This is a genomic window from Sulfitobacter sp. CB2047 (assembly GCF_000735125.2).
GTDB classification, from domain to species: Bacteria; Pseudomonadota; Alphaproteobacteria; order Rhodobacterales; family Rhodobacteraceae; genus Sulfitobacter; species Sulfitobacter pontiacus.
The window spans coordinates 2,555,709-2,613,379 of record NZ_CP072613.1 but is presented as its reverse complement, the minus strand read 5'-3'; the positions used below and the strand labels follow the sequence as shown (position 1 = coordinate 2,613,379).

45 protein-coding genes and 1 tRNA gene (2 of these 46 cut by a window edge) are annotated in these 57,671 nt (G+C 60.0%); 18 read left to right on the top strand and 28 right to left on the bottom strand.

The features are described from left to right. The 3 genes from IV89_RS12870 to IV89_RS12860 all read right to left on the bottom strand — a co-directional run. Positions 1 to 70 (bottom strand) — tRNA-Gln (locus IV89_RS12870) (it extends 5 nt beyond the left edge of the window). Positions 71 to 356: 286 nt separating this feature from the next. Then, positions 357 to 1,346, bottom strand: a complete 990-nt coding sequence (locus IV89_RS12865) for an NADPH:quinone reductase (protein WP_037943630.1) — start codon at positions 1,344 to 1,346, stop codon at positions 357 to 359. A gap of 69 nt (positions 1,347 to 1,415) precedes the next feature. Continuing rightward, positions 1,416 to 1,922 (bottom strand): SH3 domain-containing protein, encoded by a 507-nt coding sequence (locus tag IV89_RS12860; RefSeq protein ID WP_005852039.1) that lies wholly within the window; start codon positions 1,920 to 1,922, stop codon positions 1,416 to 1,418. A 126-nt stretch (positions 1,923 to 2,048) separates the two neighbouring features. On the opposite strand from IV89_RS12860, the gene IV89_RS12855 reads away from it, so the two are divergent. From IV89_RS12855 to IV89_RS12840, 4 genes are all read left to right on the top strand, one after another. Beyond that, entirely contained in the window at positions 2,049 to 3,035 is a 987-nt protein-coding gene (locus tag IV89_RS12855) for a D-glycerate dehydrogenase (RefSeq protein WP_037943631.1), read from the top strand. Between the two features lie 81 nt (positions 3,036 to 3,116). Then, positions 3,117 to 4,925 carry a gamma-glutamyltransferase gene (ggt, locus tag IV89_RS12850; RefSeq protein WP_051843930.1) on the top strand — a complete coding sequence of 603 codons (1,809 nt, stop codon included), beginning with the start codon at positions 3,117 to 3,119 and terminating at the stop codon, positions 4,923 to 4,925. Positions 4,926 to 4,955: 30 nt separating this feature from the next. After that, on the top strand, positions 4,956 to 6,368 hold the full coding sequence (locus tag IV89_RS12845) for an FAD-linked oxidase C-terminal domain-containing protein (RefSeq protein WP_037943632.1): 1,413 nt from the start codon (positions 4,956 to 4,958) through the stop codon (positions 6,366 to 6,368). A 205-nt stretch (positions 6,369 to 6,573) separates the two neighbouring features. Next, complete coding sequence (locus IV89_RS12840) at positions 6,574 to 9,066, top strand: FAD-dependent oxidoreductase (RefSeq protein ID WP_037943633.1); 2,493 nt, start codon at positions 6,574 to 6,576, stop codon at positions 9,064 to 9,066. Between the two features lie 9 nt (positions 9,067 to 9,075). Here the strand turns inward: IV89_RS12840 and IV89_RS12835 are convergent, their stop codons facing one another. The 14 genes from IV89_RS12835 to xdhA form a co-directional block, all read right to left on the bottom strand. Continuing rightward, positions 9,076 to 9,843 carry an HNH endonuclease gene (locus IV89_RS12835; protein ID WP_037943634.1) on the bottom strand — a complete coding sequence of 256 codons (768 nt, stop codon included), beginning with the start codon at positions 9,841 to 9,843 and terminating at the stop codon, positions 9,076 to 9,078. A 90-nt stretch (positions 9,844 to 9,933) separates the two neighbouring features. Further along, positions 9,934 to 10,716: a GH25 family lysozyme gene (locus tag IV89_RS12830; protein ID WP_037943635.1), complete on the bottom strand. Its 783-nt coding sequence runs from the start codon at positions 10,714 to 10,716 to the stop codon at positions 9,934 to 9,936. Between the two features lie 4 nt (positions 10,717 to 10,720). After that, on the bottom strand, positions 10,721 to 11,371 hold the full coding sequence (locus IV89_RS12825; RefSeq protein WP_037943636.1) for a DUF938 domain-containing protein: 651 nt from the start codon (positions 11,369 to 11,371) through the stop codon (positions 10,721 to 10,723). Beyond that, on the bottom strand, positions 11,368 to 12,453 hold the full coding sequence (locus tag IV89_RS12820) for an FAD-dependent oxidoreductase (protein WP_037943637.1): 1,086 nt from the start codon (positions 12,451 to 12,453) through the stop codon (positions 11,368 to 11,370). Before IV89_RS12820 ends, IV89_RS12825 begins: the two co-directional genes overlap by 4 nt. Positions 12,454 to 12,557: 104 nt before the next feature. Continuing rightward, positions 12,558 to 13,172 (bottom strand): glutathione S-transferase, encoded by a 615-nt coding sequence (locus IV89_RS12815; RefSeq protein WP_005852056.1) that lies wholly within the window; start codon positions 13,170 to 13,172, stop codon positions 12,558 to 12,560. Positions 13,173 to 13,261: 89 nt separating this feature from the next. Beyond that, complete coding sequence (locus IV89_RS12810; protein ID WP_037943638.1) at positions 13,262 to 14,647, bottom strand: PepSY domain-containing protein; 1,386 nt, start codon at positions 14,645 to 14,647, stop codon at positions 13,262 to 13,264. A 68-nt stretch (positions 14,648 to 14,715) separates the two neighbouring features. Further along, the gene (locus IV89_RS12805) at positions 14,716 to 15,081 is read right to left on the bottom strand and encodes a hypothetical protein (RefSeq protein WP_037943639.1); all 366 of its coding nucleotides are present in this window, start codon (positions 15,079 to 15,081) and stop codon (positions 14,716 to 14,718) included. A 132-nt stretch (positions 15,082 to 15,213) separates the two neighbouring features. Then, positions 15,214 to 16,287 carry a BMP family ABC transporter substrate-binding protein gene (locus IV89_RS12800; protein ID WP_005852062.1) on the bottom strand — a complete coding sequence of 358 codons (1,074 nt, stop codon included), beginning with the start codon at positions 16,285 to 16,287 and terminating at the stop codon, positions 15,214 to 15,216. A gap of 52 nt (positions 16,288 to 16,339) precedes the next feature. Then, positions 16,340 to 17,260 carry an ABC transporter permease gene (locus IV89_RS12795; protein ID WP_037943640.1) on the bottom strand — a complete coding sequence of 307 codons (921 nt, stop codon included), beginning with the start codon at positions 17,258 to 17,260 and terminating at the stop codon, positions 16,340 to 16,342. Continuing rightward, on the bottom strand, positions 17,260 to 18,342 hold the full coding sequence (locus tag IV89_RS12790) for an ABC transporter permease (RefSeq protein WP_009826323.1): 1,083 nt from the start codon (positions 18,340 to 18,342) through the stop codon (positions 17,260 to 17,262). The genes IV89_RS12795 and IV89_RS12790 overlap by 1 nt, the downstream gene beginning before the upstream one ends. Before the next feature lie 87 nt (positions 18,343 to 18,429). Further along, positions 18,430 to 19,950, bottom strand: coding sequence for an ABC transporter ATP-binding protein (locus IV89_RS12785; protein ID WP_037943641.1), 1,521 nt, complete (start codon positions 19,948 to 19,950; stop codon positions 18,430 to 18,432). Next, positions 19,947 to 20,918, bottom strand: a complete 972-nt coding sequence (gene xdhC, locus IV89_RS12780; RefSeq protein WP_037943642.1) for a xanthine dehydrogenase accessory protein XdhC — start codon at positions 20,916 to 20,918, stop codon at positions 19,947 to 19,949. Before xdhC ends, IV89_RS12785 begins: the two co-directional genes overlap by 4 nt. Further along, a complete protein-coding gene (gene xdhB / locus IV89_RS12775) occupies positions 20,908 to 23,313 on the bottom strand; it encodes a xanthine dehydrogenase molybdopterin binding subunit (protein WP_037943643.1) in 2,406 nt (801 codons plus the stop codon). Before xdhB ends, xdhC begins: the two co-directional genes overlap by 11 nt. Continuing rightward, a complete protein-coding gene (xdhA, locus tag IV89_RS12770) occupies positions 23,310 to 24,728 on the bottom strand; it encodes a xanthine dehydrogenase small subunit (RefSeq protein WP_037943644.1) in 1,419 nt (472 codons plus the stop codon). The genes xdhB and xdhA overlap by 4 nt, the downstream gene beginning before the upstream one ends. 224 nt (positions 24,729 to 24,952) lie before the next feature. On the opposite strand from xdhA, the gene dnaE reads away from it, so the two are divergent. Next, positions 24,953 to 28,486 carry a DNA polymerase III subunit alpha gene (dnaE, locus tag IV89_RS12765; protein WP_037943645.1) on the top strand — a complete coding sequence of 1,178 codons (3,534 nt, stop codon included), beginning with the start codon at positions 24,953 to 24,955 and terminating at the stop codon, positions 28,484 to 28,486. A gap of 45 nt (positions 28,487 to 28,531) precedes the next feature. Here dnaE and IV89_RS12760 read toward each other — a convergent pair whose 3' ends face one another. Continuing rightward, positions 28,532 to 28,726: a SlyX family protein gene (locus IV89_RS12760; protein WP_037943646.1), complete on the bottom strand. Its 195-nt coding sequence runs from the start codon at positions 28,724 to 28,726 to the stop codon at positions 28,532 to 28,534. Positions 28,727 to 28,884: 158 nt separating this feature from the next. On the opposite strand from IV89_RS12760, the gene hisS reads away from it, so the two are divergent. Genes hisS through hisG form a run of 3 tightly spaced genes read left to right on the top strand, consistent with a single transcriptional unit; the run spans position 28,885 to position 32,158 of the window. Next, positions 28,885 to 30,393, top strand: a complete 1,509-nt coding sequence (gene hisS / locus IV89_RS12755; RefSeq protein WP_037943647.1) for a histidine--tRNA ligase — start codon at positions 28,885 to 28,887, stop codon at positions 30,391 to 30,393. Next, entirely contained in the window at positions 30,393 to 31,472 is a 1,080-nt protein-coding gene (locus IV89_RS12750; protein ID WP_037943648.1) for an ATP phosphoribosyltransferase regulatory subunit, read from the top strand. Before hisS ends, IV89_RS12750 begins: the two co-directional genes overlap by 1 nt. Continuing rightward, positions 31,469 to 32,158: an ATP phosphoribosyltransferase gene (gene hisG, locus IV89_RS12745; protein WP_037943649.1), complete on the top strand. Its 690-nt coding sequence runs from the start codon at positions 31,469 to 31,471 to the stop codon at positions 32,156 to 32,158. Before IV89_RS12750 ends, hisG begins: the two co-directional genes overlap by 4 nt. A 135-nt stretch (positions 32,159 to 32,293) precedes the next feature. Here hisG and IV89_RS12740 read toward each other — a convergent pair whose 3' ends face one another. Beyond that, complete coding sequence (locus tag IV89_RS12740; RefSeq protein WP_005852088.1) at positions 32,294 to 32,725, bottom strand: DUF1489 domain-containing protein; 432 nt, start codon at positions 32,723 to 32,725, stop codon at positions 32,294 to 32,296. 134 nt (positions 32,726 to 32,859) lie between these two features. Between IV89_RS12740 and IV89_RS12735 the strand changes: the two genes are divergently transcribed. After that, positions 32,860 to 35,142: an adenosylcobalamin-dependent ribonucleoside-diphosphate reductase gene (locus tag IV89_RS12735; RefSeq protein ID WP_005852090.1), complete on the top strand. Its 2,283-nt coding sequence runs from the start codon at positions 32,860 to 32,862 to the stop codon at positions 35,140 to 35,142. A gap of 410 nt (positions 35,143 to 35,552) precedes the next feature. Here IV89_RS12735 and IV89_RS12730 read toward each other — a convergent pair whose 3' ends face one another. The 3 genes from IV89_RS12730 to IV89_RS12720 all read right to left on the bottom strand — a co-directional run bounded on the left by IV89_RS12730 (position 35,553) and on the right by IV89_RS12720 (position 36,995). Continuing rightward, complete coding sequence (locus IV89_RS12730; RefSeq protein WP_146152945.1) at positions 35,553 to 35,945, bottom strand: hypothetical protein; 393 nt, start codon at positions 35,943 to 35,945, stop codon at positions 35,553 to 35,555. Next, complete coding sequence (locus tag IV89_RS12725) at positions 35,935 to 36,285, bottom strand: hypothetical protein (RefSeq protein ID WP_107277674.1); 351 nt, start codon at positions 36,283 to 36,285, stop codon at positions 35,935 to 35,937. Before IV89_RS12725 ends, IV89_RS12730 begins: the two co-directional genes overlap by 11 nt. Before the next feature lie 296 nt (positions 36,286 to 36,581). Next, the gene (locus tag IV89_RS12720; protein ID WP_037943652.1) at positions 36,582 to 36,995 is read right to left on the bottom strand and encodes a hypothetical protein; all 414 of its coding nucleotides are present in this window, start codon (positions 36,993 to 36,995) and stop codon (positions 36,582 to 36,584) included. Between the two features lie 1,253 nt (positions 36,996 to 38,248). On the opposite strand from IV89_RS12720, the gene IV89_RS12715 reads away from it, so the two are divergent. The 3 genes from IV89_RS12715 (at position 38,249) to IV89_RS12705 (ending at position 40,555) form a co-directional block, all read left to right on the top strand. Continuing rightward, a complete protein-coding gene (locus tag IV89_RS12715; protein ID WP_037943653.1) occupies positions 38,249 to 38,842 on the top strand; it encodes a hypothetical protein in 594 nt (197 codons plus the stop codon). A 118-nt stretch (positions 38,843 to 38,960) separates the two neighbouring features. Continuing rightward, complete coding sequence (locus tag IV89_RS12710; RefSeq protein WP_051843932.1) at positions 38,961 to 39,395, top strand: ImmA/IrrE family metallo-endopeptidase; 435 nt, start codon at positions 38,961 to 38,963, stop codon at positions 39,393 to 39,395. Then, on the top strand, positions 39,392 to 40,555 hold the full coding sequence (locus IV89_RS12705; RefSeq protein ID WP_081858776.1) for a hypothetical protein: 1,164 nt from the start codon (positions 39,392 to 39,394) through the stop codon (positions 40,553 to 40,555). Before IV89_RS12710 ends, IV89_RS12705 begins: the two co-directional genes overlap by 4 nt. A gap of 223 nt (positions 40,556 to 40,778) precedes the next feature. Here IV89_RS12705 and IV89_RS12700 read toward each other — a convergent pair whose 3' ends face one another. The 5 genes from IV89_RS12700 to IV89_RS12680 all read right to left on the bottom strand — a co-directional run bounded on the left by IV89_RS12700 (position 40,779) and on the right by IV89_RS12680 (position 48,546). Next, positions 40,779 to 42,248, bottom strand: coding sequence for a hypothetical protein (locus IV89_RS12700; RefSeq protein WP_200875466.1), 1,470 nt, complete (start codon positions 42,246 to 42,248; stop codon positions 40,779 to 40,781). After that, positions 42,245 to 43,975: a restriction endonuclease subunit S gene (locus IV89_RS12695; protein ID WP_051843935.1), complete on the bottom strand. Its 1,731-nt coding sequence runs from the start codon at positions 43,973 to 43,975 to the stop codon at positions 42,245 to 42,247. Before IV89_RS12695 ends, IV89_RS12700 begins: the two co-directional genes overlap by 4 nt. Next, positions 43,972 to 45,420: a class I SAM-dependent DNA methyltransferase gene (locus IV89_RS12690; protein WP_037943655.1), complete on the bottom strand. Its 1,449-nt coding sequence runs from the start codon at positions 45,418 to 45,420 to the stop codon at positions 43,972 to 43,974. Before IV89_RS12690 ends, IV89_RS12695 begins: the two co-directional genes overlap by 4 nt. A 3-nt stretch (positions 45,421 to 45,423) precedes the next feature. Further along, the gene (locus tag IV89_RS12685) at positions 45,424 to 47,886 is read right to left on the bottom strand and encodes a DEAD/DEAH box helicase family protein (protein ID WP_037943656.1); all 2,463 of its coding nucleotides are present in this window, start codon (positions 47,884 to 47,886) and stop codon (positions 45,424 to 45,426) included. A gap of 453 nt (positions 47,887 to 48,339) precedes the next feature. After that, positions 48,340 to 48,546 carry a ParD-like family protein gene (locus IV89_RS12680; protein WP_037943657.1) on the bottom strand — a complete coding sequence of 69 codons (207 nt, stop codon included), beginning with the start codon at positions 48,544 to 48,546 and terminating at the stop codon, positions 48,340 to 48,342. Between the two features lie 117 nt (positions 48,547 to 48,663). On the opposite strand from IV89_RS12680, the gene map reads away from it, so the two are divergent. The 6 genes from map (at position 48,664) to IV89_RS12650 (ending at position 56,169) form a co-directional block, all read left to right on the top strand. Then, a complete protein-coding gene (map, locus tag IV89_RS12675; RefSeq protein WP_037944960.1) occupies positions 48,664 to 49,518 on the top strand; it encodes a type I methionyl aminopeptidase in 855 nt (284 codons plus the stop codon). Positions 49,519 to 50,484: 966 nt separating this feature from the next. Next, positions 50,485 to 51,159, top strand: a complete 675-nt coding sequence (locus IV89_RS12670; protein ID WP_037943658.1) for a hypothetical protein — start codon at positions 50,485 to 50,487, stop codon at positions 51,157 to 51,159. Continuing rightward, on the top strand, positions 51,156 to 51,587 hold the full coding sequence (locus tag IV89_RS12665) for a hypothetical protein (protein WP_037943659.1): 432 nt from the start codon (positions 51,156 to 51,158) through the stop codon (positions 51,585 to 51,587). Before IV89_RS12670 ends, IV89_RS12665 begins: the two co-directional genes overlap by 4 nt. A gap of 36 nt (positions 51,588 to 51,623) precedes the next feature. Continuing rightward, entirely contained in the window at positions 51,624 to 53,375 is a 1,752-nt protein-coding gene (locus IV89_RS12660) for a Mu transposase C-terminal domain-containing protein (protein ID WP_107277676.1), read from the top strand. Then, complete coding sequence (locus IV89_RS12655) at positions 53,372 to 54,343, top strand: TniB family NTP-binding protein (RefSeq protein WP_081858777.1); 972 nt, start codon at positions 53,372 to 53,374, stop codon at positions 54,341 to 54,343. Before IV89_RS12660 ends, IV89_RS12655 begins: the two co-directional genes overlap by 4 nt. Then, a complete protein-coding gene (locus tag IV89_RS12650) occupies positions 54,343 to 56,169 on the top strand; it encodes a TniQ family protein (protein ID WP_107277678.1) in 1,827 nt (608 codons plus the stop codon). The genes IV89_RS12655 and IV89_RS12650 overlap by 1 nt, the downstream gene beginning before the upstream one ends. Positions 56,170 to 56,949: 780 nt before the next feature. On the opposite strand, the gene IV89_RS12645 is transcribed toward IV89_RS12650, so the two are convergent. Beyond that, positions 56,950 to 57,671, bottom strand: the 3' portion of a protein-coding gene (locus tag IV89_RS12645; RefSeq protein ID WP_037943663.1) for a 3-keto-5-aminohexanoate cleavage protein. The gene runs 58 nt beyond the window's last position; the window shows 722 of its 780 coding nt (coding positions 59-780); the start codon falls outside the window, past its right edge — the gene reads right to left on this strand; its stop codon occupies positions 56,950 to 56,952.

Sequence of the window (57,671 nt, the reverse complement as noted above, 5' to 3'; positions counted from 1 at the left end):
GGGATGGTAGGATTCGAACCTACGGTACACTGTACCAAAAACAGTTGCCTTACCACTTGGCTACATCCCAACGTGTGGGCGTAATTAGTCCGGAGTGCGGGGGGGTGCAATACCTTTCTGGAGAAAAAGTGAGGAGAATCTCGGAATTTATTCTTGAGCCGTGTTCGGGGCAGAGCAGGCTGTGTTCTATTGGGGAGGATCAGCGGGGTCGCTCGGCCGCAGGGGGCCTATTGCCGCTGTAGGTCTTGCTGCTGATATCCTGTGTCCGAGCGAACACGTGATCGTGCGAACGGGGCGACGCACCGCCGCCGTCCCCCTCGCTTCAAGGGTGCAGTATATGTCGCGTGCGAGGGCTGTCAGCCTTCGCAGTTGATCAAGATCGCACCGGCGCGGGCACCGGCTTCGACGGCTTCATGGGCTTTGACCGTGTCTGAGAGCGCGAATGTCTGCTCGACCGGGCAGTGCAGCGCCCCTTCGGCCAAGGCTTGGTGGGTTTTCTTGATCGCGAGGGTACGTTCGGCCTCGGTCAGCAGGTAGACGAGGATGATGTCGATGGTCACCGCCTTAAAGAGCAGGGGCAGGAAGGGGAGCGTCGGCTCCATCACCTTGGCAGAGCCATAGGCCGCGATGCGCCCGTTGGGTTTGATCACTTCGGCATCCAGCGCGATATTGGCCCCGAATTCGACCTCAATGATCTGGTCGACGGGGGCACCACCGTTGGCATCAAGCACCTGTTGCGCCAGATCGGGGGCGCTATAGTCCAGCACGACCTGTGCGCCTGCGGATTTTGCGCGCTCGGCCCCACTGGCTCCGGTAGTGGCGATAACGCGCGCCCCTGCCCAGGCGGCGAATTGCACAGCGAGATAGCCGACGGTGCCCGCGCCCCCCTGGATCAGCAGCGTTTGCCCCGCGACATCACCGCCGTTGAACACGGCGTGGGCCGCGGTCAGCCCGGGGATGCCAAGGCTGGCGGCAGTGTCAAAGCTCACGTCATCGGGCAGCGGGACAGCTTGGGCTTGCGGCAGGGCGATATGGGTCGCGGCAGTGCCGAAGGGGCGCTGCCATTGCCCGTTCCAGATCCAGACGCGCTGGCCCACGCGGGCGTGGTCCACACCGTCGCCCACGGCCTCGATCACGCCGGCACCATCGCTATGCGGGATCACTGTCTCGAAGGGCGGATGGGTCATGCCGGGGCGCCCGCGTCGGGATTTCACATCGGACGGGTTGACGCCCGACACGGCCAGCCGCACCAGCACCTCGCCCGCAGCGGGGGCAGGGGTTGGCATCTCGGTCAGGGTCAGCGCGTCGCGTGCTTCGCCAAGGGTGGAATAGGTGACTGCGCGCATGAGAGCTCCTGATCATGGGGACGGTTTTTGTCACCTAAGCCCAAGACCGCGGCATGTGCAATTGCGCGGTCAGTCGCGTAGCTCTTTCGGACCCACGCCCCAAAGCCGTGCTTTGGGGGCCCAGCCTTTATAGCCGCCGACCCGCAGGAAACACCATTCAAGGTCGCAGGCTCCGAGCCGCGCGATCACGCCCAGTTCAAGCTCTGCCTCGACGGGGGCCTTGGGGTCGGGGCGGACAAGCAGCTGCAAACGGTCCTGTTCGACCAGAACGGTGCGCGTGCCCGACAACAGCGAATAATGCACCCAGCCGCCCATACCGTCGCGGTCTTCGACGCGGCGCCAATGGCCATGCTCTGCCGTGATGCGCAGGGGCAGGTCGCGATGTTTGAACACCCAATCGATCCGGTGCGTCAGCGATGGCCCGCGCCGCACGTTCCCCTCGCTCGCTTTCATGGACACGAAACGGGGCACCGGCAGGTTGGTCACCTGGCCGACCTCTTGCGCGAAAACCGGGGTGGTGCACAGGTGAACGGCTGCAAGGGCGCCCAAAAGGACGGAACGTAACATCGGTTTCATGACTGCCTGTCTGGTCTGTTGCCGTTGATTTAATGCAGTTTTGCCCTGCGAGGTTCTTGTGCCTCGTCTCTGCTTGGGACACCATGCCACCAAGCACAGTGCAAAGCCATATTTGGGAGGCCCACAATGTCAAAGCAACCGCTAAGTGTTGTAGTCACGCGACGGTTGCCGGAAGTCGTCGAAAAGCGATTGACGGAACTGTTTCATGTGACGTTGCGCGCGGATGACACGCCGATGACCCGCTCTGAACTGGGCGAGGCGATGAAAACTGCGGATATCCTGGTGCCCACCGTGACCGATGAAATCGACGCGGCGCTGATCGGGCAGGCGGGGGACCGGCTGAAACTGATCGCGAACTACGGGGCGGGGGTCGATCATATTGACGTGATGACAGCGCGGCAACGCGGGATTCTGGTCTCCAATACCCCCGGCGTGCTGACTGAAGACACCGCCGATATGACCATGGCGCTGATTCTCGCGGTCACACGGCGCATGTCCGAAGGCATGGCGCAGATGCAAAAAGGTGATTGGCAGGGCTGGGCCCCGACCGCGCTGCTTGGCGGGCGCGTCAGCGGCCGCCGTTTGGGTATTCTGGGGATGGGCCGCATTGGTCAGGCCGTCGCACGGCGCGCGGCTGCCTTTGGCATGCAGGTCCACTACCACAACCGCCGCCGTCTGCGCCCCGAGATCGAAGAGAGCCTTGGCGCGACCTATTGGGAAAGCCTTGACCAGATGGTGGCCCGCATGGACGTGATGAGCATCAACTGCCCGCACACCCCCAGCACCTTCCATCTGATGAACGCCCGCCGCCTGAAGCTGATGAAGCCCGACGCGGTGATCGTAAACACGTCCCGGGGGGAGGTGATCGACGAAAACGCCCTGACGCGGATGCTGCGCGCGGGCGAGCTGCAAGGCGCAGGGCTGGACGTGTATGAACACGGCACCGACATCAACCCGCGCCTGCGCGAGCTGAGCAATGTCGTGCTCTTGCCGCATATGGGGTCTGCGACGCTCGAAGGGCGGGTAGAAATGGGCGAGAAGGTCATCATCAACATCAAGACCTTCGAAGACGGGCACCGTCCGCCGGATCAGGTCGTACCCTCGATGCTTTAGGCGCAGCGCCGGTGCGGTTCAATTTGCGCTGGCGCTAAAAACAAGTAGGTTGACCCCGAGCACCGGAACGGGGAGGGGACCATGCTTGCACATCACATCGTAAAGTACATCGGGCGGACCTGCACAGCCATCGCCATAGGTGGTTTTGTAAGCGGGGCCGCTTTCGCGCAACAGGCCGCCGATAGTGTCGCGCCCGAAGGTGCCAGCCAAGGCAGCTTTACCGGCATGTCGCCGCGGATCACCGCCGCCTTCGAGGCTAAGGATGCGGGCAAACCCGTCATCGCCCGGAACTGGATGGTCGCCGCCGCCAACCCTCATGCGGTTCAGGCGGGGGCGGATGTGCTGGCACGGGGCGGCACCGCAGCCGATGCGCTGGTCGCCGTCCAAGCGATGCTGGGGCTGGTGGAGCCGCAAAGCTCTGGCCTGGGCGGCGGGGCGTTTCTGGTCTGGTATGACGCCGCATCGGGCAGGCTGACCACGCTGGACGGGCGCGAAACCGCGCCGCTGGCGGTCACGCCGCAACTCTTTCAGGACGATCAAGGTGTGCCGCTGGGGTTCTTTGACGCCGTCGTTGGCGGGCGGTCGGTCGGTACGCCGGGCACCCCTGCGTTGATGGCCGCAGCGCATGAGAAATGGGGCAACCAGCCGTGGGCCGATTTGCTGGCCCCCTCTGTCGCATTGGCCGAGAAAGGCTTTGCCGTATCCCCACGTCTTGCGGGGCTGGTGGCTGATGACGCCGAACGGCTGGCAACGTCGGAAACGACAGCATCCTATTTCATGCCGAACGGCACGCCGGTTCAGGCAGGCGATACGCTCAAGAATCCCGATTATGCCCGCACGGTCGCGGCGATGGCTGAACGCGGGGTGGAGTCTTTCTATACCGGCGACATTGCGCGCGACATCGTGGGGGCTGTCCAAGGGGCCACCAACCCCGGTGTGCTGTCAGAGGTCGATCTTTCGATCTATCGGGTCAAGGAACGCGACGCCCTTTGCGCGCCCTATCACGGGCATGAGGTCTGCGGCATGGGGCCGCCGTCCTCTGGTGCGCTGGCCGTAGGGCAAATACTGGGGCTGCTGGAAAATGCGGACCTGAGCGCCGGACCGGCGGACGCGGATGTGCTGCGGCTGATCGGCGATGCCTCGCGGCTCGCGTTTGCGGATCGGGGGCGCTATGTGGCCGATACCGATTATGTGCCGGTGCCGGTGACCGGTATGCTCGACCCATCCTATCTGGCGGATCGCGCCAAGCTGTTGCAGGGCGACGATGCGCTGCCCGAAGTCACCGCAGGCGCGCCCGCTTTCGACCATGCCCTAAACTTTGCCGATGATATCTCTATCGAGCTGCCGTCGACATCGCATGTGTCGATCGTGGACAGCATGGGCAATGTCGCGAGCATGACCACCACCATCGAAAACGGCTTTGGGAGCCGCCTGATGGTGCGCGGGTTTTTGTTGAACAATGAGCTGACGGATTTCTCTTTCCGGTCGCATACCGATGGCGTGCCGATCGCCAATCGGGTCGAGCCGGGAAAACGCCCGCGCTCGTCGATGGCACCGACGATTGTGATGAAGGATGGCGCGCCGGTTCTGGCCGTGGGCAGCCCCGGTGGCAGCCGCATCATTGGCTATGTCGCGGGCGCGATCATCGCGCATCTGGATTGGGGGATGGATGTGCAACAGGCCGCAGCACTGCCCCATGCGATCAACCGGTTCGGCCCCTACGACCTTGAGGAAGGCACCGACGCCGCCGCGATGGCCGATGCGCTGTCCGGCCTTGGCTATGAGGTGAACACCCGCGCGCTGACCTCGGGGTTGCATATGATTTCGATTGGCGATGACCTGCGCGGCGGGGCTGACCCGCGCCGCGAAGGCATCGCCCTTGGCGAGTGATCGCCCATTCTGAACCAAAGGAAAGACCACATGGCACAGGCCACCGACATGCCCCGCAACGAGACCGGGATCGACACCGCTTTGGGTATCCTCAAGCAGCAATTCGGCGAACGCTTCCAGACGGGGGGCGCGATCCGCGAACAGCACGGGCATACGACGACCTGGATCAGAAATCAGGCTCCTGATGCTGTGGTTTTTGCCCGCTCGACCGATGATGTCGCGGCTGTGGTCAAGGTCTGCGCCGCGCATAAGGTGCCGGTCATCGCCTTCGGCACCGGCACCTCGCTTGAAGGGCATGTGAATGCGCCCGCGGGGGGCGTGTCGATCGACGTCACGCAGATGGACGCGGTGGTCGAGGTCAACGCCGGCGATCTGGATTGCCGCGTGCAACCCGGCGTCACCCGCGAGGCACTGAACACCCTTTTGCGGGATCAGGGCCTGTTCTTTCCCATTGATCCCGGGGCCAATGCCTCGCTTGGCGGGATGACGGCGACGCGGGCCTCGGGCACCAACGCGGTGCGCTATGGCACGATGAAGGACAACGTGCTGGCGGTCGAGGCGGTGATGGCCGATGGCACGGTGATCCGCACCGGGGCACGGGCGCGCAAATCATCCGCCGGATACGATCTGACGCGTCTGATGGTGGGCTCTGAAGGGACATTGGGCGTGATCACCGAGATCACGTTGAAGCTACAAGGCATCCCCGAGGCGATCAGCTCTGCCCGCTGTTCCTTCCCCTCGGTCGAGGCGGCCTGTGAAACCGTGCAAAGCGTGATCCAATACGGGCTGCCCGTCGCACGGATAGAGCTGCTGGACGCGATGGTCGTGCGCGCGGTGAATGGCTATGCCAAACTGTCGCTGCCCGAAACGCCGATGTTGCTGCTGGAGTTTCATGGCTCTGACGCCGGTGTGGTCGAACAGACCGAGACATTCGCAGCGCTTGCCGATGAAAACGGTGGCACCGACTATCAGGCGACCACCACGATGGAGGAACGCAACAAGCTGTGGCAAGCGCGCCATGATGCCTATTGGGCGATGCTGGCCCTGCGCCCCGGCTGCAAGGCTGTGGCAACCGATGTTTGTGTGCCGATCTCAAGGCTGGCCGAAGCGGTCGGGCGCGCGAACGCCAAAGCGGCGGAGCTGGGTCTGATCGCGCCCATCGTCGGCCACGCAGGCGATGGCAATTTCCACGCCTCGCTGCTTCTGGATATGGACGACGCGGATGAAGTCGCCGGCGCCGAAGACTTCATCAGCTGGCTCAACGAGCTCGCGATCTCGATGGAGGGGACATGCACCGGAGAGCATGGCATCGGACAGGGCAAACGCCCCTATCTGGTCAAGGAACTGGGAGCGGCAGTGGGCGTCATGGGCGCGATCAAACAGGCGCTCGACCCCGATAACATTATGAACCCGGGCAAGATTCTTCCCGAATCCCTGGCGTAGTCGGGACGGCGCGCGCGGTATATCGATCCCTGCCACCGGCAGGGATGCGATGCCTCCGGCGGGGATTTTAACCATTTGGAAGCGGCCTGCGCGCGAGTTTTTCGACGTTGGTCGCATTTGTGCTGTCTTTGGTCGGCTGGGTTCTGCGTTTTGCGCGGGGGCTGCTAAATGTCGCTAAGACCTATTCTGGCGGAGCATTGGATTCATGAAAACTCAAGTCAAAGCACTGGTTGTGGGCGGCGGTGCCGTTGGCACGTCGATTGCCTATCATCTGGCCCGCGCCGGATGGGACGATGTGATGTTGCTTGAGCGGGACGAGCTGACCTCGGGGTCTACATGGCACGCGGCAGGGTTGCTGCCCTATTTCAACATGTCCTATGCGACGACCCACATCCACGACTATTCGATCAAGTTCTACAAGACGCTTGAGGAAGAGACCGGCCTGAACGCGGGCTTTGCCGTGGTGGGCAACCTGCGCATGGCGCAGACGGACGAACGCATGGATGAATACATGCTCTATGCCTCGACCGCCGAGACCTGCGGCGTGCCCTATACCTTCATGACGCCGGACGAGATCAAGGCAAAATGGCCGCTGATCAAGACCGACGATCTGAAAGGCGCGCTGTACCACCAGACGGACGGCTACATTAACCCCGCCGATGTCACCATGGCGATGGCCAAGGGCGCGCGGCAGCGGGGCGTGGCGATTGAGCGCAAGTGGCAGGCGGATGCCTTTCACTGGAATGGCGTGGCATGGGAGGTTACCATCACCAAGATGGTCGAGAAGGGCGGGAACCTAGTACCCTCGGACGAGCAGGTCGTGATCACTGCCGAACATGTTGTTACCGCCAGCGGCAACCACGCGCAGCGCACCGCCAAGATGCTGGGCATCAAGATGCCTGCCATTCCGGTCGAACATACGTTTATCGTGATGGATCAGGACCCCGAGCTGGTCAAATGGCGCGCCGATGGCAATCCGGAGCATCCGGTCGTGCGCGACGCCGACAATGAATCCTACGCCCGCGAAGAGCGGGGCGGCTGGATTTTGGGCATTTACGAGCGCGGCGCGCCTGCGCGGTTCGAATATGGGGTGCCGGACAGCTTCCGGGCCGATCTTTTCCCGCTGGATCTGGACCGGATCGCGGATCAGTATATGGCCATGGCCGACCGCGTCCCGTCTTGTGCGGACTCCGGCCTCAAGGACGATTTCAACGGGCCGATCTGCTATACGCCCGACGGCAACCCGCTGGTTGGTCCGGCACCCGGGTTGCGCAATATGTGGCTGGCCGAAGGGTTTTCTTTCGGGATCACGGCTGCGGGGGGGACGGGGTACTACCTTGCGCAGATGATGGTCGAGGGCGAGGCCGAGATCGACATGGCGTCGCTGGACCCCAAACGCTATGGCGACTGGATGACCACCGAATATGCCGCGCGCAAGAACGAAGAGGCCTATGAGCACGTCTATATCCTGCACCACCCGGATGAGGAGCGCCCCGCGTGTCGGCCCTTGCGTACCTCGCCTGCCTATGACCGTCAGGCCGCCCGTGGCGCACAGTTCGGCCATGTGAACGGGTGGGAACGCCCGAACTACTTTGCGCCGCTGGGGTTCAATGACCACGACAGCCGGTCCTTCCGGCGCGGCGGCTGGTGGCAGCATGCGGTCGATGAGGCCAAGGCGATCCGCGAGGGCGTGGGCCTGATCGATGCGACCGCCTTTACCAAACACCTGGTTAAGGGGCCGGGGGCCACTGCCTTTCTGGATTGGTTCACCTGCAACAAGCTGCCCTCGGTCGGACGCATCAACCTGACCTATGCGCTGACGATCAACGGCACCACGCGCACCGAATATACCATCGTGCGGCTCGCTCAGGATGAATACTACCTTGTGTCCGCCGGGGCCTGGACGGCCTATGATAGTGATTTCCTGCGCAAGGCCATCGCCGATAAAGCGCCAGAATTCGGGTATATCGAATGTCATGACGTGACCACGCAATGGGGTGTCTTTGCCATCGCGGGCCCCAAATCGCGCGATGTCCTGAAAGAGGTCATCAAGGATGCGGACCCCGAGACGGTCCTGAGCAACAAGCGGTTCCCTTGGCTGACCATGCGCAATATCGAGCTGGGGATGGTCCCCGTCCGCGCCATCCGCGTCGCCTATACCGGAGAGCTCGGCTGGGAGCTGCACCACCCGATCGAGATGCAGAACCACCTGTTCGATCTGCTGGAGAAGGCGGGCGAGAAACACGGGATGAAACTGGTCGGCGCGCGGGCACAGAACTGGCTGCGGCAAGAGAAATCCTACCGCGCTTTCGGCAATGAACTGGGCCGCGATGCCACCCCGCTAGAGGCCGACCTGCCGCGCTTTGTCGACCTGTCCAAGGACTTCCACGGCAAGGACGCAATGCAGGCCCATGGTATCCGCAGCAAATGTGTGACCTTGCTGATCGACGGGCCCGACGACGCAGACCCTTGGGGCCGCGAAGTGCTGTACCACGGCGACACCCGCGTTGGCCGCCTGACCTCGGGCGGGTATTCGGTGGCCTTCGGGAAATCCATCGGCATGGGCTACGTCAAACCCGACATCGCGGTGGTTGGCACAAAGCTGAAGGTCAAGATGTTCGACCAGCTATGGGATGCCGAAGTTGTGGAGGACAGCCCCTACGACCCGAAAAACGCAACGATCCGTGTGGATGGGTGAGGCTTGAACCTAGTCGAGCGGCGGCATGCTCTGCCGCTCGGCCATGCGCTGCCGGTGATGCTCCAGATACGCAGGGTCGGGCAGGAACCGTTCTGGTAATTGCAACCTTCCGGAGGCCCCGACAGCTAGTTTGCGTTTAGATTCGGCGGGCAAATCGTCGGCCATGATCATGCGGTAATCATCGTCAAAACTGATCAGATGTCGGTCAAAGGCGCGATCATGAAGGGCGTTCAGGCAAATGCCATTTTCGGGGTAGAACCGTTGAGCATCGTCCTCTTGCCACCCGACGATATGGCTTGCGGTCAGCAGGCGCGTATCGTCGATACCCGTTAGTGCACAGCGAGAGCGATAGTTGTTCAGGATCATCTCGCGGAAGAAGCTTTGTCCGCGCCGCTGCACAACAGTACGTTCAGTGACTTCGCATTGCTTTGCGATCCAGTTTGCCTGCCGCTGCTCGGAAAAACCGGGTGTCTGCTGGGGTGACGGCAAGATCTGCGCTTCATAGGCATTAAATACGATAGAGGGGTCTTGCCGGAACCGCGCCCAGACTTGCCGGTCCATCGCAGAAAGGTTGCCAAGCCCCCTTTGCGGCATCGTGTCATCCAGCGCGGCAAGATTGGACAGTTTCATTGCCACGGCCGATGGCGTGCGTCCGATCCGTTCTGCCATGCGGATGATCTGCGGTGTGCCGGAATGGAACTTGCCAAAAGGAAGCCGCAGATACAGTGACAAAGCCTCAGTGACCTCGTCTTCGGTCCAATTTCGACGTGTCGTCATATACCTGCCGTTTTCGCTCGGAAAATCCTGCCAGGTTCAATTTATAATTGCAATGTCAAAGGTCTTGCTCTGGTAGATTGTGGCGGCGATCTACCGCACCTGACGCCGCGAAAGCCAGTTGTCCCAACTGCTGGGGCTACCGGCATAGACGTTGATGTCGATGTCGCCGGCGGCTCCGGGGACGCGGCCGGTGCTGGTGTATTGCCAGAAGGTCCAGCGCTCGTCGGGGTATTTTTCGGACGGGTGGGCGGCGGTGGAGCGGAGCCAGAATTCAACACCGCGCAGACGCCCCATGTCATTCTGGGCATAGAACTCCGGCGTGGTGTAGACGACGGGCTGCTGCCCGTAATGCGCGCGCAGGATGCTTAGAAAGGTCTGGGCGTTGCGGCGGACGGTATCGGCGGGCGGGCGCAGGGTGCAGGTGGGGGAAAAGGGGTTCCACTCCAGATCCAGCACGGGGGGCAGCATGCCCGGCGCTTTGGGCACGTTTTCGATGAACCAGCGGGCCTGTTTCTCGGGCGTCGTGCAGAAATAATAGAAGTGATAGGCCCCGCGGGCGACACCGGCGCGGCCGGCACCCTCCCAGTGGTTCTGGAACATCGGGTCCAGCAGATCGCCGCCTTCGGTGGCTTTGATGAAGGCGAAGTTCACGCCGGAGACGCGGGCCTCGCCCCAGTTCAGCGGTTGCTGGAAGCGCGCCACATCGATGCCGTGCACCGCATAGCGGTCGGGGCTTTGGCCGGGCCAGTCGAACGGCTTGCGGTCGCCGAAATTGGCTGCCGTCACGTCCCCCACAGGGACAGAGAGTTGCGGCGCACCACAGGCCGAAAGGACAAGGGCAGAGAGGAGGGCAAGAACGCGAAGTCGGGGCATAGGGTCACGGCTTTCGTGCGATAAAGGCCAGATTATTGGCGGGCATGTCGATCCTGTCGATCGGGCTTAGTGCAGCATCGCTGAGCCAACGCGTGATGTCGACCGTATCCTTGTACCCGATCGCAGGATCGGCGGTGCGCAGCTCGGCATCGAATTTCGCATCTCCGTCGGAGGTGAGCACACCCTCGCGGCGGAACGGACCATAGAGGATCAACGTGCCACCGGGGGCGAGCGCAAGCGCGGCTTCGGCGATGACCTGCTGCGCGGCCTCTGTCGGGATCAGATGCAGCAGGTTGGCGAGGAAGATCAGGTCTTGCGGTGGCAGTGGCTTGTGCCAACCCGCCGCTGTTGCATCCAGCGGGGCGGCGGGGGCGACGTTGGTCAGCCCGGCCTCGGCAATATAGGCGTCGATGCTGTCGCGGCGGTCGGGGGCAGGCTCGGTCGGCTGCCAGTACAGATCGGGTAGGGCGCGGGCGAAGGCGGCGATATGCTGCCCCGTCCCGCTGGCAATCTCGAGCGCGCGACCTGTCTGAGGTGCGTGGTCACGCAGCAGGTCACACAGGGCGTCTTTGTTCCGGTCGGCGGCGGGGGCGTGCAGCATGGCACCGCGGGTGGGCAGAGCGACGCTGGCGCTTGGGGGAAGCTTGGCTGTCATGCGCGCAGCCTATCGGGGCGCAGTGCCTCGACCACCGGATCGGGCAGCGAGGGGGCGTTGCCAAGGGTCAGATCTGCCACCAGTTGCGAGGCGGCGGCGCTGGTCTGGAAGCCGTAGCCGCCTTGTCCTGCGCTCCAGATAAAGTCGGGCTGGGCGGGATCGGGGCCCAGCACCAACGTGCGATCCACGGCAAAGCTGCGCAGCCCCGCCCATGTCGCGATGGGTTTCGTCAGCGGCACGGCGACCATGTTCTGGTATCGCTCTAATCCCTCGGCCAGCACCATGTCGTCGGCCCATGCGTCCTGCGGTTCGGTCGCGTCCTCATCAGCGGGCGAGATCAGCAGCGCACCCGCGTCGGGCTTGGCGTACCATGTTTCGCCCACGCCAAAGAACATCGGCCAGCGCGACAGGTCATGCCCGCCCGGTGCCGCGATGCGGGCCATGGACCGGCGGTAGGGGGTGATGCCGATGGGGGGCACTCCGGCCAGAATGGCGATCTGGTCGGCCCAGGCTCCGGCGGCGTTAACCAGTTTTGCGGCGTGATGGATGTGCGGGCCTGCGGTGACCTTCCACGTATTGCCCGTGCGGGTGATGGATGTGACGGGATGCCCGGTTTCAATCCGTCCGCCATTGCCGCGCAGTTCCTTGGCGAAATCCTGCAGCAGACGGTCGGTATCAATATCATGGGCGTCAGCGTGGTAGCCGGCAAAGGCGATGCGCTCGGCGGCCAGGATCGGCACAAGGCGCAGCGCATCATCGGGGGAGATCTGTTCGACCCCCATATGGGCGAGATCGCTGTGAAACGCCTCTTCCTCGTGGCGGTCGGCGATGATCATCAGGCCGCGCGGGGACAGGTAGCCGCCGTCGCGCAGATAGCCGACGGTGGCCTTGTTCAGCGCCTGCACGGAGGGGGCACCGTAATTCTCTTCGATCAGCGCGGCCGACCGGCCAGAGGCGTGATAGCCAAGCGCTTTTTCCCCTTCGATCACCGTGACTTTTGCATCACCAGACAGGCGCGCCGCGGCCGAGATGCCCGCGATGCCGCCGCCGATGACAAGGATATCGGATGTGTTTTCTGTCATAGCTGCCCCCTGTCCCTTGCACTGGTTTCACGCAGGCCTGTCCCGCCGGCCCCAAGCTCTTTGCTTATGGGTGACATGGGCCGGTGGGACGTGCAACCGCGCGGTTAGGCATCGGTCTTGCCGCGCGCGGTGGCACGACCATAGGCGGGGCGCGCGTGGATCATCTCGACAAAGCCAGCGAGTGCGGGATAATCCTTGGCGCGGCCCTGCTGCATCGCGATCTCTGCCGGAAAGCTGAGCATGATATCCGCCGCCGACAGCGTATCCTGCACAAAATGCCCCGAGGCGCGCACGCGGCTGTTCATGTAGCTATAGTGGTTGTCCAGTTCAGACGCGATGCGCGGATGCAGCGGCGCACCGGCGTCGCCCAAACGGCTGACATAGAGGTTCAGCAGGATCGGCGTCATCGCGGACCCTTCGGCGAAATGCATCAGTTCAAGGTGCTGCAAATAGGCGGCGCTGTCACGATCGGGGATCATCTGCGGCGCGAAACGGGTGCAAAGCACTTCGGTGATGGCCGCGCTCTCGGCGATCAGCGTGCCGTCGATCTCGACCATGGGGGATTTGCCCAAGGGGTGCACGAGCTTTAGTTCGGGCGGGGCGAGGTTGGTCTTGGCATCGCGGGTATAGGGAATGACATCATAAGGCGCGCCGATTTCTTCGAGCAGCCACAAAATGCGATGAGAGCGGGACCGGTTCAGGTGGTGGATTTTGATCATGACGCTGATGATAGCGTGTTGCAGCCGGATGGGTAGTGGGCATGCATCCCCCGCGCCGTATTTGACAAGCGGCGCGGGGGGGCTTCAGGTCAGGTCAGACGGTGGCGCAGCGCGGGCAGGCGCGACAGGATCAACACATCGACCGCCAGCACGCTCAGCAGCACGGCCCCGGCCATGGGGAAGGCCATCGACACGAACAGCCCGACCAGCACGGCACCCTGCCACAACGGCAGCTCTGACGGCATGGGCGGGGCGGAGAGGCGGCCAGCGGCGGTAGGGCGACGCTTCCACCAAAGCACCAGCGCACTGACGCAGAGGAACAGCACCGACAGGCAGACCAGCGTATTGGCCAGCACGCTCAGCAGCCCCAAGGTGCCCATGTGCAGCGCAATCCCCACCGCCATGGCTTTGCCCGCAAGCGAATAATCGGCATAGCGCACATCGGCGAGGATATTGCCGCTGTGCTGGTCGATATGCACGGTGCGGTCCGACATCGGGTCGGTGCTGTCGGTGTTCATAGAATCGCGGCTCAGCGTCCAGACGCCGGTATCGTCCTGCGGCAGGTTCATCTGATAGCGCGCGTCAAAGCCGATCTCGCGCGCCAATGCATCGATGCTGTCAATGGTGACGGCCCCTGCAATGCCCGCCTCCCCAGCCGCGCTGCCAGAGGCAGGCATCGGCGTCTGTTCCAGCGCCCAAGGCACCTCGCGGCGGTGGTGGTTCATGCTGGCGTGGATGTCGTCCGAGAGGGGCACGGCATCCCATTTCTCGGCAGGGAACTGGCTCCAGGCTTGCACCATCTTGCCGCCCCAGATGCCCGCCCAGGACAGGCCCGAGATCAGGAACAGCACCAGAAAGGCCGATACCCAGATGCCCACTACACCATGCAGCGATTTCCACATCGCACGGCCCTTGGTGAAACGTGGCACCAGCGTTCCGCGCCAGCCTGCACCACGCGGCCACCACATATAAAGCCCCGTGGCAATCAGCACCAAGGCGATCGAGGCCGCGGCTTCTATTATGCGATCACCGGTCACCCCCAGCATCAGATCACTGTGGATGCCATCCGCGAAATCGTACCAGCCGGACCGACGCGGAAAGCTCTCGATCACCTTGGCCGTATAGGGATCAACCGCAACCATCACCGCATCCCCATCGTGGTCCACGCGGAACAGGGCCGCCAGATCAGGCGCGCGGGGGGCCACATATTGCACCAGCGTGCCGCCGGGCACGGCCTCGACCGCGGCTTGCGACTGTGCCGAGACCGACAGAACGGTTTCCTGCACGGTCACCGGGGTATATTCACCGTCGCGCCCGTCAATCCAGGCGATCCACAGCATCGCCATGCCGGTTATGGCGAGAACCGACAGAAAGGGCAGCACGAACAGCCCGGCATAGAAATGCCAGCGCCATGCAGCAAAGTAGAGTTTGTTCACGCCGCCGTCGGGTTGCGTGGTTTGGGTAGGGGTCGTCATATGAGGGCTCCAAGCCTAAGGGCCTGCATCATCGGCAGGCGGAAAGAATGAAAAGATGGGATAGATGTTCAGACTTGGGGCGGGGCGCGGGTCAGCCGGCTGGGGTCAGGCTTGCGCGTGTGCAGCAGCCGTTTCGCGACAAAGCGCAGGGTTTGCGTTTTCTCAAGCACGGGAACCGGCAGGCCGGTGACCGCTTCGGGCAGCGCCATGGCACCGATCAGACGGCAGGTCTTGCAATCTGCCATAGTGCCTGAGTGCGGGCTATCACCAGTGCCGCAGAGGTCCGCCAGCGCGCCGCCATTGGCAACATAGGCTTGCAGCTCGGGCGACAGGTCTACGGGCGCGAAACGATGCGCAAACCCCGATGTCGCAAGCGACAGCAGCACCAGAACGGTGGCAAGCAGCTGGCAGGGGAAGGCGGGCAGAAAGCGCATGTACCTTCTGTAGGCAGCTTGAATGCCCCGCACCAGATGCGTTTTGTCGCAAGGCGGGGCACCGCGCTGATTTCGCAACAAAAAAGGCCCCGCGGATGCGAGGCCTTTGATCGTGTCAGGTCAGTTTCCGGTTTAGTTCGGAATGTCGCCCTTGATGCCTTCGACATAGAAGTTCATGCCCGCCAGCGTGCCGTCATCGGCTGTTTCGCCTTCCGCCAGGAAATCGGAACCGTCCTGCTTTTTCAGCGGGCCGGTGAACGGGTGGTAGGACCCATCCGCGATCGATGCTTTCAGCGCCAGCGCTTCTTCTTTCACGTCAGCAGGCACGGCGTCCGTAATCTCTCCGATACCAACCATGCCGGCACCGATGCCGTCCCATGTGTCTTTGCTTTCCCAGGTGCCATCCATGACCGCTTTGGTGCGGGCGATGTAATAGGGGGCCCAATCGTCAATGATCGACGAGACGCGCGGCTTGGGCGCGTATTGCGCCATGTCGGACGCCTGACCAAAGGTGATCACGTCGCCCGCTTCTTGCGCCGCCGCCTGCGGTGCTGTGGAATCGGTGTGCTGCAGGACAACATCCGCACCCTGTTCAATCAGAACCTTGGCCGCATCTGCTTCTTTGGCGGGATCAAACCATGTGTAGGCCCAGACGATCTTGAACTCGACATCGGGGTTCACCTTCTTGGCGTGGATATAGGCCGAGTTGATGCCCCGGATCACTTCGGGGATCGGGAAGGACCCGATATAGCCGATGATGTTCGATTTGGTCATCTTGCCGGCGATGTGACCCTGAATGGCGCGACCTTCGTAGAAACGCGCGGAATAGGTCGACACGTTGTCGGCGCGCTTGTAGCCGGTGGCGTGTTCGAATTTCACATCCGGGAATTTGCCCGCGACGTTGATGGTCGGGTCCATATAGCCAAAAGACGTGGTAAAGATCAGGTCCGCGCCGTCCAACGCCATCTGCGTCATCACACGCTCGGAATCGGGGCCCTCGGCCACGTTCTCAACAAAGACGGTTTCGACAGCGTCGCCGAATTCTTTCTCGACTGCGAGACGGCCCTGGTTGTGTTCATAGGTCCAGCCGCCATCGCCGACGGGGCCAACAAAGACAAAACCGACTTTGGTCTTGTCTTGGGCATATGCGCCGCCCGCCAGCCCAAGCGCCAGTGCCGCGCTGGCCATAAGTGTGGTGAATTTCATAACGTAGTCCCCTGAGTAACGCGCCTTTTATCCGGCGCTTGAAGATAGGCCCCTAGTGAGAGGCGTGGAAAGTGCGGCCCAGCGATGCCGGCGCAGCGCTTTTATCCGCGGAAAGGATCACCAGCACAAGGATGGTGATGATGTAGGGCGACATTGCCAGATACTCGACCGGAATGGCAACGCCCGCGCCTTGCAGATTCAGCTGAAGCTGCGTGATACCGCCAAAAAGATAGGCACCCAGTAACAGCCGCCAGGGCTTCCAGCTGGCAAAAACCACCAGCGCAAGGGCGATCCAGCCCACACCGGCGGTCATGCCTTCTGTCCATTGGGGCACACGGATCAGGCTGATGTAGGCCCCGCCCAGACCGGCACAGGCCCCGCCGAACATGATCGCCAGCGTGCGGATGCGCACCACCTTGTAGCCAAGGGCGTGGGCCGCCTCGTGGCTTTCGCCGACAGCGCGCAGGATCAGCCCCATGCGGGTGAATTTCAGCACTGCCCAAACGACGACGACCAGCGCAAAGCCCAAGTACAGAATAATGTCATGGGAAAAGAAGATCGGCCCGATGACGGGGATGTCATGCAGCGGGCCAAAGTTCACATCCGGCAGGCGCGGTGGTTTGATCCCGACATAGCTTTGCCCCAGTAATGCCGAAAACCCCAGCCCGAACAACGTCAGCGCCAAGCCCGATGCGACCTGATTGGCCAATGTGATCTGGGTCAGGAAGGCGAACAGCAGGCTCAGCAACGCGCCCCCTAGGGCCGCGGCGGCAAAGCCCAACAGGGGCGATCCGGTTTCAACGGCGGTCGCAAAGCCGCAGATCGCGCCGATGATCATCATCCCTTCGACCCCAAGGTTCAGCACGCCGGATTTCTCGACCACCAACTCGCCCAAAGCGGCAAAGATCAGTGGCGTCGCCGCCACCAGAAAGCCCGCGACGAAGAGCACCGGATTGATTGCAGACAGATCCATTACGCGACCTCCGTCCGGCCAAGGCGCAGCCGGTAATGGGTGAAAAGATCAAAGGCGAGCAGGAAGAACAGCAACATCCCCTGAAACACCTGAATGGCGGCGGCAGGCAATCCCAACTGGCTTTGCGCGATGTCACCCCCGATATAGGTCAGCGCCATCAGCCCACCGGCCAGCAGGATACCCACCGGATGCAACCGCCCCAGAAAGGCGACGATGATTGCGGTGAACCCGTAGCCCACGTTAAAATCGATGGTGATCTGCCCCGCGGGGCCCGCGACCTCGAACATCCCTGCCAGACCGGCCAGCAAACCCGACATGCCCATGCAGAACAAAACCAGTCGCGTCGGGTTCACGCCGGAAAACCGCGCCGCCCGCGGTGCCTCGCCGGTCACGCGGATGGCAAAGCCCAACCGGTGCCGCGCCAATAAGACATAGGCAAAGATCACCGCGATCAGGGCGGCAACCACCCCCCAGTGCATTCCCGATCCCGCGATCAACTCGCCATTATGGGCCGAGGCATATTGCTGCAGGTTGCGGCTGCCCGGAAAGCCGAAGCCTTCAGGGTTTTTCAGCAACCCAAGGCTGACAGAGGCGAGGAATTGTTCCGCCACATAGACCAACATCAATGACACGAGAATCTCGTTCGTCCCGAATTTGACCTTGAGCACGGCAGGGATCATGGCCCAGACCCAACCGCCAAGCGCGCCTGCAAGCACCATCACCGGAAAGATAAAAACACTTTCTGCGGGGTAGAAGGCCAGACCTGCACCGGCACCGCAAATGGCCCCCATGATGTACTGGCCCTCGGCTCCGATGTTCCAGATCCCCGCCTTGAACCCCAGCGACAGGCCAATGGCGATCAAGACCAGGGGTGCTCCTTTCACCAGCAGTTGCGGGCGATAGTAAAAGGCGAAATCGCCGAACAGCGGCTCCCAGAAAATCGTCATGATCGACGCCACAGGGTCTTTGCCAAGCACCGCGAACAGCGCGCCGCCAAAAACCATCGTGGCAATCACCGCCAGAACCGGCGTTGCATAGGAAAACGCCCGACTGGCCTGCGGCCGTTTCTCAAGCCGCATCATGCCGCGCCCCAGTTCTTGTCATCTGCTTCATTTTGCGAGGAAAACTCCACGGGGGTGTGGGGGTGTGAAACCCCCGCAAGCGACGCGTCAAACATGCGCCACCTCCATCCCGTGGGCCCCGCCCATCATCAATCCGATCTCGTCCACCGTCAGCCCTGCCGCGGCACGCGGCTCCGACAGGCGGCCTTCGTTCAGCGCGGCGAAGCGGTCCGAGATTTCCATCAGCTCGTCCAGATCCTGACTGATCACGATCACCGCTGTGCCATTTTCGGCCAGATCCAGCAGCGCCTGCCGGATCGCCGCCGCGGCAGAGGCATCGACCCCCCATGTGGGCTGATTGACCACCAGCACCTGCGGATTTTGCAACACCTCGCGGCCGATGACGAATTTTTGCAGGTTCCCGCCCGACAGCGACCGCGCGGCATTGCCGGGGCCGGGGGTGCGCACGTCGAAATCCGCGATGATACGTTCGGCAAACCGTTTGGCGGCGGGCCAGTTCAACATGCCACGCCGCTCCAGCTTTTCGCGCACGGCACCGGTCAGCATCGCGTTCTCGGTCAGGGACATATCAGGGGCGGCGGCATGGCCAAGCCGTTCCTCTGGCGCGGTCAGGATACCCAGACGGCGGCGCGCGGTGGGACCAAGCTGGCCCACGTCCTGACCCTCGAACCCGATCATGCCAGCGGCGGTCGGCAGCTCACCCGACAGGGCCGACAGCAATTCATCCTGCCCGTTGCCCGCCACGCCACCGATGCCCAGAATTTCGCCCGCGCGGACTTGCACGGTGATGTCACGCAGCGGCATGCCAAAGGAACTGGGCGAGGGCGCGGACAGCGCACTCAGGTCCAGCTTGACCGCGCCGGGGGTCTTGCCTGCGCGGGTCGGCGTCTTGAGCGTGCTGCCCACCATCATTTCTGCCATATCCCGTGCCGTCGTCTCTGACGGGGTGCAATGGCCTACCACTTTACCCAAACGCAGGATCGTGGCGCTGTCACACAGGCTGCGGATCTCTTCGAGCTTGTGCGAGATATAGAGGATCGCGGTGCCCTCGGCGCTGAGCTTGCGCAGGGTTTTGAACAGAATTTCAACCTCTTGCGGGGTCAGAACGCTGGTGGGCTCATCCATGATCAACAGTTTGGGGTCTTGCAGCAGGCAGCGGATGATCTCGACCCGCTGGCGTTCACCGGCAGAAAGGTCGCCGACGATGCGGTCGGGGGCCAGCGGCAGGCCGTAGGCCTCGGACACGTCGCGGATCTGCTTGCTGAGGGTGCGCAGCTTGGGCGCGTTCTCCATCCCGAGGGCGATGTTTTCGGCCACGCTGAGCGCGTCGAACAGCGAGAAATGCTGGAACACCATGCCCACACCGGCGGCGCGTGCGGCGCGGGGCTCGTGCGGGGCGAAACTGGCTCCGTGCATCTGCATCGTGCCGCTGTCGGGTTTGACCAGCCCATAGATCATCTTGACCAGCGTCGACTTGCCCGCGCCGTTTTCCCCCAGCAGCGCGTGGACCTCGCCCGGCGCGATCCGCAGTGACACGTCATCATTGGCGACAACACCGGGGTAGGCTTTGGTCAGCCCGGAAAGCGCCAGAAGGGGCGTGTCGGTCATGCGCAGCGTTCCTTTTGTGTCAAACGAACCTGTTTATTCGTGCGGGCGGGTTCAAATTGCAAGAGTTGCGTGGCCACCCCAAGCGCAATCGCTTGAGGATGCTTGCCAAATTGCCGCGCGCCGATGGGGCAGGTGATGCGGGCGATCTGTTCGGGGGCATGGCCAAGGGCCGCCAGACGGCTGCGAAACCGCGCCCATTTCGTGTCTGATCCGATCAACCCGCCAAAGGCGAAATCGCGTTGCAGCAAGCGGTGGCACAGGTCCAGATCGTCGTCATGGGCCGGTGTCATGATGAAATGCGCAGCGTCATCTTCGGCGCTGTCCAGCGCGGCACCCCAAGGGCCGTCGACGCCGCTGACGCCCTCTGGCAGATCGTCCAGATACCCGGGGCGCGGGTCGGCGAGTATGACGCGAAACTGCGGCAGCGGGGCCAGAATACGCGCCAGTGCGCTGCCGACATGGCCCGCGCCGTGAATGACCACTTGCCGCGAGGGCTGCCACAGCGGCTCTGCCAACCAGCCGCCGTGCAGGGTAATGGCGAGCGGTGTCGCGCCGCCACTGGCACGGTCGATCTTGGCGCGAAAACTGTCGGCAAGGGGCGGGGCCGCCGGATCAACAGCGCGCAGGTAGATGTCGGGGTAGGTGTCGGGCAGGGCTTCGACTGTGGCGGCGTCGAAACGCTCTGTCACCACCGTCACCGCCCCGCCGCAGCATTGGTTCATCGCGGGGCCAAGGGCGGCGCGGGTCAGCTTGCTGCGCGGGCCACCTGCGAGCATGGCCGCGGCATCGCGCATCGATTGCAGCTCAAGCTGGCCGCCGCCGATGGTGCCGGATGCACCGCCCGCCCAGACCAGCATCGACGTTCCCGCCGGACGCGGGGCAGAGCCTTTGACCTGCACCAGAACGATGCGCGCCACCGTGCCATGCGCGGCAACGGCCTGCGCCAGGGCTGCGCGGTCAAAGGGCATTGCGGGCCTTCCCGATGGCGGTCAGCACTGCTTCGGCCGTGGCGGGTGTTTGCAGGTCACCAAACCCGTCCCCACAGGCGCTTACCGCATCCGACAACGCCATGAAGGCCGAGATGCCCAGCATCAGCGGCGGCTCCCCCACCGCTTTTGACCGGTAGATCGTCTGCGCGGGGTTGGGTTCGTCCCAAAGCGCCACGTTGAACACATCGGGCCGGTCCGAGATGGCGGGGATCTTGTAGGTCGACGGCGCATGGGTTTTCAGCGTGCCCTTGGCATCCCAGACGAGTTCCTCGGTCGTGAGCCAGCCCGCGCCCTGCACATAGCCGCCTTCGATCTGGCCAATGTCCAGCGCGGGGTTCAGCGATGCGCCCGCATCGTGCAAGATGTCCGCGCGCAAAATGCGGTTTTCGCCCGTTAGCGTGTCGATCACCACTTCGGTGACGGCTGCGCCATAGGCAAAGTAGAAGAACGGGCGGCCCTTGCCCTTGATGCGGTCCCATTCGATTTCGGGCGTCTTGTAGTAGCCGGTGGACGACAGCGACACGCGGTTTTCATAGGCGGAGGCGGCGGCTTGGGCAAAGCTGATCTCCTCCTCCCCGATATGAACCTGGCCTTGGGCAAAGCGTATCTGGTCTGCGGTAGTCTGATAACGCTCGGCCAGATGGTCGGCGATGCGGTCGCGGATCGTGTCGCAGGCCGCTTGGACCGCCATGCCGTTCAGGTCCGTCCCCGAAGACGCCGCCGTAGCCGAGGTATTGGGCACCTTGCCCGTATCCGTCGCGGTGATCTTGACGACCGAGAGGTCGACGCCAAAGCGACTCGCGGCGACTTGCGCGACTTTCTGGAACAGGCCCTGACCCATTTCCGTGCCGCCGTGGTTCAGGTGGATCGACCCGTCCTGATAGACATGTACCAACGCCCCCGCCTGATTAAGGTGGGTGAGGGTGAAAGAGATGCCGAACTTGACCGGCGTCAGCGCGATGCCGCGTTTCAGAACCGGCTGCGTCGCGTTCCAGTCGGCAATGGCGGCGCGGCGGGCGGCGTAGTCTGATGTCTGGGCCAGCCGGTCGGTCAGCGCGTTGATGATACAGTCCTGCACCGGTTGGTGGTAGGGGGTGGTTTGCAGACCCGTGGGCTGGGGTGGCGTGCTTTCCTGTGGTGCGGGCGGTGCCCCGCGAGAGGCAAGATCAGCCTCGGTATCATGGGGCAGGGCGCGGTGGTCATGGGCCTGTCCGGTTGCGTCAGGCTGCATCACATCGGCGTAGAAATTGGCGCGCCGCACCGCCAGCGGATCAAACCCGAGTGACTGCGCGATATGGTCCATGACCCGTTCGATGCCCACGATCCCCTGTGGCCCGCCAAACCCGCGAAACGCGGTGGCGCTTTGCGTGTTGGTGCGCAAGCGGTGCGAGGTGATGCGGATGTTATCAAGGTGATAGGCATTATCCGCATGCAGCATCGCGCGGTCGGCCACGGGCAGGGACAGGTCCATCGCCCAGCCACAGCGGGTGTAATGGGTGAAATCCAGCGCCGAGATGCGGCCAGTGGCGTCAAAGCCGACGGTATAGTCGATGCGGAAATCATGGCGTTTGCCGGTCACGATCATATCGTCATCGCGGTCATATCGCATTTTGCAGGGGCGTCCCGTGCGGGCGGCGGCGACGGCACAGGCCACGGCGAGCGCATTGCCCTGACTTTCCTTGCCACCAAAACCACCGCCCATGCGCCGCGTCTCTACCCGCACGGCGTGCATCGGCGTGCCAAGCGCCTCTGCCACCTTATGCTGGATCTCGGTCGGGTGCTGGGTGGAGGAATGGACGACCATGTCGCCATTATCTTGCGGCAGGGCGAGGGCGGCCTGACCTTCGAGGTAGAAATGCTCTTGCCCGCCGATATTGATCGTCCCGCTCAGAGTTTGGGGGGCGGTGGTCAGCGCGGCTGCGGCGTCGCCCTTCTGGTAGATGCGGGGGCCATCCTCGAACCGAGCATCGGCGGCAAGCGCTTCTTCTATGGTCAGGATCGGGGTGGTCGGGGTGATGTCCACCGCCCCAAGCCGCGCGGCGTGGCGGGCGGCAAGGTGGGTCGTCGCTATGACCATGAACACGGGCTGGCCCGCATAATGTACCGCGTCGGTGGCCAGCAGGGGTTCGTCATGGTTGGAGGGCGATACGTCATTGTCAAACGGCAGATCTGCCGCCGTCAGCACCGCCACCACACCGGGGGCAGCAGCGACATCGCGCAGGTCCATGCTGTTGAGCGTGCCCGCGGCCACCGTGCTCAGTCCAAAGGCGATGTGCAGCGTTGTGGCCGGTGTCGGGATGTCGTCCACGTAACGCGCAGCCCCCGTGACATGGAGCTTGGCTGCGTCGTGGGGGAGGGATTTAGCAACGCTCATGCTGTCACCTCGTGCAGGTTCGTGGGCAGGCCGTTCACGTCATGCAGATAGCGCAGCAGCAGATTCTGGGCGGTCAGCAGGCGATACTGCGCCGAGGCGCGCATGTCGGTCATTGGCTGATAATCCAGCGCCAAGGCATCCATCGCGCGGCGGATCGTCGCCTCGTCAAAAGGTTGGTTGATCAACAGGGCTTCGGTCTGGCTTGCCCGTTTCGGTGTGCCTGCCATGCCGCCAAAGGCGATGCGTGCCTCTGTGATCACATCGCCGGCGCGGGTGATGTTGATACAGCCGCACAGCGCCGAGATGTCCTGATCGAAACGTTTGCTGATCTTGTAGCAGCGCAGGCTATCATCCTTGCCGGTGGGGAGCTTCGGGACGGTGATCGCCTCGACAAATTCTCCGGGGGCGCGGTCCTGTTTGCCGTAGTCGATAAAGAAGTCTTCAAGCGGCAGGCTCCGGCGGGTGTCGCCGTGACGCAGGTGCAATGTTGCCCCCATCGCGATCAGCGCCGGAGGGCCGTCCCCGATGGGCGAGCCATTGGCGATGTTGCCCCCGATGGTGGCCGCATTGCGCACCTGCGCCGAGCCATACCGCCGTAGCATCGCGCCCAAGCTGGGATAGAGCGGGGCAAAATGCGCGGTGAGCGTGGCAAGAGTGGTGGCTGCGCCGATGCGCCAGTGATCCCCGCCATCGGTGATGCCGCGCAGGTCGGGGATCTGGTTGAGAAACACGACCGGCCCCAGATCGCGGAATTGTTTGGTGACCCAGAGGCCGACATCCGTTGCCCCCGCAATCAGGGTCGCATCGGGGTGATCGGCGTACCAGTGGGCCAGTTCATCCGTGGTCGTGGGGCGCGAGGTCGCAGGGGGCTGTCCGCCCCCGTCCGGCTGCGCCGGCCCCCCCGAGGATTTAGGGCCATCTGGAAGTTTGAGGTTGCGCAGGTGGGCGGGCACGGGGGCGGCCTCGGCGGCTTTGGCGGCGCGGATGATTGGGGCGTAACCGGTGCAGCGGCACAGGTTGCCGGCGAGCTGCGTGTCGTGATCCGTGGCCCCGTTCAGATGGTCTGTGGCCATGGTGACAACGAAGCCCGGCGTGCAAAAGCCGCATTGGCTGCCGTGATAGTCGACCATGCTTTGCTGCACGGGATGCAGGCTGCCATCAGGCGCGGCAAGCCCTTCGACGGTGGTGACGGATTTGCCGTTGATCTGGGGCAGGAACAGGATGCAGCCGTTCAGGGCGCGGTGGCCCTGATCGTCGCTGATCATGACGGAACAGGCGCCGCAATCGCCTTCGTTGCAGCCTTCCTTGGTGCCGGTCAGATGTCGGGTTTCGCGTAGCCAATCCAGCAGCGTCATGGTGGGGGAGACGCCGGTCAGTGACACGACTTCCCCGTTGAGGAGAAAAGTGATGTCCATAGGGTTCGTTCCGCCGCGGTACCTCAGCCCGTGATCTGCGCGGCGTTCGATGCGACGTAGAACGCGGCGCGGGCAAATGTTGAACGAGGCTAGGCGGGGGCAAGGGGGCTTGGCAAGAGATTTCGTGGCGTCCTGCGCTCAAGGGCCTGCCGTGTTGCTGGAAAAACGGGCGCGGGGTGCCGGTGGGACTGGTGACTGCGGGTGGGCTTGGGTAAGTTGGCCTCATGGCACAAGCACCCCGATTCATTCACCTGCGCACGCACTCCGAATATTCGTTGTTGGAAGGGGCGTTGCGGCTGAAAAAGCTGCCTGATCTGTGCAAGGGGGCCGATATGCCGGCGCTGGCCCTGACGGATACCAACAACATGTTCGCCGCGTTGGAATTCTCGGTCGCCATGGCGGGGGCCGGTGTGCAGCCGATCATCGGCTGTCAGGTGGATCTGGCCTATGTGAAGGTGCAACCGGGGGAAAAGCCGCGCGATCCGGCCCCTGTGGTTTTGCTGGCCCAATCCGAGGCCGGGTATGAAAACCTGATGAAGCTGAACTCCTGCCTTTATATCGACAAGGGCGGGGCGCTACCGCAGGTCACCTTGGAGGAGCTGGAGGCGCTGAACGGCGGGTTGATCTGTCTGACAGGCGGGGCGGGCGGCCCCGTGGGGCAGCTATTGCAGGGCGGTCAACGCCCCGCGGCAGAGGCATTGATGGCACGGCTGCACGGGGCTTTTGCCGACCGGCTTTACGTCGAGTTGCAGCGCCACCCCGGCGAGGATGGCCAGCCCGTAGCCGAACAGCTGACCGAGCGGGGCTTTGTCGAGATGGCCTATGACATGAGCATCCCCCTGGTCGCGACGAATGACGTCTATTTTCCCAAGGCCGATATGTACGAGGCCCATGACGCGCTGATCTGTATCGCGGACGGGGCCTATGTCGATCAGCAGCAGGACCGTCGCCGATTGACTGCGCAGCACTATTTCAAGTCGCAGGCCGAGATGGTGACGCTGTTTGCGGATTTGCCGGAGGCAATCGAGAATACCGTCGAGATTGCCAAGCGGTGCGCGTTTATGGCGTATCGGCGCGATCCGATCCTGCCGAAATTTGCGGATGACGAGATCGAAGAGCTCAAGCGGCAGGCGCATGAGGGGCTCAAAAACCGGCTCAAGGTGATCCCCCATGCCACCACCGTCGAAGAATATGAAAAGCGGCTGGATTTCGAGCTGGGCATCATCGAGGGCATGGGGTTCCCCGGCTATTTTCTGATCGTTGCCGATTTTATCAAATGGGCGAAAGACAATAATATTCCCGTCGGGCCGGGGCGGGGCTCGGGAGCGGGTAGTCTGGTGGCCTATGCGCTGACGATTACCGATCTGGACCCGCTGCGCTATCAACTGCTGTTTGAACGGTTCCTGAACCCCGAACGGGTATCGATGCCCGACTTTGACATCGACTTTTGTATGGATCGCCGGGAAGAGGTGATCCAGTATGTGCAGCGCAAATACGGGCGCGACAAGGTGGGGCAGATCATCACCTTCGGGGCGCTTTTGTCCAAGGCGGCGGTGCGTGACATCGGACGGGTGTTGCAGATGCCTTACGGGCAGGTGGATCGCCTGTCCAAGATGATCCCCGTCGAGGGCGTGAAACCTGTCAGCATCGAAAAGGCACTGGCGGATGAACCACGCCTGCGCGAGGAGGCCAAGAACGAGGAAGTCGTCGCGCGGCTGTTGAACTATGGCCAGCAGATCGAGGGGCTGTTGCGCAACGCATCGACCCACGCGGCGGGGGTTGTGATCGGGGACCGGCCGCTGGACGCGCTGGTGCCGCTTTATCAAGACCCGCGGTCCGATATGCCCGCGACGCAGTTCAACATGAAATGGGTCGAACAGGCCGGTCTGGTCAAGTTCGACTTTCTGGGCCTCAAGACCCTGACCGTCATCCAGAACGCGGTCGACCAGATCAAATCTTCGGGCCGTCACCTGCATGTGGCCGCCGACGGGACAGAGCTGTTCGAGCCGCCCGAGGGGCTGATCGACGATATCGCCACCATCCCGCTGGACGACGAGGCCTCTTACAAGCTTTATGCCAGCGCCAAGACGGTGGCGGTGTTCCAGGTGGAATCCAGCGGCATGATGGATGCCCTCAAGCGGATGAAGCCGACCTGTATCGAAGACATCGTCGCCTTGGTCGCGCTGTACCGGCCCGGCCCGATGGAGAATATTCCGGTCTATTGCGAGGTCAAGAACGGCCAGCGCGAGCGGGAATCCGTGCATCCGTCGATTGACCATATCCTCGAGGAAACGCAGGGCATCATCGTCTACCAGGAACAGGTTATGCAGATCGCGCAGGTCATGGCGGGCTACAGCCTTGGTGGCGCTGACCTGCTGCGCCGTGCGATGGGTAAAAAGATCGCCGAGGAAATGGCCAAGGAACGCCCCAAGTTCGAAAAGGGCGCGATGGCCAACGGGGTCGACAAGAAAAAGGCGTCTGAGGTTTTCGACCTTCTGGAAAAATTCGCCAACTACGGTTTCAACAAATCCCACGCCGCCGCCTATGCGGTGGTCAGCTATCAGACCGCATGGCTCAAGGCGAACCATCCGGTCGAATTCATGGCCGGCGTGATGAACTGTGATATCCATCTGACCGATAAGCTGGCGGTCTATTTCGAAGAGGTCCGCAAACGGCTGGAACTGCCCTGGGTGCCGCCTTGTGTGAACCGCAGTGATGCGACGTTCAAGGTGGTCGAGGGCGCGTTGGTCTATGCTTTGGGCGCGCTGAAAAACGTCGGGGTGGAAGCGATGAAGCTGATCACCGAAGGCCGCAAGGTTGACGGTGTGGACAAGCCCTTTGCCACGCTCTTTGATCTGGCGCGGCGGGTTGATCTGAAACGGGTGGGGAAACGTCCGCTTGAGATGCTGGCCCGCTCCGGTGCGTTCGACCAGCTGGACAACAACCGCCGACGCGTCTGGCAGTCGCTGGACGGGTTGGTCAGCTATTCCGCCGCGATCCACGAGCAGAAAGCCTCTAATCAGGTGTCGCTGTTTGGCGAGGCGGGGGATGACTTGCCAGAGCCGCGCATCGTGCCTTGCGACGATTGGGAGGCCGCCGAGCGCCTGACCGAAGAGTTCAAGGCCGTGGGCTTCTATCTGTCGGGCCACCCGCTGGACGATTACATGGGGCCGATGAAACGCAAATCCGCTACGGGCGGTGTGCCGTTCCTGACGCTGGACGAGCTGACCGAGAAAGTCTCGGTCAAAGGGGCGATGAACGCCCGTCTGGCAGGGATCGTCGCCGGACGGCAGGAACGTAAATCAGCGCGCGGCAACCGCTTTGCCTTCGCGCAACTGTCGGACCCCACGGGCGCTTACGAGGTGACGCTGTTCTCGGACACGCTGGAACTGGCGCGCGACCATCTTGAAACAGGGTCGAAGGTCGTGGTCATGGTCGAGGCGACGATGGAAAGCGACCAGTTGAAACTGCTGGGCCGGTCGGTGGTGCCGATCGACACGGTGGTCGAGGATGCGGGCAATATGGGGCTGCGGATCTTTGTGGATGATGCGGGGGCTATTCAGGCGGTCGCCGATGTGCTGGCCGGTGCCCGATCCGCGGCGCGCAGCGCGGGTAAGGGGCCGGTACAACTGTGCCTGATGGACCCGACCCTGCCCGGCGAGGTGGAGGTTGACCTCTGCGCCGAATACCCTGTCACCCCCAAGATCAAGGGTGCCATCCGGTCCCTGACCGGCGTGATGGAGGTAGAGGAAATCTGACGCGGCCCATCGGGGCGGCGGCAGCTTCCTGGATGGGGTTTCCGATCAATAGTGCGGCGGGCGTTCGTTGCCGATAACAACCCCGTCGGAGCCCGCTGCCTCGCGTTCGCCCTCGCGCTGCATCAGCATATGAACCCGCCGTGTCAGGGTCGCGATCTCTGTCTCCTGACGGGCGACGACATCGGACAGGTCATCCACCGTACGGATCAGATGGGCCATTTGTTCTTCGAGCTTATCCATGAGGGCACCTTGCAGCTTGCGCGTTTGCCGTCCTCCTAACAGGTTGTCGCGCGTTCGATAAGGGGGGATGCGTGCCGCGGCGGGGCCGCGTCGCTTGCCCTTGGCGGGGGGTTGGGCTAGACGCGAAGCGCGATATTCAGCCCACAGGATGTGATCCAATGGCCAAGCCAAAAAAGACCCCCCGCCCCAAGGCCGAAACGCCAAAGGGGTTTCGTGACTATTTCGGTGCAGAAGTAACACAGCGTGCCGAGATGCTGCATAAGATTGCGCAGGTCTATCATCGCTATGGCTTTGACGCGCTGGAAAGCTCCGGGGTCGAGACAGTGCAGGCTTTGGGCAAGTTCCTTCCCGATGTGGACCGCCCCAATGAGGGCGTCTTCGCGTGGCAAGAGGATGCAGAGGCGGACAAGCCCGGCGACTGGCTGGCCCTGCGCTATGACCTGACCGCACCGCTGGCACGCGTCTATGCACAACACCGCAACGATCTGCCCACGCCCTATCGGCGCTATGCGATGGGGCCGGTCTGGCGCAACGAAAAGCCGGGGCCAGGGCGTTTCCGCCAGTTCTATCAATGCGATGCCGATACGGTCGGCGCACCGTCGGTCGCGGCGGATGCAGAAATCTGCGCGATGCTGGCCGATTGTCTGGAAGAAGTCGGGATCGACCGCGGGGACTACATCGTGCGGGTGAACAACCGCAAGGTGCTTAACGGTGTGATGGAGGTCGCAGGCGTGCTCGATCCTGCCAACCCCGACAATTTCGCCCACGAGCGCGGCATCGTGCTGCGTGCGATTGACAAGCTCGACCGGCTGGGTCTGGACGGGGTGCGCGCATTGCTGGGCGCGGGCCGCAAGGATGACAGCGGCGACTTTACCGATGGCGCAGGGCTCAGCGATGAACAGGCCGATGTGGTCATGGGCTTTATGCAAGCCAAACGCGACAGCGGTGCGGAAACCGTCGCGCGGTTGCGTGAACTGGTCGCGGGTTCTGAGACAGGCGCGCAGGGCGTGGACGAGCTGGAAACCATCGCCGATCTGATGGCGGCCGGCGGCTACGGCGCTGACCGCGTAGAGATCGACCCCTCGGTCGTGCGCGGCCTTGGCTATTACACCGGTCCGGTGTTCGAGGCGGAACTGACCTTCGAGATCCAGGACGAAAAAGGCCGGCCCCGCAACTTTGGCTCTGTCGCAGGGGGCGGGCGCTACGACGATCTGGTCAAGCGCTTCACCGGTCAGGAAGTCCCTGCAACGGGTGTTTCTATCGGCGTCGACCGGCTGCTTGCCGCACTGCAGGCCAAGGGCCGGATGTCGGCGCAGGCCGAAGGGCCCGTAGTGGTGACCGTGATGGATAAGGCGCGCATGTCCGACTATCAGGCGATGGTCGCTGAACTGCGTCAGGCAGGCATCCGGGCCGAGGTTTATCTCGGCAACCCCAAGAACTTTGGCAACCAGCTGAAATATGCAGACCGCCGCGCCAGCCCGGTGGCGGTGATCGCGGGCGGGGATGAATTCGACAAGGGTATGATCCAGATCAAGGACCTGATCTTGGGCGCGAAAATCGCTGAAAGCGCCACGCTGGAGGAATGGAAAGACCGCCCCAGCCAATACGAAGTGGCGCGTGGGGATCTTGTCTTTAAAGTGCGCGAGATACTGGAGCTGAACCGCTGATGGCTACACGATCCGACATCCTCGCCAAGGCCGCAAGCCTGCGCGCCTTGTTCGAGGCGCAGGGCGCCGCAGTGGTGGAACCCCCGATCCTGCAACCCGCCGAGACCCTGCTGGACCTTTATGGCGAAGACATCCGCGCGCGCGCCTATGTCACCTCGGATGCGATGCGGGGCGAACAGATGCTGCGCCCCGATTATACCTTGCCCGTGGTGCAGATGCATATGGCCCATGGGGCGGACCCGGCACGCTACACCTACGCGGGCGAAGTGTTCCGCCGTCAGGAACGTGACCCCAACCGCGCCAATGAATATATTCAGGCGGGCTACGAAGTCTTTGACCGTGGCGATCCCGCGGCAGCCGATGCCGAAGTCTTTGCCCTGATCCAGGGCGCGTTGGAGGGGCTTCCGGTCACTGCTGTGACGGGGGATATCGGTATCTTGATGGCTGCGGTTGCGGGGCTGGATACATCGGCGTCGCGCAAGGCGGCACTGATGCGGCACATCTGGCGGCCTCGCCGGTTCCGTGCGTTGCTCGACCGCTATGCTGGCAAAACGCCGATGCCCGCGACGCGCGCGGCGCTCTTGGCCAGTGACGGTGTTATCACCGCACCACTGATCGGCCTGCGCAGTCTGGACGAGATTGAAACACGCATCGCCGCCCTTCGCGCCGACGCCACCGAGCCGGCCCTGTCGCGCACGCAGGTGTCCTTGCTGCTGGCGCTGCTGGATGTGCGTGAAACCATGCCCAATGCGATCAGCCAGTTGCATGACCTTGCCGTCGATATGCCCGCGATCTCTGATGCGGTGGACCGTGTCGCGGCGCGGGAAAAGGCGCTTGCCGCCCGCGGTGTCGACACCGGTAACCTGATGTTCGAAGCCAGCTTTGGCCGCGTGTCGATGGAATATTATGACGGGTTCGTCTTCGGCTTCCGCGCGGCGACACGGCCCGACCTGCCCACTATCGCCACAGGCGGACGCTATGACGCGCTGACACGGCGGCTGGGGCAGGGCGGTGAAATCCCCGCGGTGGGGGGCGTCATGCGCCCCGGGCTGATGCTGGAACTGGAGGCAGGCCAATGACGATCAAACTCGGTGTGCCCTCCAAAGGGCGTCTGATGGAGAAAACCTTTGAATGGTTTGCCGCGCGAGGGATCACCTTGCAGCGCACGGGCTCCGAACGTGAATACGCGGGGGCCGTCGAAGGCATTGAGGGCGTGTCGTTGATCTTGCTCTCTGCGGGCGAAATCCCCCGCGAACTCGCCGCTGGCCGTATCCATCTGGGCGTCACCGGCACCGATCTGGTGCAAGAGAAACTGGCGCTGTGGGATCAGCTTGTCGCCCCGGTAGAAGAGCTCGCCTTCGGGCATGCCGATCTGATCATCGCGGTGCCTCAGGCCTGGATCGATGTGGATACGCTCGATGATCTGGATGCCGCCGCCTCGGCCTTCCGCGACAAGCACGGGTTCCGCCTGCGCATCGCGACGAAATACCACCGGCTGGTGCGGGAATTCCTGCGCAGCACCGGTGTCGCGGATTATGCGCTGGTCGACAGCCAGGGGGCGACCGAAGGCACGATCAAGAATGAAACCGCAGAGGCTATCGCCGACATCACCTCGAGCGGGGAGACATTGCGCGCCAACCACCTCAAGATCCTGTCCGACGGGCTGATCCTGCGGTCACAGGCGACGCTGTGGCGCAGCCGGATGGCAGAGATGGATGATGTGGACCGCGCGACAATGACGGCCCTGCTGGCGCAGCTGTCCTGACGCGCATGCGCGCGGCATCCTGCGGATGCGCCTCCGGCGGGAGTTTAAGGGCAAAATGAAGAGGCACGCGCGGCCCTGCTTCATTTTGCCAAATAAACTCAAATCCCGCGGGGGATGCGCGCGCAGGGGCTGCTGCTAGAGCACGCCGATCTCGGCCAGCGCGCGGTTCAACTCGATGGGCAGAGGCTCTTCGTGGTCGCGGCCTTCGGGCAGATCGGCAGGTGCATCCTGCGGCGCAAGGTAGCGCCACCCCTGAAACGGGCGTTTGAGGCTGCCTTGCACCCGGATGATCTTGGGGTCCAGCACGATCGCGCAGCGGCGCACGCCGTCCGCGCCCGACGTCTCGTCCAGACGCAGGATTTTCTGACGACACTGGATCACACCTTTGATAACCCAGAAGATCGACCCGCCGTTCAGAATCTCGGGTTCGCGTTTGGGCCACATGCGGGTCACGTGGCGGGGAAAACCGTCCTCGGTTTGCACGCGTTTTTTTTCCTGCCATGCGGCCAGGTCATCGACGGTTTCCGTGCCGACGGACAACTTGATGAGATGTATATGATTTTTCACAGAATCCTCCTGCGTCCGCCTGCGTCGGACACGACATAATGTAGACGTAAGTCCCGCAGCTTCAACCTGTTGTGCTTGCGCTTTGATTTGGGGTATGGTGAACACCTTCCCAAACAGCCCTCAAGGAATCGAATATGTCACGATTTGCCGCCCCCATTGCCGAACAGATTTGGGACATGAAATACCGTTTTAAAGATGCCGACGGCACGCCGCGCGATGTGACGGTAGAAGACAGCTGGCGGCGAATCGCCCGTGATCTGGCACAGGTCGAAAAAGCACCGGAAAAATGGGAAGAGGCATTTTACGAAGCGCTGGAGGATTTCAAATTCCTCCCCGCGGGCCGCATCACTGCCGGGGCAGGTACTGCGCGCCGTGTGACATTGTTCAACTGTTTCGTCATGGGCACCGTGCCTGACAGCATGGCCGGCATCTTCGACATGCTCAAAGAAGCCGCTGTGACCATGCAGCAGGGGGGCGGGATCGGCTATGACTTTTCCACCATCCGGCCCCGTGGCGCGGATGTGCTGGGGGTCTCTGCTGACGCCTCCGGCCCGTTGAGCTTTATGGATGTCTGGGATGCGATGTGTCGGACGATCATGTCCGCCGGGTCGCGCCGTGGCGCGATGATGGCCACAATGCGCTGTGACCACCCTGATGTCGAAGACTTCATCGCCGCGAAATCCGACCCCGCGCGGCTGCGGATGTTCAACATGTCCGTGTTGATCACAGACCCTTTCATGGATGCGGTCAAGGCCGATGCCAGCTGGGATCTACAGTTCAACGGCAAGGTCTACCGCACCGTTCAGGCCCGTGATCTGTGGAACCGGATCATGAAAGCCACGTATGAGTTCGCCGAGCCCGGTGTGATCTTTATCGATCGCATCAACGAGGCCAACAACCTGAGCTATTGCGAAACCATCGCCGCCACAAACCCCTGTGGGGAACAGCCGCTGCCGCCCTATGGTGCCTGTTTGCTGGGGTCGATCAATATGGCGCGGATGGTATCCGACCCGTTTGGCGACAACCCTCAGCTGGATGTCGAGGCGCTGAACAAGCTGGTCGCGACCGCTGTGCGCATGATGGACAACGTCGTTGACGTGTCGAAATTCCCGCTTGACGAACAGCAGGCAGAGGCGAAAGCCAAGCGCCGCATCGGTCTGGGTGTCACCGGTCTGGCGGATGCCTTGTTGATGGTCGGGCTGCGCTATGGCTCGGACGCGGCGGCAGAGCAGACCGAGGCATGGCTCAAGGCGATTGCGCGGGCGGCTTATCTGGCCTCCGTCGATCTGGCGAAGGAGAAGGGGGCCTTCCCGCTGTTCGAGGCGGACGCCTATCTGGCTTCCGGCACCATGCAGCAGATGGATGAGGATGTGCGCGACGCCATTGCCGAAAACGGCATCCGCAACGCGCTTTTGACCTCGATTGCGCCCACAGGCACCATCAGCCTTTATGCAGGCAACGTCAGCTCGGGGATCGAGCCGGTCTTTGCCTATGCCTACACCCGCAAGGTTCTGCAAAAGGATGGCAGCCGGACGGAGGAAGAAGTCGTCGATTACGCCGTACAGATGTGGCGCGATCTGAAGGGCGACGCGCCCTTGCCGGACTATTTCGTTAATGCACAGACGCTGGCCCCTCTGGATCACGTCAAGATGCAGGCCGCGGCACAGAAATGGGTCGACAGCAGCATCTCGAAAACCATCAACTGTCCCGAAGACATCAGCTTTGACGCGTTCAAGGATGTTTATATGGCCGCTTGGGATCAAGGCTGCAAAGGCTGCACGACCTATCGTCCCAATGACGTGACCGGATCGGTTCTGTCGGTATCGGAAAGCGCCGATACAGCCCCGGGCGAGGTTGCGGCCCAAGCCACCGCAGAGGAAGGCGGCGAGGTCGTTTATATGTCCGATCCGCTGGACCGTCCGGAAGAGCTTGAGGGCTCCACCTACAAGATCAAATGGCCCGACAGCGAGCATGCGCTGTATATCACCATCAACGATGTGGTGATCGGCGGGCATCGGCGTCCGTTCGAGGTCTTTATCAACTCCAAGAACATGGAGCATTTTGCCTGGACGGTCGCGCTTACCCGCATGATCTCTGCCGTGTTCCGTCGCGGGGGCGATGTGTCCTTTGTCGTCGAGGAGCTGAAGGCCGTCTTTGACCCGCGCGGCGGCGCCTGGATGCGCGGCAAATACATCCCGTCGATGCTGGCCGCCATCGGGGGCGTGATCGAACAACACCTGATCGCCACCGGTTTTATCGCGGGCGAAGGGCAGGGGCTGAAATCCGACCCGCAAGCCAAGGTCGTCGGCCTGGAGGCCCCCCGCGGCAAAGCCTGCAGCAGCTGCGGCCAATACGACCTGCGCATGGTCGAAGGCTGCATGACCTGCGGCAGCTGCGGCCATAGTAAGTGTGGCTGATTGGAGTTGTGGGGTGAGGTTTCTGTTCTGACTACCAATTCATGGCCATTGGCCGGGTTAGAGTAGCCATTTTGCAAGCATAAAAGGTCAATCGGGCGGAAACGCCCGATTATCTCGTTTTGGCGAAGCGAATGGTGCAAGGACTGGTTCGCCTTTGTCCTGAAGGATCTGGGGCGGTGAAGGGGCGTTCAATAATGGATTAAAGAAATTTTCTCCAATTGGCGGTCGCTCCAGTATTCAGCCTAAACGCAGACGCACCAAATCCCACGGTGCGCGAGCTGTCAGGAAGGGGAGTTTCCGGAGGGGTCGTCGCGCCACATCTCGTCAAGTCGGTCTCTTGGCACTTTCTGATGTGCTTCAACAGAAAAAGGGCGGCTTGCGCCGCCCTATGTCAGAAATTTACGTTTTCTTTATTGTGAACGCCAGTCCCGTAGCGCGCTTTCGATGCGCACACAGGCTTTCAGCGCTTCATGCCTTGAGTGATACCCATAACAAGAGGGGCACTCATAGCTATCACCGCCCGTCTCCTGGACCCGGTACCCCAAGGCTACAAATGCCTCGAAAGCAAGTGGAGCCAGGGACACGGAATGCGTGGCCGAACTTGTAACCGCAAGGCCAGCGATCTCGCGGTCGCGTTGAGTATAGTGCCGGCCAACCAGCACACGCGCCTTCGAGAGGGGAAAGCGCTGATTGAGCCACAGCGTGATATCGCAGATATCCTGTTCCGGACCGAACGTACCAGGATGGTTTTTAAGGCGGTTCTCTTGGCAGATCTGTAATACGCAGCGCGGGTCATCGAGCATGGCTAAACTTACCATGAATCTCGCTGATCCGGGCGCCGTGCCATCGAGCCATATCAGCTGCCGCGAAGCTTCGCTCAATGCCGATCTTGTCGAGCGATGAACACGACTGATCCGCGAGAAAGCGGGTGATATCGTTCACGGCATCTTCGACCGCATCCGCATCCGGGAAAGAATGGCTGAATGCGCTATGCAGGCGGCACAAGGCTTCAAAGCCGGCTGGATCGTCGAGCGCGTCGAGCAGGTTGCAAAGCCCGGCGCCATTGCGACGCAGGTGTCTCTCAGTCGCAGCGACCGCATCGTAGCGGGCCTGGCTAATATTCGCGGTGTCCGTGTTGAGCATGATTGTCTCCCTTGCATGCATGAAAGGTGCTGGTGTTGCCTGATTCATCGGCGTCATGTTTTCTGCGGTTGGGAGATGCGTTGTGTTCGGCAGGGTCCTTTCGGTTCATTTCGAAGGCTGGTGCTGGTGACGAGAACATTGGTCGTTCTTTTAGGAGACGAAGAAGAAATCTACAGCCGGGGTCACTTTTTCGATTAATCCGGCATGCAGAAGATGGTCCTTTGAAGTTGGGAATCCTGTTCTGCGCCCCAGAGGAATGCCGCCGACAGCGCGCGTTGCGCGGCCGGCGAAGCACTTCAGGCGGCCATCTGCGCCGGAAGGTCGAGTGCTGGCACCTTCCGCTTCGTGTCCGAGTCGCTGATGCTAATTAAGAGATCATAGAGCCGGTCGGTGAGCAGGCAGAGTTCCTCCACTTCGGCGCTGGCGGGATTGAGGAGGGTCCAAGACGACAAGTCGGGTTCGAAAGCCTTTAAGACAGGGTCTAAAGAAAGGAGACGGTGGAGATCGACCAACCTGCGTCGCATTGGGTGGTCGAGGCGTGGTGCCTCGCGCAACATCGACATGAGGCGCAGAACGCGGGCGGTTCCGGCATCACCGTCGATCAGCCCCGCGGCGGTACACAGCGCGGTTCCGTGCTTAGTGAAGAACGCGCGGACGATGGCGATTTGCGGTTCTGCGGGCAGGATCTTCGTTGGGAGCGTGCGCAGCATGATGGTCCTCCTGTTTGTTGCGCTTCTGCCTTTCGTGGCAGCATCAAGCCTGACCGTGTTCCGAGGAAATGCGACCGCGTCGTTGCCTCTCCGTTTCTGCTTCTCGATATGAACATTGGCCAATTACTGTGAGCACGAAGAGAAAATTTAATTTTTCTGAGACCCCGCTGCCGAGGATTTCAAATCTTACCATCACAACTTTAGCCGACGCCGTGCTGGGACTGGAAGTCGTCGTTACCGTCCTTATTTACGAAGTTCGCTTAAGGGGCGGAGCGGGTTCTGCGGTCACCCGAGGCAGGTATGTTACATTTTTTAGGTTTCGGTCAGGAAATAGTTTCCGGCTAAACGTGACCATTCCATTTCCTCGGTATGACGGGCTGGCATGGAGATGCCCTCAACGACCGCACGATGAGCGAGGAGAAAGGAGAAGGCGCAAAATCCAGATGATCTGGACGCTTTGCAAAATACTACATCACTGAAGACGCAGCGCGCTGCTGGGAACTGATCATTCCCCAGAGATGATGGCACGCCTTTGAGAGGAAGCCTAAACGTGCATCCGAGAAGTTTTCCCATGTCGTCTGTAAAAGAAGGCTCACTTTGGCGGCCTTTGAAGTCCCGGCCACCGACGGGAGGTGGTCACGAGCGTGGTGGCGCTCGTGCTAACCGCAGCGGACAAGCGATGGCATTGTAAGCACAAGCTTTGAGTTCTGGAAAAAAAGCCAGGCGGCCGGGGTGCCGATCCTGAAACTCTGGCGTGGGCACTGCCGGAATTGCAGATTGTTTAAGGGTTGCCGGCGACACCCGCATAATTTTGTATCAAGCAGCCAACAGGCATCTGCTGCTATTTACATGTTCGGGCGAAGTAATTCATTTCAATTTCGTTGGAATGAGGTGTTTCATCATTCTCTTAAGAAACGTGACGAACTCTTTCTCTGAAGAGGACTCCCCCCAAAAAAAACGGTACCTGTACGTTCGGAACCTGCCTACATTAGATCGAACGGTAGGTCGAAGCCCATGTCGATTGATCTCATCGCATCCGGCACGGCATCCAAGGGCTGGGCCATGAGTGCGAGCGAACGTGCGTCAAGTGAAGAGCACAGCGGCTATTCAGTCGCTGATGCTGATAGCCTTACCCGACGTAGCAGTGGTACCCTGAGGAACTGAATTATCCGATAAATCTCGCAACAGCTGAAAGTTGCAATTCATCACATCCTATGCAAGAAATCGACAGAGAATATTTGTAAAGAAATATAGTGAGCCAAGAACGTCCAAACGCCACGGCGGCACCCAGCAGGCTGACAATCGGGATCGTGATGGCGACAGCTGTCCTGACGTCGCTGTTAACACTTTCTATGGTGTACGGTTGGACCCGTTTTCGAGTTCTTTTCTCGACGTTCCCAGAAAGTGACTGTTGGACCTACGCAAACCAAAGTATTTGCTTCTTCGACAATACGATGACTTCAGACGGTATGATAGCCGCACTGTCGAGCTTCTACACGAACCTGATCGTCATCCTAACGCTTATTGGTATTATCGCCGCCTTGAGCCTTCGCTACTCGGCCAAACAGCATGTCGAAGCTGAGTTGCCGACGCTCACCGAAAACTTCTTCACTAAAAACTCTGGGAAAACTCTGCTCGTCCAACAAATTGCAGAGGAAAGTAAGGAAATGAAAGGCACGGTCGACAGGCTCGTAGAAAAGTCAGGAAATCACGGTGAGTTTATTGCTGGGTTTTCAGAGCGCATCGAGCGCCTCGAGTACCTTGTAGAAGAAATGGACACGGGTGAAACTGTGACCGAACCGGATGAAGACACCATTCTGCTTGGAGCTGACGAACATGGTGTCTAAATCGCCTCGCAGACCGCAACGCCCCGGAGCAGAATCCAGCCAGCGGGACCTGCCCCCGCCGGGGCTTCTCAACTCGCCCGAGCAGGTTGTGAAGTACTATCAGCAAATGGGGCTTCCGATGGACGCATCCATCCCTATCGAAGCAATTATTGAGTCCAACAATGAACTCGACCTAAGCTTCGAGGATCTTGGATTCAATGACGCCTACATAAAGCGAATAGCCGACGACAGGTTCGAAATTGCTGTGAACTCTAAGCATCATCCCAACCGACAGCGTTTCTCTATGGCACATGAATACGCTCATTACTTGCTACATCGTGGGAAGATCGACTCGATGGCCAACGGCGAGCGAATTCTGCACCGGAACGGCGATAGGAATTCGATCGAGTATCAAGCCAACATTTTTGCTGCCAAGCTGCTCATGCCAGAGGTTTTAGTGCGTCGAGCATTCCGTCTATCACAGGGTAATCTGACAAAGATGGCCTTGGAGTTAGGGGTTTCAAAAGAATCTCTGAGATATCGTCTCGGTGACTTGGGCTATAGCGTAGCATGACATATCATTTGCTTCTTAAAATGGGCGACGCTGAGATACGGGCCTGGAAGCACTTGAACCCGGCTCGGAAAGCTGAACTGTCGGTTCATTGCGAGATTACCAGAGGGCGGAAGCGTCCGAATAAAGACAAATTGGCGCCTATTGAGTACAACATAGCGAAGATTTACTCGACCATCGCCGAAGACTTCGACGACTGTCGGGTTTGCGTGGTGGACATCACACGAGAGCCGACGCTGCGGTCAAGCGAAACGCAGGCGCTGGGACGTAGCGCTGGCGGTTATGCACAGTGGGTCGCAAAAGTGAATGAGCTTCATGCGGAAAATACCAAGGTGCGACCGACCCTCATCGTAAATCCGGGTGAGGACGATGACTACGATCAGTATGTGTCCGATATCTTCACCCAGTTCGATGCATTCGCGCAGAGATATGATTTGATATCCTATCGAGCATCGGTGCTTCACGATGAAGGCTTTATCGATGATCTGTCTATGCTTGCTGATAGAGCGAATGCCTTTATTCAGGAGGATAGGCGGTTTGAAATCGTTCTCGATTTCGAATTTGTCCAAGCTTCTACGGCATCACTCCATGCCGCCTATGTGGCTCCACTAATTAGCCAAATTCGCACTATCATTCCCCACGCAAGCATAGTCAGTCTCGGAACATCCTTTCCAAAGAGCGTCACGGACGTCGGTGACGAAGAGCGCGATGAATTCCGTCTCGAGGAGCTCGCGCTTTATGAAGCGATTAACCGGGCTCAAAACCAGCCGATCGAGTACGGCGATTATGGCTCGATCAATCCGATACGGAACGACGCCTTTATCCCTGTCGGGTCATACCTGAGAGCAAGAATCGACTTTCCGACTGACAAAAATTCGATTTACTACCATCGAGTGGCGCCCAATGTAGATCCGAACACGAAGAAGCTACTTTCGCCCAGGAGCTCCATGTACAAGGCTGCAGCAAAACGCGTCATGGCTGATGCAAGCCATAGTCCTCTCCACGGCTCCTGGGGATATGAGAAGATTGTCGAAGCCGCGACGAAGGCACCGGAAGGTAGCTCTCCGAACTTCTGGATCTCTGTAAGGATGGAAATGCATATTTGCCGTCGCCTTGATGCAATCTCTCGCCAGAACGCCTCCACCGGTGTTAGAAGTAATTAGGCTTTGGACTGACGGTGATAAATCTTTGCGGCTTGGTGCTCTTGCGTGGCTCCGTTCGACACGCCGCTACCCGCGCAGTAGAGTCTTTAGTACGACCCGAAGTGAATGACGGCCCTCCGTATTGCAAATTGGAAATGCCGCTGCTTGAGGGGGCTGAGATTGTGCCTCTAAGGGTTACACTGTGTGCCTGATGACTAAGTTGTTATTCTCTTCTCAATGGGTATCAGGCCCTCCCCACCTCTCGGACCAATTCGACCAAACGCCGGAACTCGGTGTCGTCAGATGCCTGCTTCCAGAAGTTGATGAAGCGGCATACGATCTGCAGGTTATCCCGGGCGTAGTGGCCATTGCTGTCTATCCGGTCGAGGGAGGGCAACATGTTGTCGTCTGTTTGCGCGCCTCGAAATTGAAAGGGTAGCCCCGTGATGGCGCAGCGGTCTTCCTGGATCTTTAGAAGGTCTCGGATCAGTTTGTCCAACTCGGCGTCGGACATCTGCAGGTCCTTGTTCTTAACCGTCGTAGGAACCACCTGGCCGTTCGAATTGAAGACTGTTCGGCCGACCGAGTACTTGATGTCGGCGATGGATTTCTCGCGTGCGCCGAGGTGTCGTTCACTCGCCTTGGCACCTTTGGAAAGTTCGCCCTTTGCTTCCATGCGCAGCAACGTGGTAAACATCCAAAGTAGGGAATGGGCATCGATCAGGCGGACGTCGTCCAGACCAGCCAGCTTGGCAATCGGGGTGCGTAGATCATCTAAGATTGCATTGAACTGCGAATAGTTGTCCCAAGTGCAATGGCGCAGGGTACGGAACTCCAAACCGATTTCGCCGAATACCCTGTCAAATCCTGTTGGCTGGATCGGCATGAAGCGATCCATGTCTTTCAAAAAGAACAGGTAGGCCATTAGGGGGTATTTCGCGCCGACAGCCTCGCTGAGGTCTTCGAAGATGGCCCCTTCGTCGCGGTCCGTGCAGTAGAGTTGAAACAGCAGGCGTTCGAGGGTTTGCAGGCCGGTTCCGGTCGCAGCGGCTTCGATCAAGGCGCGGTGTTCTCGATTGGCGTGGCCGTAACGGTTCTGCCAGAACACCATGTTGTTCGTCACATCGCCGTGGGTGGCCTGAATTTCGATGGCGTCGATCACCTTGGCGACGATGCTACCGGACCCAATCTGATCTTCTGTCCAGCTGTCGGTGTCGAGGCGGGTCAGGGCTTCGGCACGGACGCGGGGCTTGTAGCTTTCCCAGGCAGCGATGAGGCCTTCGTCGAACCGGGTGAAGGGCTGGTCATAGCTTGTGATCAGGGATTGGAACCGGGCAAAGGCGCTGGCGAAGTCGATGCCTTCCAACAGCTCCGGTGAAGAGCCGTCGGAGGCACCGTCATACCAATCAAGGAACCGCTGCAGTGCGGCGAGGCTGTCGATTAAGACGCGCTGAGTATCCGAACGTTTTAGCGGAGAGAGCGGCCCATTTAGGTGATGATTGCCATTATTCGGGTCTGGCAAAGCTTCTATGCCTTCCATCGCGGGAGCCGCGGGCGGCTGGAACCATAGTCGCGTTTCTTTTGCCCTTGTGTCGATAGCGAATACCCGTCCGCCATTAGTCTTGAAACCTAAGACTTTGTCCGTGGCCGGTTTTGCGGGTTCATCATAGCGGGCAAGGAGGAGGCGTTCAGCTTCGACAGGGGCAAGTGTCATTCAGCGGCCTCCAAGGCGTTTGCCGCCGGCTCCAGCGACTCATGGAGGAGGGATTCGAGGAGGCGGGTGCGGGTGGTGTCGGTGGTGGTCAGGGCGGCCTCCAGTCGGTCGCAGAGTGCCATTAGGGTGTCGACCTTGGCCAAGATGCGGCTTTGTTCGGCGAGAGGAGGGAGCGGCACCGGGATGCGGTCCATGCGGTTCTTCGGCAATCCGCCGCGCCCTGCGCCGGTCTGCTCTCCATTCACGTATTCTTGGAAGAATGGCGATCTGATCAGAAGGTGCAAATAGTCTTCGATACCAGCTACGGCAGTGCGAATGATTGCAACGTGCTGGCTGACGTTTGCCCCCGGGAACTCATCGGGAACTCGAGTGCAGCGGCCTATAGAACCGCCAGTGATGTTTAGGAGCAGGTCTTTAGCTTTGACTTGCGTTCGCTTCATCTTCTTGTTGGTCTCGTCATTGATGAACACGACGTCATCAAGGCGGAGACCATCGTCGTATATGTTCTGAGACCTTAGAAACGGCGTTCCTTCACCGGCATATGCCGATTTTCCTCCGCGCGGGGTGCTACCAGAGCCAGTCTGGAGGGCAATTGTGCCGATGCGCGTCCAAAGCCATCCGAAAGGCACATGAAAGGGAACCTCACTTGGCTGAATAGGGTCAACTTTCACTTTGGCGCCTCTTTCTGCCTGTAGGCCCTGTGCGACCTTAATCAAAGTGGATGCCGGTTCATCCGCCGCATCCTGTTCGACCAGTTTGCCGCGGACGGCGAGGTTAAGGATGGTTTGGCGGAGGGGCTTGATCCGGTCGGGGTGCGTGGTGAGGGCGGGGAGCGCCTCGAGGGCGAAGGCGGCGTGGGTGGGGAAATCCTCCACCATGGTATCAGGGGCGGTCAGGCGGGCGAGGCTGGCGGCGGTGAGCTTGTCGCGCAGCTCCTCCCGCGTCTTGCGGGCCTCCTCCAACCGATCGCAAAGCGCCATGAGCTCATCGACCTTGGCGACGATCCGGTGCTGTTCGGCGAGGGGGGGAAGAGGTACGGTTAGCCTTCTAACTTTGTCTGCGTTCAAGTTCTGGACTACCGCCCCTGATGCAGCCTCAGCAAATGATTGCTTGGCATGCTCCGATAGGAACAGTGTATGAAGAAACAGTTTGCTCATAAGTTGGTCAGGAGTCCGAATGACCAACCATCCATCGTGAATGCAACCTTCGACGTTGGTAATGTAAGGGAAGCCAAAGCTCATCGAGTTGGAGAGTAGCAAATCTCCAGGAACTACAAGTCGAGACTTGGAAAGTCCTTCTGGCTTAATGCGTTCCGCAGTGCTGTCAATGTGAATGCTTCCACGGGTGGAATCCCCGATCTTGATCCACGGAATTCCGTTTTCCTCATCCGTCAAATAGGCTTTGATTGGCCGAGGTGAGCCGCCGCGTGCAATGGCCGCGACGTCATCCAAGTAGCACCAGTGCCAGCTTGCCGGAAGCGGAAAAGCGAAAGCCTCCTGATCGCGGGCGAATGATCCTTCAGTGTTCTTAAACTTCCCCTCGCGGACAATCCGGTCTTTTTCCGTTTTAATTCGTTCCAGTAGCTGCGATGCAGGCTCGTCCTCCGGCACCTGTTCCACCAGCTTTCCACGCACCGCCAAATCCAGCACAAACCGCCGCAGCCGTGCGATGGCGTCCGGCGCTTCGCTGATCTGTTCGTAAACCTGCAGCAACCGTTCCGCGTTCATCGGGCCAGCGCCTCGGTCAGGATGGCCTTCAGCTCGGCCCGCAGGCTGTCGACCGAGACCTCGGCCTTGGTCAGGTCATTCAGCAGGGTCTCTGGGTCGCCCCAGTCCTCTGCCTCCACATGTGGGTTCTTGATGTCGAGGTTGAAGCCGCGCTCGCGGATCTCGTCAATCGACACTTTCCACGCGCGCTCGCTTTCCTGCCGCCCTTCGCGGGCCTCACCGCCCCACCATGCGGCGCAATCGTCCAGATGCTCCAGCCGGACCGGCTTGGTCATGGAATAGGCCTTCTGCGTTTCCGGCACGCGGTGTTCCCAATACCAGATGTCCTGCGTGGGCCTGCCCTTTTCGAAGAACAGCAGGTTGGTGCCGATGGAGGCGTAGGGTTTGAAGACCGAGTTCGGCATCCGCACGATGGTGTGCAGGTTGCATTCCTCGAGGAGGTGTTCCTTGAGACGGGTCTTGATGCCCTCGCCAAAGAGCGAGCCATCGGGCAGGACCACGGCGGCGCGGCCCTTGTCCTTGAGCAGGCGGATGATCAGGGCGAGAAAGAGGTCGGCTGTTTCGCGGGTGCGGAAGGTGGGGAAGTTGTTCTCGATCCCGTCCTCTTCCTTGCCACCGAACGGTGGGTTGGACAGGACGATGTCGACCTTGTCCGCCTGCCCCCAGCTGACCAGTGGACGCGCCAGCGTGTTGTCGTGGCGCACCCATGAAGGCTCCTCCACCCCGTGCAGCAGCATGTTGGTGACGCAGAGCATGTGGGGCAATGGCTTTTTCTCGACCGCGCGCAGGGAGGCCTGCATCAGCGTCTCGTCCTCGGGGCGCTTGATGTGGTTGTCGCGCATATGGCGCATAGCGCAGGTCAGGAAGCCGCCGGTGCCGCAGGCGGGGTCAAAGAGCACCTCGCCCGGCGTTGGGTCGACCTGCTGGACCATGAAGGCGGTAACTGCGCGGGGCGTGTAATATTCGCCAGCGTTGCCTGCATTTTGAAGGTCGTTCAGCAGTTGTTCGTAGATGTCGCCGAAGTGCTGGCGCTCGGTGAGGTTGTTGAAATCGACCTCGTTGATCTTGTTGATCACCTGCCGCAGGAGCTGACCGGATTTCATGTAGTTGTAGGCGTCCTCAAAAACATCGCGCACGACTTTGGCACGCGGCCCCTTTTGTGGGGAGAGTTGTTTGAGCCTGGGGAACAGCTCGTCATTCAGAAAGGCAAGCAGCGTGTCGCCGGTGATGCCCTCGGGATCCGCCGCCCAGGTCCGCCACTGCAGGTCCTCGGGGATGGGCGATGTGTAGTCGTCTTGGGTGATTTCCAGCGCTTCGTCCTGATCGTCCATGATCTTGAGGAAGAACATCCAGACCAGCTGGGACATACGCTGCGCATCACCGTCGACGCCGGTGTCCTTGCGCATGATGTCTTGGATGGATTTGACGAGATTACGGACGGACATGGGTTAAGCACTTTCTTCGTAAAGCGCCGTTTGCATCTCATGCACGGCGCGAATGTAGTCGTTCTTCTTGCCGAAGGCGCGGATCAGTTCAACCTCGGTGCCCATGCCAGCGAATGGATTGATTTTCAGGATCTTCGGATCGTCGATGCTGATCACGCCGTCGTCGGAGTATTTCTCAAGCAAAGCTTCAAGAACAGCGCGAGCCTGCGGGCCGTATTTGGTAAACACATCTCGCTTGAGCACATTGTCTGCACGCTCTTTTCGGGTCAGCGGCTTGGCGTCAAATGCGATATGGCAGATCAGGTCAAACGGGTCGAGGTCAAACCCCAGTTCGTCGGCGATCACGTCGAGGGGCAAACCCTCTTCGGCCAGCTCTTCGACAAGCGCATGTTTCCGCTCCGTCTGTTTCCAACGCCGCAGGAAGTCATCGAGGCTGGTGAAGCGCTGGCGCATGGCCTTGCGCGTGTAGTCGCGGAGGGATTCGGTCACGAGCTTGCCGTTCTCATCAAGGTATTCGACGCGCTCAGCAACGATGTCAGCGCCCACGCCATCGATATAGACCTTGGGGCGCGGTCCGGTCATGGTATCGCTGGTGAGGTTCTGGTTGTTCGGATCGATCAGGACGGTCTCATTCTCCGCAGGGCTCTCATTGCCCGATACGACATCGCCATCCGGCGTCTCGGCTGGCGTTTCGTCCGGTGGGGTAACAGGGTCATCCGGACCGGGCTGATAAATTTGGACGGGTTCACCATCGAAGTCCGGATCAGCAAAATGGCTTGAGGCACCGCGGAAATCCATCAGTGTGAAGAACAGCTTGCGCGTATCTTCATGCACCCGTGTGCCGCGCCCAACGATCTGCTTGAATTCCGTCATAGACCCGACTTCGCGGTCGAGCACGATCAGGCGGCAGGTCTGGGCGTCTACACCGGTAGAGAGGAGTTTGGATGTTGTAACGATCACGGGATATGTAGCTTCTGGATCGATAAAGTTCCCGAGTTGATCAATCCCGTCTTTGTCATTCCCGGTGATCCGCATCACGTATCGCGCATTCTTTGCGACCAGGTCAGCGTTTTTGTTGACCAGCGCTTGCCGCATTCGCGCTGCATGCTCTTGATCCACACAGAACACGATGGTCTTGGCCATCGGGTCGCCGCTTTCGCGGAGGAACTCGGTTATCTTTCGCGCGACGAGCTTGGTGCGGTCGTCCAAAACCAGTGTGCGGTCGAAATCCTTCGCATTGTAAATGCGGTCCTCGACCTCTTCGCCATCCCGATCCAGCTGGCCTTTTTCCGGGCGATATCCCTGAACGTCACGGTCGACGTGAACTTTGATGACTTTGTAGGGCGCAAGGAAACCGTCGCGGATGCCTTGCTTTAGGGTGTAGCTGAAGACCGGAGGCCCGAAGTAGTCGATGTTCGACGCGTATTCCGTTTCCTTGGGCGTCGCCGTTAGGCCGATCTGCACGGCCGAAGAGAAATGATCGAGGATCTCTCGCCATGCTGAGTCCGCCGATGCGCTACCCCGGTGACATTCGTCGATGATGATCAGATCGAAGAAGTCCTTGGAGAACTCGCGGAAGATCTTCTGACTTTCGTTCGGCCCGGTGATGGCTTGGTAAAGCCCAAGGTAAATTTCATAGGAAGAGTCGATGCGACGCTTCTTATCCATCGCAAGCGTGACGCTCTCCTTGGTTCCGTCTGGCCGCTCGATGGTCTTTGACTGGGTGGACAGTTTCGCCATCTTGCCACTGAACGGACGGAAATCGTTGACCATGGTTTGGTCGATAAGAACATTTCGATCTGCCAAGAACAGAACGCGTTTTCCAGGAAACGCCTGCCGAAAGCGCCAGATAATCTGAAAAGCCGTATAAGTTTTGCCGGTGCCAGTCGCCATTACCAAGAGGACGCGATCCTGCCCCTTGGCTATCGCTTCCATGGTTTTGTTAATGGCATTCACCTGATAGTAGCGCGGTTCCTTGCCCGACCCGTCATCGTGGTAGTCCTCAAGAGCGATCTTTTCCTCAGCATCGGACAGCCCTTTCCATGTTTTGTAGCGTTGCCAAAGATCTTGGGGGCTGGGAAATTTATCTAAGCTCAACGACTGTTCGACATTAGATGATGATCCAGTCCGATCGTGAAAGACGAAGCCATCGCCGTTCGATGAAAAAACGAACGGGACATCCAGCGTTTCCGCATAGCCGAGTGCCTGCTGCATGCCCCCGCCGACGGGCTGCTTGTTGTCTTTTGCTTCGATAATGGCGATGGGGATGTTGGGCTTTGCTGACAGGATGTAATCAGCACGCTTGCCTTCGCCGCGGCTGACCATCTTCCCGCGGACGATGATCCGTCCTTTGGTAAAACTCACCTCTTCGCGGATTTGGCTATTTACATCCCAGCCTGCTTTAACAAGGGATGGTGTAATGAACTTAGTGCAAATATCGCGCTCGCTTAGGCCCCGCTTGTTCATATTATCCTGCCAAAATCAAAAACGAAAAAACTATCTGCTGACGCTACTTCGGAAAACGCGAACATGACAAGCGTGCGCTATCGCAAAGAATGAAACGCACTCCTGCGCTTCTAACCTGACACGCCAAGCCACGCCGATTAACTTCGCCATATGGCACCAGCAGATTGGTCAGATAATGAGAACGATACTGTTGTTGCGGGGTATTTTTCGATGCTCAGCGACGAGCTATCGGGCCGTCGATACAACAAGGTCGCCCAGAACCCAGCCCTTTGCAGTAAATGGAGCAAATCGCGTGGTGCGGTCATGTTGCAATGGTCACAGACAACGTGAAGCTCCCAAAGAAATTTTCGTGAGCTTGTCTATATCCGCAGTGCGGACAATGCTGCCGTTGGATTCCGCCTGGCAGACGACCGCTTCGCCCAACTCGCAACATAACAGCGGGAGCATCAAGTTTCAGGCTGCTTCGATCTCCGGCACCTTTACATCGGCGTTCTTGAGTTGCTGAGCCATAATCTCCGTAAAGGGCAAGGTCGGGTTTGCTTCGGCAAGCATACCGACCTTCATCCAGAATTCGGCCTGCGCATTGATCGAACGGCACATGACCGAACTGGACTTGCGCAGTTCCTCGTGCAGACCGTCCCCGATTTTCACGATCCCCATCGACACACCTCCTGCTTACTTATATACGAAACACATATGTTTCATATATAACAGTAGCTGGCTGCCGGTCAATCTGACTTCTGTTGCTACACCATGGAATACGCAGGGAAGCTCATGATGGACAGCTATATCAACGTGCCGGTCGCATCAAAGGCGCAGGACGCTCGCAGAACCGAAGCCATCAAGCTCTATGGGCTGGACGCCTTTGAGGGGATGCGCCGAGCAGGCGAGTTGACGGCCAGATGCCTCGACGGCGTGTCCGATCTTGTCCGGGCTGGCACTGCGTTGGCACAGATCAACGCCTTCGTTCTCGAGTTTGCGGCCGCCAATGACGCAACACCTGCAACCTTGGGCTACGAGGGGTATCAATACGCCTGCTGCACATCGGTCAACCACGTGGTCTGCCACGGATTTCCGAACGAGAAGAAGTTGCGCGACGGCGATATCGTGAACGTCGATGTCACACTGATCCATGACGGGTGGTATGGCGATTCAAGTCGGATGTATGTGGTGGGAAAGCCGAAGCGCGCGGCTGAACGCCTCATCCAGATCGCGCATGAGGCGATGATGCAGGGGATCAGGGCGGTGCGGCCGGGTGCGCGACTGGGTGATATCGGTCACGCAATCCAGACCTACGCACATTCCGAACGCTGCTCGGTGGTCCGCGACTTTTGCGGCCACGGCATCGGTCAGGTCTTTCATGACTCCCCCAACATCCTGAACTTCGGCAGAGCTGGAACCGGCCCGGAACTGAGGCAGGGCATGATCTTTACAATTGAACCGATGATCAACCTTGGGCGCGCGGAGGTAAAAATGCTTGCAGACGACTGGACCGCCGTGACGCGGGACAAATCCCTGTCGGCACAATTCGAGCATTCGATTGGTGTAACATCGGATGGTTTCGAGATTTTCACACTCTCGCGCGCGGGCCTTCACACGCCAGGGATCGAGCTTCGAACCAATCCTGCATAGCGGACCTTCGCCGCTAATGCGGCATCGGTGAAATTGGGCTCGAACCGGACCTTCGCAGCGCTTGTACCATTTAATGTGAAGGGCTGGGCTCAGAACCGCTCTTTGCAAAATAAGATCGGTCGCGCCGCGTTGCGTCGCCTTGGACCACCAACAATCAAATTGTCTCTGTCATTTGATCTCGAGAGACCGGAATGCCGTGGTTGGACCGAGAGTTGGTGATGGCTTTCAAGGGCTCGCTGGCCTTGCGCATCGACGAAGAGTTTCCGGCGCGAGAGCGTCATTCGGTATCTAAATGTTAGTGTTTGCCGCGGGCTGGCTTGCCTCCGGACGAATCGCTTTGCAGCCGTATCTGTCCCTTAGTCTTCTCACCGCGTCCAACATTTAGGATGAGGTGTTGCAGATTTATCTCGCGGATGACGATTGATTGACGCCATTTCAATCGGTTTGATTGGCGATCAACTTTTTTCGTGTGGTCTCCTCTCTAACGATACTCGTGATACCTTTATAATTGTTGATTTAATTCAGTGACTTGCGTTGGATTGCGGAGCCCCTTGGGATCATTTTATTTTGGACGGAAATGATTTCGGCAAATTTATTTTGAGCAAAATCAGCTGTTGCTGGGGGGGCGCAATGGGTAGTTTCTCGTCCTCAAGCGAAGGCTGAACGGCAGATCATACCGACCGGGATGCAAATTTTTCTTCGTGAAACAGGCGGTCAGCCAACCTTTCAGTCAACAGAGCCGGAGCTCGGCGACGATTGAGAGGTCACCACCAAGAGATGAGGAACGACAATGGTCAAGGGAACAGAATAGGCCACAAAATATCGCAAGCCCAAAGCTGAGGCCTGCACCCAGTGCCACCTGAAATCAGGTGAGCAAGAAACAAAATCAGAAATCTGTATCGCGGCCTTCGGGCAGCGTCGGAGCGTATTCCGGCGAGCGATACCCTCATGCCAAAAGGAAAAAGCATGAATTATTTGTTAGATGGCGGACTCGTGATGCCGGAGCGAATTCAAACAACCCGGAAGATAGCCAAAGGTCGCCGAAAGCATTTCACCGGTCAGTTCACCTTTGGACCGGACGAGGATCGGACAATGGATATTGAGAGCCATACCGAACTGTGCACCGCTCTCGTTACCATCGCGCGACCTGATGTCGTGGGCCTCGAAAACCAAGTGCCGTTCAAGTGGGTGAAGCCGAATGGCGAAACCGCGACGCACTATTTCGATTTCCGCGTCCTGATGGCCGACGGCTCCCGTCGGGCCATCATGGTGAAGTCCGAGTACCGGCGGCGCCAGCCCAAGGTTCAACAGGAGTTGGCACAGATCGCAGCACAAGTGACGCCGGATTTTGCAAATGAAGTGATCATTATGACCGAGCGGGATCTCGATCCGGTCGAGCTCTTCAACGCCGAGATGTTGCACGAAATGCGCCGTCCTGACCCTGAGGCTGATGCGGCTGCACGCAGGATCGTGAACGAAATGGTCGCCTCGGTTCAAATTCAGGATTTGGTCGATGCCATCAATCTTGGTGCGCGTGGCTTCCGGGCCATTGTTCGTCTGATCCGCTCCCACGAACTCAAACTCGTCATCAAGGTCCGTATCGCCCATGAGGCGTACGTCTGCCGGAGGATTTTCAAATGATCGCCACCAAACCCAGCCCCGTACAGCCCAAATTTTCTTTTTCCGAATACGACGGCATCGTCATCGGGGGGCAGCCTCACCGATACTTTCAGACCCGAGAGGAGCGGCACATTTTCGTTGCAGCTAAAGGGGCAGGCGTGCCTCAGGTTATGACCAACGCCGAAATCAGTCGCTATCTTTCAGTCGGCAATTTCGCGTGCACTCCGAACGAGCATCAGCCTGAGCATCTGCGGCAGCGTACTTTGCCAAACGGCGAGCTCCTTTCGCTGCGCGGCGCCAACGCGCAGAGAAAGGCAAGTATGCGTTTGGCGGTGGTGCAAGCTTTCAGAGAACTCCTCGACGACGAGAACAACAACGTCACTCGGGTAGCGACGACTGTCAAACCTGTGCTTGGAACTATTAAAGTGCGTGCGGGTGAACTCATGTAGAAAGATCAGCCCGAGGAGGACCGCGAATTTCTCGTTGTGCCTAAAAAGCTGGGCGCAAAAACCGTGCTTGAATGGGAGAGGAAAGAACGGCGTTTCGGTCTTGCAGGTCTTTACGACAAGACCGAAGAACGCGGAAACCGCGACCGTCGGATGACCGCGGACGAGTTGATGCTTATGGGTAAGGTTGTCAGTAAATACCTCGACGACCAGCGGCCTTCCCAGAACATTATCTTCGGTGAAGTCAAAACCGCCTTTATCGAAGAAAACGAGCGACGTCGGGCTGAGGGCAAGCCCGAAATTGTCTGTCCATCGCGCGAGACTGTGCGCCAAGCGATACGCAAGCTCAACCCCTTCGACATGACACTGACACGGCACGGCCGCCAAGCTGCGAACCGGCAGTTCGCGCCTGTAGGCAAGGGGCTCCAAGTTGAGCGGCCAATGCAAAGGGTCGAGTTCGATGAATGGGAGGCCGAAGCCATAACCCTCACGGCGGAAAGCGGGTTGTTTCACTATCTGACCGAAGAGGAAAAGAAGAAACTCGGTCTCGACAAAAAGAAGGCACGCTGGTGGATCACCGTCGCTATCTGTTGCGCAACCCGCTGCATTGTCGGGATGGTCATATCGCGTACGCCGAACTCGCAAAGTGCGTTGCGCGTAATTGAGATGATGATGCGGGACAAGGGTGTTTGGGGAGATGCCTGCGGTAGCCTAACTCCCTGGAACCAATTCGGCTGGCCCTCAGTCATCGTTACGGATTGCGCGGCTTACAACACCTCGGCTCTGATCCAAGCCCGTACCTCGGATCTTGGGATCACGTTAGAGTACTGCCCGGCCGGCGACCCGCATCTGAAGGGGCGCATCGAGCGGGTATTCGGTACATTCGCAACGCAGCTTATGCCAAGATTGAGCGGGCGCACCTTTAGTAACAGCGTCGAGCGGGGAGACTATGGCTCCTCAAAACGCGCCGCCCTCAACCCGGAAGAGTTTTGCACGGTCTTGGTTCGTTACGTCGTCGATGTGTATCACCGCACGCCGCATAGCGGACTGAACGGTGAGACGCCGCTCGCTTGCTGGAATCGGCTGGTAGAGAAATTCGGGGTTCAAACTCCGCCCGACCTTAGGCGTCGACGTTTGATTTTTGGCCACGAGCGGGAGCGCACCGTGACCAATAAGGGCATCACCATCTTGGGGGTTCGCTATCATTCGAAAATTCTGGGTCGTTTCATGAACAAGTCGGCAGGTCGTAAGGTCGCCATCCGTTGGTATCCAGAGGATATCGGCGCCATCTGGGTCGAGCTAAATGGACGGTGGTGTGAGGTCCCTGCAGTCTTTGATCGGTATCAGGGGGTCTCTGCAGAGGAATGGATCAACGCCGCTGCGGAAATCCGAGCGCAGAACGCTCAGGGTGCCGAGGTTAACTTCGCGGTCGTCCGCCAGGCGATCGAATACATCAAGGAAACCAACAGCGCCGCCATGACCCGTGTCGGACTCATCATGGAGGACTGGACCGAAAAGCGGATGGACTACGAAGAAGACCGCCTGTTCATCGGTTTCAAGACCTCTGAGATGGAGCCAATGAGCCCCTATGATGAGGACCGAGATAGCTGGGGAACAAGCCTTCCAACGGCCGCATCAGCGACTTCGGAGGCCCCAGACAACAATAATCAGCATGACGTAGGGGAAACTTCTTCCGGCGATCTCCAAGCGTTCCAATTTTCCGATCATCAGCCTGGCGATGCCGATCATGGGGCTGACGATGGCGACGATTGGATCCTGGAGGACGAATGACCATGAATGCACCAAACATCAACATTAACCAAAAACTCGCAGTCGTGGATCGGCTGCGAGATAGGTATCTCTCGACGCCGCGGGACGCACAGTTCAGGAGCTATCTGGACCGGCTGCTGCAACGAGATGAACAGGGAGAACCAATCCCAAAGCCCCGCCTTTATAACAAGGCCGGCGATGCGCGCGGTATCGCCGTGGTCGAGCCCGCCGGTGGCGGGAAAACTTCGATGGTCCTTCATGGGCTCAAGACCCATCCCGCGTTGCAGCCACGCGATCCTTCCCATCAACCGTGGGTCGGAGTTCGGGTGCCAAGCCCGGCGACTGCGAAGAGCCTCGGGATCGAAATTCTTAAGGCCAGTGGGTATCCCTCGGTCCCGCGCCGGTCTGAGACCGAATACGACATTATGCGGAAAGTTCGGCACCATTTTCAACTACGCGGTACCGCTGTCTTATGGATCGACGAGGCGCATGATCTGTTCGGTGCCGGGAGCAAGTACAAGGTCGACGTATCCCTAAAGATCCTTCGCAACCTGATGCAGGGCAAGGGGGCGGTCAGTGTAGTGCTGAGCGGCATCGAAAGCCTGTGGCAGATTGCATCCTGCGATGCGCAAGTCACGCGTCGCTATTGGCGGTTGCCGCTTGCTGATGTCTCACCGACTTCCGATCGGAAAGCGCTCACGAAGGTCATCGCCAATTTCTGCAATGCAGCCGGCATGCAGCCACCCTCTGAAGAAGATCTCGTGGATCGGCTGGTCCACGCCAGCCGCAACCGTTTTGGTCGTTGCATAGAGAACATTCTTGCGGCGCTCGAAGCGGCAGCTCTGGACGATGCGAATGAATTGGCGATCAGGCATTTCGCCGAGAGCTGGGGGATGCAGGAAGGCTGTGGCATGGGGCAGAACGTTTTCCTTGCTCGCCATTGGGCCAAAATCAATTTGGTTGAGGCGCAGCATTGGGGAGGGGCGTGATGATGCTCGCGCCCCACGTCCCATTCGACCCGGAGGAAAGCCCGCTGTCTTATGCGGCACGTCTGGCTGGGATACACACTGGTGGCCGACTAATTCCGTTTCTCCGCGATCTCGAATTTGAGCCTGAGGATATGGTTTCTAATAAGGAAGAGGCACTTAGCCGTTTGGCTGAGCTCTCCGGTGTTCCCATTGGCGATTTGCACGCCAACGCTCCGGTGCCGCTCGGGGGGCGGACCTATGTTCTCCGTGGTGAGCTGGTCACCGCGGAGTTCTTAGCGAACCCTCACACTATGTTTTGCCCAGCCTGTCTTGCAGAGGATGACCGTGGGGCCGGGCGTCGCGGTCGCTGGCAATGGACATTGTCAGTTGTAAGAACGTGCCCCCGCCACAAAATCGCCCTGGTGCGTCGGACCAAAAAAAGATGGGACGATCCGTTTCACGAACTTGACTGCCGTGTACCCGAGCGGGGTGAGCAACTTGAGGCGCTGATTGCTCAAAGCCCAAAACGCTCGATATCCCCTCTTCAGAAATACGTCATCAACCGCCTTAACGGGAAAGCTGGTCCCGATTGGTTGGATGCGCAGTCACTGGAGCAGTCGGTCCGAGCGTCCGAGCTTCTGGGGGCACTAATCGCGTACGGACCAGGGCAAAGGTTGCCGGAGCTGACCTTTAATGACTGGGATCACGCTGGTCGCCTCGGCTTCGAATTCACTTCCGGTGGAGAAGTTCGGATCCGGGAGGCGCTGGACGTGCAGCTCAGACAATTCGACAATGCCAACGGTACCCCTGGCGCTCAAAGGATCTTCGGATGCCTTTACAAGGCTCTCGCATATCCAAATTCAAATAAAGAGCCGGGCGACATTGCGCGCATCTTACGCGCTTTTATCATCGAAAATATCGCGCTGTCAGCTGGAACCAACGTGCTCGGGGAGAAACTCTGCGAGCGTCAGCTTCATACGGTCGCTTCATTGGCCCACGAGCAAGATCTGGATTCTCGGACCCTAAATGACGTGTTGGTTGCTGCAGGGATGATACCTGAGGACGCGCCTTCCCACTATACGATCCCAGCACAAGAAGGGCGTAACGTCGCTGGTCGCGTGAAGCGGATGGTGCATGTAATTTCACTGCCTCATGCGCTGGGCTGTGCTCGCCCCCTGGTCGATCAGCTCTTTTCCGACCGACTGCTCACTCCCATCTACTACGGGAGGCCAGGAACAAGGGGGCGGACCCAGAAAGCCGTAGATAGCGAAGAGATCACCAAGCTGGTTGGCGAGCTCCATGCGAAAGCGGTTGAAATGGATGTTGAGGCCGACGGGTTCGCGCCGATCTCGAAGGTCGCAGAGAAAGCCAAGGTGCCGGCCGTTACCGTGGTGCACATGATACTCGGCGGTTTTCTCGAACGTGTTTTCCGCCGGACTGGTCAGAACGGGGTGGCCGCACTTCGCGTAGATCCGGTTGAGGTCAACCGACAAGTAGCAGTCTGTACGGAAGGCTTTTCGCCAATGGCTGCCTTCGGGGCACTTAAGATTCCAAGGGACGTCGGGTGGCTCTTGACGGACCGCTGTGGGGAGGAGGTAAGCTTGCCCGTTCACTGGATAGCCGGACCCAGCGGTGACCGGAAAATTCCAAGGTTCGACCCTGTGATCCTCGCTGACTTCAAGGGCCGGTACATTCATCCGGCGCAGATCGCAGAGCGCTATGGCCTTCGGGTAGGGGAGGTTGTTGGGCGACTGAAGCGGCGAGGAATTCGTCCCGTATTATCCAGGGCCGAGATTGGTGTGGACTTCTACCGGGGCAGCATTCTCGAACTGGATCTCTTCACTTAACATAAGGGGCCTTACACGTCGCTTGCGGTGTCACTCTGAAGTCCCAAAAGTAGAAAACCGCGTCCGAAGACGCGGCTTTCTCTATAGCTGTAACCCGGCAACCCCTGCCGTCGAACTAATGCCCCAAGCCGCTGTCATGATCAGGGCGTTGCCTGCAAGTTTGCGTAGAGACGTATAGAACTTAGTTGTGATCGTCGATTTTGTATTCATATTTTCACCTTTGAACCTTTCTCCCACCATATTGATGAGTGCCGTAGTAAGAATGGCGAAGGGCAAAAGCGCGACGACTGGAGTCGAACCCACAACAGCTCCGAAGAAGTTACCTAATATTAGCATTTTTAGTTAGCTTTGTCAAGTGGTTATTGCTGACTTGATGGGTGGCGAGACTTTAATTTCACCAGCTTAAAATGTATGGGGCCGCCTGTAAGGGCGGCTTTTTTTGTTTGCAACAATCCTCGAGGATTTGGCGAGTCTCAATCAGCTGTACCGTGCCGCATCCGAGTGGACCTATATTGCTTGTGAAATGGCCAGCCTACCGGCCGGGTCATTCTTCACCCTAAACGATAACAATGACTTAGGTCTTCATCGTGGCCAATAATTGGTTGCCGGAACAGTTTCAAAACCTCACCCGTATTCCTCAAACCATTGCGTCCAATTTTCGGATCCCCAAGATCTGCAGATGAATGCACAATCAAGGCCGCGCGCCTGTGTGTGGTGTTGCTTCGAGTCAGCGTTCAAGACCCTCACCGAACCCGCTTCACTTGCGTCTCGCGATAACGGTTACGCAAATCCAGCGCGCTTGGCCTTTGTTACCAGTTCCGTGACCCTCTCGGCATTGTTTGCCGCGACTTGTCCGTCTGTGTTCAAGCGGTTGTTCTCGAACCCTATCCGGGTCTTGCCGCCGTGGCGCATGGCCTCGATCAGGCAGGCGGTTTCTTGAGGTCCGAAGGCGCAGGCGGCCCAGTCTGCGTCCGGCAAGGCCGATTTTAGCCTTTGTGCCAGTGCTGCGACTTCCGTGGGTGTGCTGGTCTGGCCGCTGGTATAACGCCCCAGAACGATCAGGGTCTTCAGCCCGTCGCGGGGGACATCGCCTTGTGCGACAAGCCGGGCAAGATGGGCAATATCCGCGGCGTCATAGAGAATGTGTTGAACGTCGATCTTCGCTTCGGCGCACATGGCAAAGAACCGTCGGGTGACGGCATTGTCTTGATTGGCCGTGATCTCGCGCAGCGCGACCGACACGGCGCGCGGTTTCAGGGTTTCGACCAGATGGCGTTGTTGAGCGGGGGTAAAGCGGCCCGCGGCCTCGCTGGTGATCTGAACATAGAGGTCAGGGGCGCGCTGGCCGAGCTCGCTCAGAAGCTCGGCATAAAGCCCGACGTCCAGAACATGCCGTTGCTCGGTATCGCGCACATGCGCATGAAGGCCATCGGCACCCGCAGCATGGCAGGCCAGCGCGCAGGCGACCGTCTCTTCTATGGTGACGGGGAGGGCAGGGTGGT

Excerpts from the sequence above, each read along its gene's own strand:
- IV89_RS12835 (WP_037943634.1), bottom strand. The coding sequence starts at position 9,843 with ATGACGACACGTCGAAATTGGACCGAAGACGAGGTCACTGAGGCTTTG.
- IV89_RS12805 (WP_037943639.1), bottom strand. The coding sequence starts at position 15,081 with ATGCGCTTTCTGCCCGCCTTCCCCTGCCAGCTGCTTGCCACCGTTCTG.
- IV89_RS12670 (WP_037943658.1), top strand. The coding sequence starts at position 50,485 with ATGAATTATTTGTTAGATGGCGGACTCGTGATGCCGGAGCGAATTCAA.
- IV89_RS12700 (WP_200875466.1), bottom strand. The coding sequence starts at position 42,248 with ATGACACTTGCCCCTGTCGAAGCTGAACGCCTCCTCCTTGCCCGCTAT.
- xdhA (WP_037943644.1), bottom strand. The coding sequence starts at position 24,728 with ATGGACATCACTTTTCTCCTCAACGGGGAAGTCGTGTCACTGACCGGC.
- IV89_RS12785 (WP_037943641.1), bottom strand. The coding sequence starts at position 19,950 with ATGACCGACACGCCCCTTCTGGCGCTTTCCGGGCTGACCAAAGCCTAC.
- IV89_RS12840 (WP_037943633.1), top strand. The coding sequence starts at position 6,574 with ATGAAAACTCAAGTCAAAGCACTGGTTGTGGGCGGCGGTGCCGTTGGC.
- IV89_RS12790 (WP_009826323.1), bottom strand. The coding sequence starts at position 18,342 with ATGATGCGGCTTGAGAAACGGCCGCAGGCCAGTCGGGCGTTTTCCTAT.
- IV89_RS12705 (WP_081858776.1), top strand. The coding sequence starts at position 39,392 with ATGACATATCATTTGCTTCTTAAAATGGGCGACGCTGAGATACGGGCC.
- xdhB (WP_037943643.1), bottom strand. The coding sequence starts at position 23,313 with ATGAGCGTTGCTAAATCCCTCCCCCACGACGCAGCCAAGCTCCATGTC.
- ggt (WP_051843930.1), top strand. The coding sequence starts at position 3,117 with ATGCTTGCACATCACATCGTAAAGTACATCGGGCGGACCTGCACAGCC.
- IV89_RS12855 (WP_037943631.1), top strand. The coding sequence starts at position 2,049 with ATGTCAAAGCAACCGCTAAGTGTTGTAGTCACGCGACGGTTGCCGGAA.
- IV89_RS12750 (WP_037943648.1), top strand. The coding sequence starts at position 30,393 with ATGGCTACACGATCCGACATCCTCGCCAAGGCCGCAAGCCTGCGCGCC.
- IV89_RS12710 (WP_051843932.1), top strand. The coding sequence starts at position 38,961 with ATGGACGCATCCATCCCTATCGAAGCAATTATTGAGTCCAACAATGAA.
- IV89_RS12830 (WP_037943635.1), bottom strand. The coding sequence starts at position 10,716 with ATGCCCCGACTTCGCGTTCTTGCCCTCCTCTCTGCCCTTGTCCTTTCG.
- xdhC (WP_037943642.1), bottom strand. The coding sequence starts at position 20,918 with ATGCCCTTTGACCGCGCAGCCCTGGCGCAGGCCGTTGCCGCGCATGGC.
- hisS (WP_037943647.1), top strand. The coding sequence starts at position 28,885 with ATGGCCAAGCCAAAAAAGACCCCCCGCCCCAAGGCCGAAACGCCAAAG.
- IV89_RS12820 (WP_037943637.1), bottom strand. The coding sequence starts at position 12,453 with ATGACAGAAAACACATCCGATATCCTTGTCATCGGCGGCGGCATCGCG.
- IV89_RS12695 (WP_051843935.1), bottom strand. The coding sequence starts at position 43,975 with ATGAACGCGGAACGGTTGCTGCAGGTTTACGAACAGATCAGCGAAGCG.
- map (WP_037944960.1), top strand. The coding sequence starts at position 48,664 with ATGGACAGCTATATCAACGTGCCGGTCGCATCAAAGGCGCAGGACGCT.
- IV89_RS12735 (WP_005852090.1), top strand. The coding sequence starts at position 32,860 with ATGTCACGATTTGCCGCCCCCATTGCCGAACAGATTTGGGACATGAAA.
- hisG (WP_037943649.1), top strand. The coding sequence starts at position 31,469 with ATGACGATCAAACTCGGTGTGCCCTCCAAAGGGCGTCTGATGGAGAAA.
- IV89_RS12865 (WP_037943630.1), bottom strand. The coding sequence starts at position 1,346 with ATGCGCGCAGTCACCTATTCCACCCTTGGCGAAGCACGCGACGCGCTG.
- dnaE (WP_037943645.1), top strand. The coding sequence starts at position 24,953 with ATGGCACAAGCACCCCGATTCATTCACCTGCGCACGCACTCCGAATAT.
- IV89_RS12860 (WP_005852039.1), bottom strand. The coding sequence starts at position 1,922 with ATGAAACCGATGTTACGTTCCGTCCTTTTGGGCGCCCTTGCAGCCGTT.
- IV89_RS12690 (WP_037943655.1), bottom strand. The coding sequence starts at position 45,420 with ATGTCCGTCCGTAATCTCGTCAAATCCATCCAAGACATCATGCGCAAG.
- IV89_RS12795 (WP_037943640.1), bottom strand. The coding sequence starts at position 17,260 with ATGGATCTGTCTGCAATCAATCCGGTGCTCTTCGTCGCGGGCTTTCTG.
- IV89_RS12730 (WP_146152945.1), bottom strand. The coding sequence starts at position 35,945 with ATGCTCGATGACCCGCGCTGCGTATTACAGATCTGCCAAGAGAACCGC.
- IV89_RS12760 (WP_037943646.1), bottom strand. The coding sequence starts at position 28,726 with ATGGATAAGCTCGAAGAACAAATGGCCCATCTGATCCGTACGGTGGAT.
- IV89_RS12685 (WP_037943656.1), bottom strand. The coding sequence starts at position 47,886 with ATGAACAAGCGGGGCCTAAGCGAGCGCGATATTTGCACTAAGTTCATT.
- IV89_RS12815 (WP_005852056.1), bottom strand. The coding sequence starts at position 13,172 with ATGATCAAAATCCACCACCTGAACCGGTCCCGCTCTCATCGCATTTTG.
- IV89_RS12655 (WP_081858777.1), top strand. The coding sequence starts at position 53,372 with ATGACCATGAATGCACCAAACATCAACATTAACCAAAAACTCGCAGTC.
- IV89_RS12720 (WP_037943652.1), bottom strand. The coding sequence starts at position 36,995 with ATGCTGCGCACGCTCCCAACGAAGATCCTGCCCGCAGAACCGCAAATC.
- IV89_RS12825 (WP_037943636.1), bottom strand. The coding sequence starts at position 11,371 with ATGACAGCCAAGCTTCCCCCAAGCGCCAGCGTCGCTCTGCCCACCCGC.
- IV89_RS12725 (WP_107277674.1), bottom strand. The coding sequence starts at position 36,285 with ATGCTCAACACGGACACCGCGAATATTAGCCAGGCCCGCTACGATGCG.
- IV89_RS12810 (WP_037943638.1), bottom strand. The coding sequence starts at position 14,647 with ATGACGACCCCTACCCAAACCACGCAACCCGACGGCGGCGTGAACAAA.
- IV89_RS12800 (WP_005852062.1), bottom strand. The coding sequence starts at position 16,287 with ATGAAATTCACCACACTTATGGCCAGCGCGGCACTGGCGCTTGGGCTG.
- IV89_RS12650 (WP_107277678.1), top strand. The coding sequence starts at position 54,343 with ATGATGCTCGCGCCCCACGTCCCATTCGACCCGGAGGAAAGCCCGCTG.
- IV89_RS12665 (WP_037943659.1), top strand. The coding sequence starts at position 51,156 with ATGATCGCCACCAAACCCAGCCCCGTACAGCCCAAATTTTCTTTTTCC.
- IV89_RS12680 (WP_037943657.1), bottom strand. The coding sequence starts at position 48,546 with ATGGGGATCGTGAAAATCGGGGACGGTCTGCACGAGGAACTGCGCAAG.
- IV89_RS12845 (WP_037943632.1), top strand. The coding sequence starts at position 4,956 with ATGGCACAGGCCACCGACATGCCCCGCAACGAGACCGGGATCGACACC.